The following is a 57,000-nucleotide window of genomic DNA, read 5'->3' as shown; positions in this document are numbered from 1 at the left end:
CCTGTGGCACAAGGCTTTCAACGTAGTGACGCGCCATGCGCGTCAGCCACGTGGAATCAGATTCGTTGGTCAGCGGATGGCGTTGAAAAGACTCATCTGCTGCATCTGGGTGAAGATGGTCTGCGCGGCCTGCAGGGAGATCTGCTCGAGCTGGTACTGGCCAATGGCCTCGGCGTAATCCAGGTCGCGCATCGCCGACAAGGTGGTCTTGAGTGTGACGCTGTTCGCATCTCTGAGCGCGCCAGCATCGTCAATGGCCTTCAGCTGTGCACCGCCGGCGGCACGCGCATCGATGAACTTTTCCGATGCCCGGGCCACGTCACGGATCGCGCCCTGCAGCACGTTCTGCTGCTGGGCCACGGCGGTCGGGTCATCGGCGGCGGTATCAAGCGCGGCGATCAAGCCATCCAGGGTGGCAAAGATGTCGCGCGAGCTGGCTGCGCCGACGCTGAAGCTGTCGCCCGTGGCCGGCTCGCCCTCGATCCGCATCGAGACGCCTTCGAAGGTGATGTCCTCACCGGCCTTGAAAGTACCGGTCTGGACCACGGTATTGGTGGCGTCCACCACTTCGTAGGTATCGGCCGCAGTGAAGCGCACGGTGTAGCTCTGGCCGTTCCAGCTGCCGGAGGCGGCGTGCTGGCCGAAGGTGGTGAGCACGCCGGTGCCGGTATTGCCTGCAGCCGCGCTGCCGTCCAGACGTCCGTCGCCGGTGGGAATGCGCAGGAAGATCTCACTGCCCGGCAGCACATCCTTGACGAAGGTATCCGGGGCGACCTCGATCTGACGCTGGGTCTGGTCGCCGCTGTAGGTGACCACGCCATTGGTCAGTTTGAACGGGGCATCGGCATCGTGGGTGCCACCGAACAGATACCGGCCGCTGCCATCGGTGCTGTTGGCAAGCGCCAACAGGCCCTCCTGCACGCTCTTCAGCTCCGACGCGATCGCCTTGAGGTCGGAGGAAGACAGGGCAGGGTTGTTGGCCTGGATGGTCAGCTCGGTGATGTGCGCCATCATGTCGCCGGCCTGTGCCAGGGCGTTTTCCTGCAGGCCCAGGCGGTTCTGGACGACGTCGCCGTTGCGCTCGAAGCGCTCCAGTTCGGCCACGGCGCGGTCCAGCCCCACGGCGGTGCCGGCGGCGACCGGGTCGTCCTTGGCGCTCACCAGCTTCTTGCCGGTGGCGAGCTGCTGTTCGAGGTGGTTCATCTTGCTCTGCTTGGCGAGCATCAGGTTGATGGACTGGTTGAACATCATCCCGGTGGAGATTCGATTGTTCATCGCGATACGGCCCCCAGGATGGTCTGGAACATGGTGTCTGCGGTGGAAATGAGCTGCGAGGCGGCCTGGTAGGCCTGCTGCAGGCGAAGCATGTCGGCGGCTTCCTCATCCAGGTTCACGCCTGAGATGGAGTCGCGTGCTGCCTGCGCCTGGTCGGTGATCACCTGCTGTGCCTGCAGCGAGTAGTCCGCCGCGCGTGCCGCCGAACCCACCAGGGTGGTCAGTCCGCCCAGCGCGCCATTGAGGGTGACGGTACCGTCATTGAAGGCCTTTGCATCCTCCACCTTGGCCAGCAGCAGCGCATTGCTGTTGTCGCTGGAGCCGGCGGGCGTGGGGGTGATGTTGAAGCTGTCGCCGGTCTTGGGCGCGCCATCGAGCACGAAGCTCCAGCCATTGGCGCTGATCGTGCCGCCGGCGGTATAGGTGAACGGTCCGGTGCCGTCGATGGTGTATTCGGTGGCGCTGGTGAACACGATCGCCGCCGGGTTGCGCAGGTTGGCGTTGGCGTAGTCGGTGACGGCCACGCCGCTCACCTTGCCGGTGCCGGTGTTGCTCAGGCCGGCACCGGCCTTGACCGGTGCGGCGGCGGCAATGCGGGAGGTGTCGGTGATCGCCACCGACAGGCTGCCGGCCACGCCGGCGGTCGGCTGCAGCAGGAAGCGGTCGTTGTTGGCCGGCGTGCCGGACATCACCAGTTCCACGCCATTGATGACCAGCGGGTCGGCGGCGGTACCGGTGCCGGTCATCGGGATGGCGGCACCGGTGTCGGCGCGGGTCGCCTGCCAGGTGGTGCCGTTGAACTGCAGCATGACGTTCTGGCCATCGAGCTTGGACAGGTCACCGTAGGCGGTGCTGAAGTTCGCGCTGCCGGTGTTGCCGGTATTGCCGGTGATGCGCGGGCTGCCGAAGCTGAAGAAATCAGCCCCCATCTGGCCATACAGATCCACGCCGTTGTGGTGGGTCTCGTTGAAGCTGCTGGCCAGGCCCACCGCCAGGCGTCCGAGCTCGGCCTGGGTCGGGGTCAGTACGGTCTGGCGGAACTCCAGCAGGCCGCCGATCTGGCCGCCCAGGTTTTTCGGGTCCAGGGTGATCTTCTGGCCCTGGGTCTCAAACGCCAGCTGCAGCCGCTCGGGCTGGTAGGGGTCGGTGACGGTGGTGACCTTGGTCGCGCTGGTGCCCACCACCAGGGCCTGTCCGCCAGCGGTGTAGACGTTCATGAAGCCGCCGTCCTGCATCACCGCGGTGCCGCCGGTATAGCCGATCAGGTTGGCGATCAACTGATCGCGGCGGTCCAGCAGGTCGGGTGCGGCGTTGTTGGCATTGCTGCCGATCGCGCCGTTGATCTGGGCGATCTCGGCGGCCAGCCGGTTCACCTCCGAGGCCCCTGCGATCAGGCCGTTGTTGACCTCTTCATTGAGGCTGTTGAGGTTCTCGTTGAGCTGCTTGAAGCGCTGCACCAGGTTCCCGGCCGAGTCCAGCATGTTCTGCCGGTCGGCCGTGCCGGAGGCGTTGGAGGACAGTCCGCTGACCGTGTCGAAGAAGTTCGACCAGACCCCGGAGACGTTGGTGGCCGTGTCCGAGAACAGGCTGTCGACGCGATCGGCCAGGGCGGACAGCTGCTTCAGCCGCGCCAGTTCGCCGCTACCGTCGAGCAGGCGCGAGATCGCCAGCTGGTCGGCGACGCGGCGGATGTCGCTGATGCGGGTGCCGTTGCCGACGTCACCATAGCCCAGGTTCTGCGGATTGGCGGTGGTGAAGTCGACTTTCTGCCGGCTGTAGCCGGGGGTATTGATGTTGGCGACGTTGTGGCTGGTGGTGGCCAGGGCGCGCTGGAAGGCGAGCAGGGCACTGGTGCCGGTGGAAAGTACGGACATGGGTTACCTCAACGTCGAATGACACCCAGCCCGGCCGGGCTGGTGGTGCTGGCAAAGGTGCGTCCCAGGCGCTGGCTGGCGTCGTCCACGGCCGCCACGGCCCGCTCGATGGTCGGACCACCGGCGATGGCGGCGATCTTGGCGGCATAGGACGGGTCGGTGGCATAGCCGGCCTGCTGCAGACCGCGCGCGAAACCGCGCACGTCGGTGCCGGCCTGCAAGGCGTTCTGGTAGCGCGGGCTGTTCTTGAGCAGCTTCACGTAGTCGGCGAAGCTTTCGCCGACCGAGCCGTAGGCGCGGAAGCTGGCGGTTTCGTTACGGCGAACACCGTTGACGTACTCATGCGTGCCGGTGGTGGCGCGTTCGCCGCTCCAGCCCGTGGCCTTGATCCCGAACAGGTTGTGCGAACTGCCGGCACCGCCGTTGCGCTGGATGAGCTTGCGGCCCCAGCCGGTTTCCAGCGCGGCCTGGGCGACCAGCGCCTTGGCATCCACGCCGAGCTCGCGAGCGGCCTGCTGGGCGTGGCCCCAGATGCTGGCGACGAAGCCTTCCGGAGTATGCGCGCCGAGCTGCGCGGCAGCCGTGCTGCTGGCCAGGGTGTCCACCGCCGACGTTGCCGCTGCCGGCGCATTGACGCCGCTCCAACGATCATCGGCCATGGTCGACCAGTCGGTGCCGGTCGTGTCCGTGGCGGCATACGGTTCGCTGCGCCCGATGGCCTCGTGCATCTGGCTGGTCTCGCGGCCGGCGATCAGGTCCAGTGCGCGTTCCATCGGCTGCAGCACCGCAGAGGGATCGCGCCCGTTCAACTGCTGCAGCAGGTCGACTTCGGTGGGGGCAGTGGACGCCGGTGCCGTGCCGGTGGGCAGCGACATGGGTGCAGCCGCGGGACCATTCAAACGATACGCGCGCAGCGCGGCGCTCGGATCCAGGCGGGTATCGACCGGCTTGGCCGCGTCGGCGTCGCCGCCACCCAGCTGGCGTGCGATCATCGCCGACAGCCCCAGGCCGCGGCCCTTGGTCATCGCATCGGCAATCTTCTGGTCGTACATGTCCCGGAACATGGTGTTCTCGCCCGGCAGCAGCGAGTCGCCAAAGCTGGCATCGCGCATGCTTTTGACCAGCATCTGCGCGAACTGACCTTCCAGCTGCCGCGCAACCTTGTCGACCTTGGCCGGGCTGTTGGGCTGGGCGGGATTGAGTTCCAGTGCCGGTTGAATGCGCATCAGATCACCTCGAGCTCGGCACTCAGCGCACCGGCCTGCTTGAGGGCTTCCAGGATGGCGATCAGGTCGCCCGGTGCCGCGCCCACGGCATTGACCGCGTGCACGATCTCGTCGAGCGTGGTGCCGCCATTGAACTTGAACATGCGGCTGCCGTCGGCGGTGGCGGTCACGGTGGATTGCGGCGTGACCACGGTCTGGCCGCCGGCAAGCGCGTTGGGCTGGCTGACGTTGAGGTTTTCGTTGATGGTGACGGTGAGCGAGCCATGCGAAATGGCGGCCGCGCCCACGCGGACCTGGGCCCCGATGACCACGGTGCCGGTCCGCGAATTCACCACGACCTTGGCCGGCGCTGCGCCCGGGGTGAGTTCCAGGTTCTCGATGCGGGCCAGCATGCCGATGCGCGCGCCCGGGTCGCTGGGCGACTGCACGGCAACAGTAACGCCATCCACCGCACGGGCAGCACCTTCACCGAAAGCGGCATTCAATGCGGTGACCATGCGAGAGACGGTGGTGAAGTCGTTCTGGTGCAGGTTGAGGGTGATCTCGCCGCCCGCGCTGAACACGTCGGGCAGGGCACGTTCCACGGTGGCACCGTTGGGAATGCGGCCGACGCTGGGCACATTCACCGACACGCGCGACCCGTCCTTGCCCTGCGCGCCGAAGCCACCGACTACCAGGTTGCCCTGGGCAATGGCGTAGACCTGGCCATCCGCGCCGCGCAGCGGTGCCATCAGCAGCGAACCGCCACGCAGTGACACCGCGTTACCGATCGACGACACGGTGATGTCGATCGGCTGGCCCGGCTTGGCGAACGGCGGCAGCTCGGCATGAATCGCCACCGCGGCGACGTTCTTCAGCTGCGGATTGACGTTGGCCGGCACGTTGACGCCCAGCTCACCCAGCAGGTTCTTCAGGCTCTGCACGGTAAACGGTGCCTGGCTGGTGCGGTCGCCGCTGCCATCCAGGCCTACCACGAGGCCATAACCCACCAGCGCGTTGCCGCGCACGCCGCCGACCTGGGCCAGGTCCTTGATGCGCTCCGCCGAAGCCGGTGCCACGAAGGCAAACGTCGCCAGAAGAACTGACGCGGCGTAGAGCCACCCCGCGCCCCATGACCGGCGTGCGCCGGGATGACGAACGCGTCGCCACGCGCCCTTGCATTGCCGCGCCGGCTTGGAGCAGGGCTTTTCAAAATCGACGAAAGAAGTGTTCATGTCAGTACTCAGAACGGCGTCAGCGCCGAGTTGAAGAACCGGCTCAACCAGCCCATCGCATTGGACTGCGCCACCGGCCCACGCCCGCCGTACACGATGCGCGCATCAGCGACGCGGCTGGACGCAATCGTGTTGTCGGGCGTGATATCCGCCGCGCGCACGATGCCCTGCACCTGCACAAGTTCATCGCCCTGGTTCAGACGCAGGTTCTTCGCGCCCTGGACCACCAGATTGCCATTCGGCAGACGCTGGATAACGGTGACAGTCACGCTACCCTGCAGGCGGTTGCTCTGCGCGCTGCTGCCCTTGCCGGCGAAATCGCGCGAACCGCTGGCGGTCGCGCTGAGAATGTCCTTGCCGCCGAGCGTAACCGGCGCACCGAAGATCGTCGGGGTGCCCAGCGCCAGGTTCGATTCCTTGTCGGTGCTGGTGTTGGCCGTGGTCGATGCGGTGGTGCTTTCGGTCAGGGTGATGGTCAGCAGGTCACCGACATCGCGCGCGCGTCGATCCGAGTACAGCTGCAGGCCGGGGCCTGCGGCATAGATGGCACCGGCGGTGGGAGCCACCTGTGGGGCCATCACCGGGGTGACCGGGGCCATCGCCGGATAGGGGCGTACATCGCCGGCGATCACGCAGCCACCGAGCAGGGCGGTGACGGCGCTGGCCAGCAGCAGGCGGAGGGCAGGGCGCAGTGACATGAGGAAGTCCTGGTTCAGACCGGTCAGACGTTGGTGTTGAGGTAGCCGAGCATGGCGTCGGTGGTGGAAATCGCCTTGGCGTTCATTTCGTAGGCGCGCTGGGTTTCGATCATCGAGACCAGCTCTTCCACCACGTTGACGTTGCTGCCTTCCAGCGCGCCCTGGACCACGCTGCCGAGGCCGTTCAGGCCGGGGTTGCCGTTCTGCGCCGGGCCGGAGGCGGTGGTTTCCAGGAACAGGTTTTCGCCACGGGCCTGCAGGCCGGCGGGATTGACGAAGTCGGTCAGGGTCAACGCGCCGATTTCCACCGAGGCGGCGTCGTCGGCCATCTTCACGCTGATGGTGCCGTCGGTGCCGATGGTCAGCGACTGCGCGCCTTCCGGAATCTGGATGCCCGGCTGCACCGGGTAGCCGCTGTTGGTGACCAGCTCGCCGTTCTGGTTGCGCTGGAACGAGCCGTCGCGGGTGTAGGCGGACGTACCGTCCGGCATCTGCACTTCAAAGAAGCCGCGGCCGTTGACCATCACGTCCAGGGCGCGGCCAGTCTGCTGCTGGCTGCCCTGCTCGAAATTCTTGGAGGTCGCCACCACGCGCACGCCGGTACCCAGCTGCAGTCCAGTCGGCAGCTGGGTCTGTGCCGAAGAGGAGCCGCCCGGCTGACGCACCTGCTGGTACAGCAGGTCTTCAAAGCTGGCGCGGTCCTGCTTGAAACCGGTGGTGTTGGTGTTGGCGAGGTTGTTGGACACCACCGACATGCGCGTCTGCTGCGCGTCCAATCCGGTTTTTGCGATCCACAGTGCCTGGTTCATGGCGGTGTTCCTATCAAGCGGTTATCGGGGGTCATGCATGGCGCGTGCCAGAACTGCGCCGGAAAAACGTCACGGCGGCTGATCAGCCGCCCAGCCGCAGCAGGGAATTGGCGCTGCGGGCGTTTTCATCGCCGTGCTTGATCACCTTCACCTGCATTTCGTACTGGCGCTGCAGCTGGATCATCTGCACCAGGGCACCGGCGGCATCCACGTTGCTGCCTTCCAGCTGGCCGCTTTCCAGCGACTTGCCCTGGGCCTGCACGAACGGCTGCTGCGGGTCGGTATTGCGCATCAGCCCATCCAGCCCGCGTTCCAGGCGGTCATCAGCGGCCTGCACCACGCGGATGCGGCCGATGTTGGCCATGGTCTGCGGGCCTTCACCCAGGGGGATGATCGAGATCGTGCCGTCGTTGCCGATGTCCATCGCCTGGTGCGGCGGAACGGCGATGGGGGTGCCGTTCTCGTCCAGCACCGCATGGCCGCCGGCGGTTACCAGCTGGCCATTCGGGGTGATCGACAGCGCGGCACCGCGGGTATAGGCCTCACCCCCGTCGGTGCCGGCCGGGGCCTGCACCGCCAGCCAGTTGCCGGCCTGCAGCGACAGATCCAGTGGGTTGCCGGTGATCTGCTGCGCGCCCTGGCGGCGGTTGAAGCCGGCGTCCACGTGCAGGGCATCCACGCGCGAGGCGTAGCCGTCGCCCTTGATCGGGAAGGCCTCGGTATTGGCGAGGGCTTCCTTGAATCCGGGCGTATCGGTGTTGGCCAGGTTGTGCGACAGCGTGCCCTGCGCCTGCAGGGAGGCGCGGGCGCCGGTCATCGCAACGTAGAGTGCCTTGTCCATGATCGTGTTCCCGTCTGACGGTCAGCAGCTCATCAACGGATGTTGATGATGGTCTGGGTGATCTGGTCCATCGTCGAGACCATCTGCGAGTTGGCCTGGAAGTTGCGCTGGGCGGTGATCATGTTGACCAGCTGCTCGGTCAGGTCGACGGTGGAGGCTTCCAGCGAACCGGCCTGGATCTGGCCCAGGTTGGAGCTGTCTGGTGCGCCGGTGCGCGGCGTACCGGAGCTGAAGGTTTCCACCCACAGGTTGTTGCCCTTCGATTCCAGACCCTGGTTGTTGTTGAAGGTGGTCAGGGCGACCTGGCCCAGCGGCTTGTCATCGCCGTTGGAGTAGCGGGCGAACACGATGCCTTCTTCGCTGACGGTGATTTCATTGAGCTTGCCGGCGGCGTAGCCGTCCTGCTGGGTGTTGCGCAGGGCGAACTTCTCGCCGTACTGGGTGGAGCCGCTTACGTCCAGGGTCATGGCCAGCGTGCCGGCACCGGTGGTCGGGGTGAACGGATCCATCACGATGTGTCCGTTGGCCGGCTGGGTCAGCGCGCCGGCGTTGTTGAAGGTCAGCGTGGTCGGCGCGCCTGCGGCCTGGCCGTCCACGTAGTTGTAGACCTGCCATTCGTTCGGGTTGGCGGTCTTGACGAAATACGACGTCTGGGTGTGGCTGACGCCCAGCGAGTCATACACGGTGATGCCACCGGTGGAGTGGTTGTAGCTGTTGGAGTTGGTCGGATCGAATGCGGCGATGGTCGGCTGCGAAGCATTCGCCGGCAGGGTGAACGCGGTGTTGACCAGCGCGGTCTGCTTGGGCGGGCTGTCGGTGGTCAGCAGCTGCAGGTCGGTCAGGCGGCCGGCGTCGAAGCTGGTGCCGTCCGCATTCGGTGCGAACACCTGCAGGCGCGCGCCTTGCGGGTTGATCACATAACCCGCCTGGTCGGTCTGGAAGTTGCCGGCACGCGAGTAGACGCGCGCACCGTTCATGCTCATGGTGAAGAAGCCCTCACCGGAGATGGCCATGTCCAGGCTGCGGCCGGTCTGCTCGTTGTTGCCCTGCGAGAACTGCTGGGCCACGTTGCTCAGGCGCACGCCCGAACCCACGGCGTTCTTGGACAAGCCGTAGCTGGTGGCCGAGAACAGGTCGGCGAATTCCGAGCGGGATTCCTTGAAGCCGGTGGTGTTGACGTTGGCGATGTTGTTGGCGGTGACGTTGAGGTCGGCGTTGGCGGCATTGATGCCGGACAGCGAGATGTTGAAGCCCATGGCGTTCTCCTTCGAATGCGGTACGGGTAGGTCAGCTGACGCGCAGCACGTAGTCGAGCGGGGCGGTGCCCAGCCCCTTGAGGTTCAGGTACAGGCCATCGGAGCCGACCGTGACGCTTTCCACCGGTGCTTCCACGTAGGTGCTGAGCTTGGTCTGGGTACCGCTGGTGTCGGTGTGGGTGGCGGTGAGGGTGTACTTGCCGGGATCGAGGCGGTTGCCGCTGGCGTCCTTGCCGTCCCAGTCGAAGGTCACTTCGCCGGCGGCCTTGGCTTCCACGCTGATCTGGGCGACCTTCACGCCATTGGCGTCGGTCACGTCAACGTTGACGAAGCCGGCACCCGGCGCGGCCACCATGCCGGTGGTGTCGCCTTCGCTTTCCAGTTGCCATTGCGTGGACGGCACCAGCACCTCGTGACCGACCAGCGCCGCGCCGCGCAGCACCTGGTCGCCGGCCATGGCTTCCTGGAAGCCCTTGACCGTGGTGTTGAGGTCGGTGATGCCCTGCACCTGCGACAGCTGCGCCATCTGCGCGACCATCTGGGTGTTGTCCATCGGCTTCAGCGGATCCTGGTGCTGCAGCTGCTCGGTCATCAGGCGCATGAAGTCGGCCTGGTCGAGCGTGTCTTTCTTCTTGGTGGTGTCGCTGTTGGGCGCGGTCAGGCCCAATGCGCTGTAGATATCGGTGTTGCTGACGCCGCTGGTGGTGCTCATGACGGAGTGTCCTGCAGGAAGTAGGGTCAGCGACCCATGGTCAGGGTGGCCAGTGCCAGTTCCTTGGCGGTGGTCAACATCTCCACGCCGGCCTGGTAGTTGCGCGAGGTCGAAATGAGATTGACCATCTGCGCCACCGGGTCGACGTCGGGCTGGTAGATGTAGCCATCGGCGTCGGCCAGCGGGTGGCCGGGCTCGTAGCGCTTGATCGGCGCGGCGTCGCTCTGGCTGATTTCTTTGACCTGCACCGTGGTGATGTTCGGGTCGGTGCGGCTGGTGACGGCCTGGAAGATGGGCTCCAGCGGCTTGTAGACGGTGTCGGCCGAGCCGGTGACGGAATCGGCGTTGGACAGGTTGGAGGCCAGCGTGCTCATGCGCACGGACTGGGCCTGCAGCGCGGAGCCGGCGATGTCGAAAATGGGCAGGTTGCTCATGGGTTATTGCCCCGTGATCGCGGTGAGCATGGAGCGCACCTTGGATTCAACGAAGCTCAGCGACGCGCGGTACTCCAGCGCGGCGCGGCCGTAGGCAGCACGTTCAGCATCGGGGTCGACGGTGTTGCCGTCCAGGCTGGGCTGCACGCCTTCCTTGGTGATCTGGAAAGGATTGAGCCCGTTGCCGGTCAGGAAGTGCTGCTCGTTGGTGGCCTGCATCAGGCCATTGCTGTCCAGCCCCTGGGCGCTGCGCAGGGCCGCATCGAAATCCAGGTCCTGGGCCTTGTACCCCGGCGTATCGGCATTGCTCAGATTGCTGGCAATGAGCTTCATCCGCTGCTCGCGCAACGGCATGGCCTGGGCATGGACCCCCAGATAGTCGGAAATCATGTTGGGCATGACGCACTCCCACGGGATGTTGCGTGGGGTGCTGCAAGGCGCATGCCAATATCCGCCGCCGGCGGATATTGGTCGCGCATTCCACCTTATCCCCCCGCCTGCGGCGCGCCCCCTTGAACAACAAGGGGGCTCCTCACCGGAGAGACGTAGAGCCGGGCTTGCCCGGCTGCTCTTCGCGCTAAGCCGCCAACGCCACCTTCCGCAACCGCTCAAGGACCAGATCGGCCAGTTCGTGGGCGGAGTACTTGGCGACGAAGGCGTTGGCCCCGACCCGCTCGACCATGGCGTTGTTGAAGACGCCGGAGAGGGAGGTGTGAAGAAGGACGTACAGGCCGGCCAGACCCGGATGGCGACGGATTTCCGTCGTCAGGGTGTAGCCGTCCATCGCCGGCATTTCAATGTCGGAGATGACCATGGCGTAGCGCTCGGCTGGATTCTCGCCCGAGGCATGGATCTGCAGCAGGTGGTCCAGCGCCTGTTTGCCGTCCGAGAGCAGGGTGGCCCCCACGCCCAGCTGGTCGAGCACGCTGCGGATCTGCTGGCGGGCCACGCGCGAGTCGTCCACCACCAGTACCTGCAGCTGCGGGGCATCGGCGGGCAGCGCCATCGAGGGGTCCAGCACCGCTTCGCCCCGGATCTGGGCGATGTCGGCCAGCACGCTTTCCACGTCGATGACCTGGATCAGTTCGCCCTGGAAACGCGTGACCGCGGTCAGGTAGCTCGATTCAGCGCCCAGCTCCGGCGGCGGATGGATGTCTTCCACCGCGATGTTGACGATGCGCTCGACGCCGCTGACAAGGAAACCCTGGATGGACCGGTTGAACTCGGTCACCACCAGATAGCCCGGCGCTTTGTCGGCATCCGGCTCACGTTCGGGGTGGCCGATGGCCAGGCCCAGGTCGAGCACCGGCACCGAACGGCCGCGGACGTCGGCAACGCCGGCGAACTGGCTGGGCAGCCCCGGCACCTGGAACAGCTCCGGCCGGCGCAGGACTTCCTGCACCTTGAAGACGTTCACGCCAAAAAGCTGACGTCCGCCCAGCCGGAACAGCAGCAGGGCGAGGCGGTTGTGGCCAGCCAGACGCGTCCGCTGGTCGATGCGATTGAGCAGGTCATGTGACATGGAGGGGGTATCGGCGTGCCCGGCGATCCCTTGAGCGCCGATTGCGGCACAGCAATTGCATCATCCGGCCCATGTGTCCCAACCCGGGAGTCGCCATGCGTACTCTTATCGCCACCTTCGTGATCATCCTGGCCGGATTCGGCAGCCCTGCCGCCATGGCGGCGGGTGCCTGGCAGCCCGTGGAATCCATCCGTGCGGCCGCGCTGTCCACGCTGACGGCCGGCAGCGAGGGCGAGACCACGCTGGATTCGGCCCTGCGCCTGCCCGCATGTGGACAGGCCCTGGTGGCGCAACCCACCGCAACCAGTACGGTGGAGGTCAGTTGCCCCGATGCCGGAGGCTGGCGGCTGTTTGTACCGGTCAAGGTCCGCCGCAACCAGACCGTGCTGGTTCTCAACCGCGGCATCGCCGCTGGAGAAACCATCGGCGTGGCCGATATCACCACTGCGCAGCGTGATGCGGCGCGGATTGCCGGGGCTGCCCTGGCCGATCCGGCCGCAGCGGTCGGGCGGGTGGCCCGACGCACGCTGGCTGCTGGCAGCCTGCTGTCCGCCAACGATCTGGTGGCGCAGCGGCTGATCCGCCGGGGCGACAGCGTTTCGCTGGTGTCGCGCCGGGGCGGGGTGGAGGTACGGGTGGCTGGCAAGGCCTTGGCCGACGCCGGTGAAAATGAACGGGTGTCAGTCGAGAACCTGTCGTCACGCAAGATCGTGCAGGGTACCGTGGCGGGCAGTGGCGACGTTTTTGTGACGCGCTGAACAGATTTCTGAATCCGGGGCGGAAAGTGGAAAAAAACCGCAAAAGCCCCTAAAGATGGCGGTCCCCGTGCCGTTATCCCTTGTGAACGCAATTCCCCAGGACAATTCCATGAGCCAGAAAATCGACGGCAACCTGCAGGCCACCGCCCATCTGCGCAGCATTGCGCCGGGCAACAAGCCCAGCGTCAGCACCGATTCCCCGGCGCGCCCGGTGGATGCCGCTGCCAGCCTGAAGCTGACCGGCGAGGCTACCAGCCTGCAGGCGCTGCAGCGCGAACTGAGCGCCGCCCCGGCCATCGACGCGAACCGCGTGCAGGCCGTGCGCGAGTCGCTGCAGAACGGCACCTACAAGATCAACCCGGACGCGATCGCCTCGCGCATGCTTGAGCTGGACCAGCAGCTGCAGGGATGAAGCCGGCGATGAGCGAGCCATTGCAGCGCCTGAGCGATGCCTTGGACGTCGAGCGCCAGGCATTGGTGGACCATGATGTACAGGCCCTGATCCGCGCGACCAGCGCCAAGCTGGAGGCGCTGCGTGCCCTGGAGGGCACACCGCCGGTGGGTCACGCCGAACGGCTGCAGGAGCTGGCCGAGCGCAACCGCGCCAATGGCGTGCTGCTGTCGCGTCGCCGCCGCGAGGTGAACTGGGCGCTGCGTCAGCTGGGCCGCAGCGAGGAATCCTCGGCCTACGACGCCAAGGGCCAATCGAACACGCTGCACACGCGCCGTCCGCTGGCCGTTGCCTGAGCGCAGGCGGGTGCGTCGCACCCGCCACATCTGAAGGCGGTTATATTGGGCGTCGGATTCAACAGCCCCCATTGACCGTGCCCACACCCCATACGTTCGTTACCGCCGCCTTGCCGCCGCAGCCGGTGCTGCTGGCCCTGTTCGAGCAGATCAATGAAGGCGTACTGCTGTTCCGCGAGGACGGCAGCATTGCGATGGCCAATGCCGCCGTGCGCGGGATGCTGGCCCCGGCCGAGCGCGAAGCGGGCTTGAACCCGGCCAATTGGCTGCGCCAGCTGTTGCCGCCGGATGCCTTGGAGCACGCCCGCAATCACGGCCACTGGAACGGCAGCCTGCCGGTGGGTGAGCGCATGGTGATCGTCCATGTCTATCACCATGATGATGCCGGGCAGCGCCACTACCTGGCCTTGTTCCGTCGGATCGAGGGCCAGGAAGACTATGAACGCGAACTGCAGCAGCGGCATGCGGAGCTGCGGCAGGCGTATCTGCGTCTGAACGGCACCCAGGAAAAGCTCCTGCAGTCCGAGAAAATGGCGTCGATCGGCCAGTTGGCGGCCGGCGTGGCGCATGAGATCAACAACCCGATCGGCTATGTGCACTCCAACCTGGGCAGCCTGCAGGAATACCTGCGCAGCCTGTTCACGGTGATCGAGGCGTACGAGCGTGCCTTGCGGGCACCGGATCCGAAGGCGCTGATCCCGGAAATCGACGACATCCGCAACCGCTTCGATATCGACTTCATCAGCCGCGACCTGCCGCAGCTGATGGCCGAGTCCCGCGAGGGCATCGAGCGGGTGACACGTATCGTGCGTGACCTCAAGGACTTCTCATACTCGGGTCGCGATGAGTCGTGGAAGCTGGTGGACCTGCATGCGGGTCTGGAATCGACGATCAACATCATCTGGAACGAGTTGAAGTACAAGGTCGACCTGAAGCGCGAGTTCGGCCAGCTGCCGCTGGTGGAATGCCTGCCTTCGGAATTGAACCAGGTGTACATGAACCTGCTGCTCAACGCAGGCCACGCCATTGCCGAGCGCGGCACGATCACGGTGCGCACGGGCGTGGACGGTGACACCGTCTGGGTGGAGTTCGAGGACACCGGCGGCGGTATTTCGCCGGAACTGCGCCAGCGCATCTTCGACCCGTTCTTCACCACCAAGCCGGTCGGCAGCGGCACCGGCCTGGGCCTGTCGATCTCCTACAGCATCGTCAACAAGCACCACGGTCGCATCGACCTGGACAGCACCCCCGGCGTAGGTTCGAAGTTCCGCCTGGTGCTGCCGATCAAGCAGCCGCGGTGAGTTGTTCGCGAACCGCCCTGGTTGCACGATCTACGTACCGCCGGGCGTTGCCCGGCTGATGTTGGCTTTGGGCGAACAGCCGGTGGGCATCGGTCCTCTGGATTGGCGGCTCGGGACGGGCGTTCCGGGGGACGCTGTGAATACGTCCATGTAAGCTCATCGCCGCATCCATGCGGCTCGTGCCCCCTCCAGCCCATCCCGACCCGCCATCGACAGTGCGTCGGTGGCCATCGAAGATCAAAAGCACGGAACGCTGCCGTTGATTCGGCATTCCCATGGCCACCGACCATGTATCGAAGGGCCATCCGATGGCCCAAAGCACGTAGATCATCGGCCACCGGCTGTTCGCCTAAAACCAACAGCAGCCGGGCAGAGCCCGGCTCTACGTAGAGCAGGCAATCGCAATGCGTGTAGCCAAAATCAGGGCTCGTCTTCGGCGGCGACCGGCGGTGCGGTGTTGGCGCGGCGTTGTTCTTCGTGGGTGCGGAAGGCCTGGTGGATGTGCTTGCGCAGCTCGTCGTCGTTCCAGGGCTTGGTCAGGAAGCGGTAGATCGCGCCGCGGTTGATTGCGTCGGTGACCGTATTGAGGTCGGTGTAGCCGGACAACACCAGCCGGATCGTGTCCGGGTAGAGCATTTTCACCCGGCCCAGGAACTCGGTGCCGCTCATGTCGCTCATGCGCTGGTCCGACAGGATCACCTGTACGTCGTTGATCGCCAGCAGGTCGAAGGCATCGCGGACGTTGCCCGCTGCCAGGATGCGATAGCCGTCGCGACGGAACAGACGCACCAGCGAGCGCAGCACGTTCTCCTCGTCGTCCAGCAGCAGCAGCGTCCGGTCCGGGCGGGTCTCGGCGAAGGCCTCCGGGCGCAGATAGCGCCGGCGCAGGGTCATGCCTGCCGCGTCCGCCGACATCGGTTCGCCGAACAGATAGCCCTGGAACACATCGCAGTCGTTGCGACGCAGGAAGCCCAGCTGCGCCTGCGACTCCACGCCGTTGGCGATCACCGTCATGCCCAGCTGATGGCCCATCGCGATGATCGCGCGGGCAATGGCGGCTTCGCGGTTACCGGCCGGAGCACTCTTGATGAAGCTGCGGTCGATCTTCAGCTTGTCCACCGGGTAGCGCACCAGTGCGCTCAGGCTGGAGTCGCCCGTGCCGAAGTTGTCCAGGCTCAGGCTGATGCCCTCGTTGCGCAGGTTCACCAGGGTTTCGTGCACGAAGTTCACGTTGTTGGTCAGCGCGCTTTCGTTGATCTCCAGCGTCAGCATGTGCGCCGGTACCCCCAGCGTCTGCATCATCGCCATCACCTCGGCGAAGAAGTTCGGCCGCAGCAGCTGCAGCGTCGACACATTCACTGCAATGGTGAAGTCATCAAAACCCTGGTCGCGCCACTGTCGTGCCTGTTTCAGCGCGCCTTCCAGCACCCAGGTGCCGATCTGCACGATGATGCCCAGGCGCTCGGCGGTGCGCATGAAGCGCTCCGGCACCAGCATGCCCAGGGTAGGGGACTGCCAGCGCAGCAGCGCCTCCATGCCCACCACATGGCCATCGCGCGCGCTCACCAGTGGCTGGTAGCGCAGCTTCAGTTCGCCGTTGGGAATGGCATCGACGATCTGTCGCGCGATGATGCTTTCGCTGTGGGCGCTGGACGGTGTGTTCACCGCATGGATGCGCACCGCATTGCCACCTTCGCGTGCGGCCTGGTGGAGCGCGTCTTCGGCATGATCAAGCAGGCGGGATGGCTCGCTGGCATGCTCCGGACAGAGGCTCACGCCGAGTTTGCCGGTCATGAACAGTGTGTACGGAAGCACCGAAAGGGGCAGCTCCAGCTGCTGGCGGATTTCCTCGGCGAGGTCATCGGGCAGCGGCAGGTCGCCGGTCCGCGGCACGGCAATCAGGAACTCGTCGCTGCCATGGCGCCACAGTTTGCCGCGCCCGCGCAGGTGGTGCTGCAGGCGCTGGGCAATGAGCACCAGGGCCTGGTCACCCACCTCCGCGCTCATGTTCTCGTTGACCGACGCGAAATGGTCGATGTCCACGTGCATGAGCATCAGCGGCGTGCCACCGGAGGCGGCCTCGTGCACCATGGCCTGCAGTTCAGGGTTGCCCGCGCCCAGGCGCGCAGGGGCGTCCTCGATGCTGACCAGGGGCAGGGAAGGGTTCCACATGACTCAGTGTTCCAGTGATTCAGAAGTGGCCGGACCGCTGCTGCGGTACGGCAGATAAAGGTCGATCAGGGTGCCGGCACCGTGCGCCGACTCGATCTTGAGGGTGCCACCCACGCTCTGCGCACGTTCGCGCATCACGATCAGCCCCAACCCGCGCGGGCCATCCGGGTCGAACCCTTCGCCGTCATCGCGGACCTGCAGGTGCAGGCCGTGGTCGTCCACGTCGTGAAGGTGCACGAGCACCTGGCTGGCGCGCGCATGGCGCAGGACGTTGGTGAGGCTTTCCTGTGCGATGCGGAAGCAGGCCTGCTCGATGTCGTTGCCCGGGCGGCGTGGCAGCGTCTGGATGTCCGCCAGCAGCTCGACGCTGCCGGAACGGAACAGCATGCCGGCCTGCCAGCGCAGAGCCGCTTCAAGCCCCAGGGCATCCAGCTGCGGCGGACGCAGCAGGGTGGAGATGTCGCGTACCTTGGCGACCGTGGCGTCTGCCATGTGGATGATCTGCTGCAGATCCTCGCCGCGTCTGTGTGCATCCTCTTCGTCGCGGGCGGCGAAGGCTGACAGTTTCATGGCGGTGATCGCCTGCCCGATGTCGTCGTGCAGGTCGCGGGAAATGGCGCGGCGTTCGTCTTCCTGCAGCGAGAACAGACGGCCGGCCATGGCCTGCAGCTCTCCGTTGCTGGTTTCCAGCGCCTGCCGGATCCGTTCCGGCTCCGTCAGGTCACGCACGATCAGCAGTTTGCAGTTGCGGCCGCCATAACGGACGTCGCCAACGGCCAGCCCAGCCTGGAAGCACTGGCCGTCGAGACGGCGCATGCCGATGACTTCGCCGGCACCCGTGCCGGGAAGCGGAATGGTCGCAAACAGCTGCGCCCGCACCCGCGCGAGGTGGTGCGCTTCCACCAGCGCAGACAGCGGCTCGCCCAGCAGGGTGTGCTGGCCATACCCGAACTGCGCGGCGGCGCAGGCGTTGGCGTACAGCACATGCTCGTCAGACAGGATCACCACGCCGTCGGGCAGCACCCGCACCAGCTCGCGGAACTGTTCTTCACGCTCGCGCAGCAGGCGTCGTGACTGCTCGCGCTCGGTCACGTCCTGCAGGGTGCCCAGCACCCGCGGCCGGCCTGCATCGTCAGTCCCGCTTTCTGCACGCAGATGCACCATCAGGGCGCGCCCGTCCATGGCCAGCAGGGGGAGCAGTACATCGATCTGGACCTGCTCACCGCGCATGTCCTGCAGCAGCTGTTCGCTCAGTGCCGCGGTGGAGGAATCGGCCGGGACCAGCAGTTCCTCGAACCGGTGCCAGCGCCGCGCGCCTGGCGGGCGACGACCGAGCAGGTGGTACACCTGGTCGGCAAAGCGCCCCAGCCCGGTGGCCGGATCGACTTCCCATGCGCCGATGCGGGCCATTTCGTGCGCTTCCTCGACCCGCGCCAGCGCCTGGTCGCGGCGGCGCAGGGCCTGGTCCTCGCGGGTCCGGTCGATGGCGATCAGCAGCCGGGCCGGTCGTCCGTCGTAGTCGAGGTAGTTGCTGCGCATTTCCATGCGTCGGGGACTGCCATCCTTGAGCACCAGGTCGGCGGTGATCACACACAGCTGCTCCGGCTGCGAGCGGATCTGGTCCAGCTTGGCATGCATGGCCGCTTCGTCGCCAGGCGGCCACAGCGAGGTGATCTGCAACGCCAGAAACTCGTCCCGGCTCCAGCCGAACAGCGTGCATGCTGCCGGATTGACGTCCAGCACCTCCAGCGTGTCCAGGTCGTACACCAGGATCGGACCGGGGTTGTCCTCGAACAGCTGGCGGTGGCGCAGCGCCGACTGTGCCAGCCGTGCGTGGGCATCCAGCACGTGCTGGGCGAGTGGTCGCAGCAGCAGATAGATCACTGCGGCGCTGGCGATGACGAAGAAGGCCCCTTTGACGGTCTGCCAGCGGGCCGCGACGGCGGGGTCCATGGCCAGCATCTGGACCGCCGCGTCGCTGGAGAGGATCCAGACCAGCGCCAGGACCAGGTAGCCCAGCACCACACGCCAGCGGTCGCGCCGCAGCGCGCGGGCCAGCGGGCCGTCATGCGCGGTGGGTGGAAGCGAGCCGGAGGCGTCGGTCATGGGGGGCAGGGCAACCGGGGCAGGGCGGGGAGTACATAGATAGTAGTGGGTCGGTACGCACATGGCACTCAACTATCTGCGTGGTCCGCCGCTAACGGTTACGTTCCCGGCTGTCGGGTGCGCATTTCGGAGTCTTACCGCGTGGACCAAGGGATTATCGCGAGTCTGCTGCAGCACCCCCTGGCCTCGGCCCTGGTCATCCTTGACCGGACCGGGCGCCCGCTCGCGGCCAATCCGGTCGCGCGTGAGCATGGGTTGCCGGCGACCGTGGCGGCCTACGGTGAGCTGCTGGAGTCTTTGCGCCTGCTGGCGGCCGATGGTGGCCTGGTTCCATGCCAGCTGCCCGGCGGTCCGCGTGGCCGCTTCGATGGCTGGCTGCGCGCGGTGCATGATGCCGACGGGCAGCTGCTGGCATTTACCTTGAGCGTGCCCGAGCCGGTGGCTCCGTATGCGGGTAGCCGCTGGGAGCTTGCCCTGGACCACGCCGGACATGGCCTGTGGGACTGGGACCTGCCGCGTGATGCGGTGACACGCTCGCGTCGCTGGGATGATGTGCCGCGCGAGGCCGACGAGGCGGCTCCGGCCGGGGCGGGCAGCGCTCTGCTGTCCCAGGTGCATCCGGACGATCAGCCGGCGGTGCGCAGCGCGCTGGACGCACATCTGCGCGGCGAGGGCGAGGTCTATACCGCGCAGTACCGCATCCGTCACCCGGAGGGCGACTGGCGCTGGGTGCTGGACCGCGGCCGGGTGGTGGCACGCACGGTTGATGGCCAGCCATTGCGCATGGTGGGCACGCACACCGACATCCAGGCCCAGAAGGACATGGAGGTGCAGCTGCTGGAGCAGCAGCTGCACCTGCGCGAGGCCCAGCGGATTGCCAGCATGGGCAGCTGGTCCTGGGACCCGGATGGCCGCCAGTTCTGGTGGTCGCCGGAATTGCTTGCATTGCTGGGCGTGAGCCGGGCACCGCTGAGCCGGAGGCATTGGCTGCGGGTGTTGGCACCGCATTCGCGGACCGAGCTGCAGCGTGCGTGGCGGCGTCTGCTGCGCGACGGCAAGCCGGCCACACTGGACCTGGAGCTGCCGCGCGGAAACGAAGGCGTGCTGTATCTGCGCTTGTGGATGCAGCCGCTGCTGCGCCCGGATGGCCGCATGCAGCGTCTGCTCGGCCAGGTCCAGAACATCACCGAGCAGCATCAGACCGATGCGCTGATCCGCTGGCGGACCGAACTGCTCAACCGGGTCTCCGCGCTGGGCCGCATCGGCGGCTGCGAGATCGAGGTGGCCACCCGGAACATGCAATGGACCGAGGAGTGCTACCGCATCCATGGGCTTCGCAAGGAACCGATCACCCTGGACCAGGCGCTGGCGCTGTACACCCAGGATTCGCGTGACAGCTTCGAGGCGGCACTGACCCGCATTGCCGACGGCGGGCTTCCTGAGCAGCTGGACCTGTGCTTCTACCGCCATTCCGGCCTGCGCATCTGGGTGCAGGTGCTGATCGAGCTGGACCATCGCGACGGCCTGCCGACGCGTTTCGTGGTCCTGTTCCGTGACATCACCCGCGAACGTGAAGCCAACGAGCGCATCGAGCTGCTGGCGCATTACGACCTGCTGACGGGCCTGCCGAACCGGATGCTGCTGCGCGAGCAGACTGCCGAGGCGATCGAGGAGGCGCGTGACCGGAATGCCTCCCTGGCGATGCTGTTCATCGACCTGGACGGCTTCAAGACCATCAACGACACGTTTGGCCACGCCACCGGCGACACGCTGCTCAAGGCTGCGGCGGCACGCCTGCACCAGGCCCTGCGCAATGCCGACCTGTTCGGACGATTCAGCGGAGACGAGTTCATCGTGGTGCTGCGCGACCTGGCCGACCCGGAAGATGCCGGGCACGTGGCGCGCAAGCTGATCGCGTCCCTGGCCGAACCCCTGCAGCGTGGCGACATTACCCTGAAGGTGGGGGCCAGCGTGGGCATTGCCATGCTGGATGACACCCGCAGCGATTTCGATTCGCTGCTGCGCGCGGCGGACGCGGCGATGTATGCCGCCAAGGAAGCCGGGCGCAATACGTACCAGTATTACAGCCAGGATGCGCTGGCCCGGATCCAGCGCAAGCTGGAGATCGAGCATGCGCTGCTGGGCGCGATCGAGCGCGAGGAATTCAGCCTGGCCTACCAGCCGCTGATGCACGCCGCCAACGACCAGCCGCCGGCCATTGAAGCCCTTCTGCGCTGGCACCGCCCGGGTATCGGCTACTGCAGTCCGGCCGAGTTCATTCCGATTGCCGAAAAGTGCGGCGAAATTGTGCGCATCGGCGACTGGGTCCTGACCGAAGCATGTCGCCAGGCAGCGGCCTGGGATCGCGCGGGGCTGGTATTCGACCGGGTCGCGGTGAATGTGTCGGCCGTGCAGCTGCGCGACCGGGGATTTGCCGAGCGGGTCATCGAAATCTGCCACGCACATGGCTGGCCACCGAGCCGACTGGAGCTGGAACTGACCGAGTCGGCGCTGATCCGCGACACCGATGTGCTGCGCGATTGCTTCGATGTGCTCGAGCGGCACGGGGTACCGTTGGCGGTGGATGATTTCGGCACCGGGTTCTCGAACCTGCACTACCTCAACCGGTTCCCGGTCGGCCGCTTGAAGATCGACCGCAGTTTCGTCCAGGGCATGCTGCATGACGCAGGCACGGCCGAGGTCACCCAGGCGATCGTGCACCTGGGCCACGCACTGGGCATGAAGGTGGTGGCCGAAGGCGTGGAAACCGAGCAGGAAGAAGCCCTGCTGCGCCGCCAGGGTTGCGATGAGATCCAGGGCTACCTGTACTCCCGCCCGCTGACCCCGCGCGACCTCGCGCAGTTCCTGAAAGCGGGTGGGGCGGCAACGCTGCCGCGTGAGGTTGTGGCGCTGCCGTAACCGTTCGCCATTGCGTGGTCTACGTAGAGCCGGGCTCTGCCCGGCTGCTGTTGGGCGCCCCGACAGTGCGTCGGTGGCCACGGAAGAGCAAAGCCCGCGCGCGGTTCCGGCCCGGTAGCGTCGGTCGACAGACGACGGCCGTGAAATCCCCAACTTCCGGTAACGCATGACCCAGATCGACAACGCCGTTGATTTGGCATCTGCCAACCCAGGGATGCCTTGAGCCGAGTGCTGTTCGCCTAAATCCAACAGCAAGCCGGGCAGAGCCCGGCTCTACGCAGCGTGTGCAATCACGCGAGCGACGTTACGGGATGCGCGCGACCGGATCGAACTCGTCACCACTCAGCCCCAGGTCCCAGGCGAGGCCGGCGTAGGCCGGGTTGCAGGTGGGGGTGGGGGTGGGGGCCGGCTGCGCGGCGACCAGGCGGGCCAGTTCCTGCTGCGCCAGCTGCTCCAGCACCGGCAGCAGCGCGCGGCCGTTCGGCGGTGGTGTTGGGGCCGGGCGCAGCGCGTCGACCGCGGTTTCGGTGACGGAGCTGGCAATCAGTGCTGCATTGGGGGCGTTCAACAGCATGAGGGTGTCATCTACAAAGCTGGGGGGAGCTGTGCACGCACAACGGCCCCGGGAGTGCCGGGGCCGTTGTGGCTGCCGTTACCGGCAGGGTTCATCTGATCAGAACAGCTCGACTGCGCCGGCCGACATGTTCTGCTGGGCCACCGCCTTGTGCGGCGGGCGCTCCCACTCCACGCGCATGTCGCGCAGGCGGTTGCCGGTACGCTGCAGGGCGCTGACGATCTCTTCGTCGAACACGCCACCATTGCGGTGCAGCAGTTCCTGCAGGGCCAGCGCTTCGCGGTTGATCGAGGTCAGGCGGTCCAGGTGGGTGTGCACGCCGCCCAGGGCCTGGGTGGCGATGTCCTCGAACTGCAGGGCGCGAACCGCTTCGGCCACGCTGCTGTCGATGGCACGGCCGCACTCGGAGATCTCGCGCATGCCGTCGCCCAGCGAAGCGTTGATCTGGGCCACGTTGTCGAGCATCGCGGCAGCTTCGTGACGCGCTTCGCGGGAGCGGTCCATGTCGCGCGAGGCCATGTGCGAAACGGTTTCGCGAACCTTGGCGATGGCGTCCTTGGAACTGTGCGCCAGCTTGCGGATCTGCTCGTTGAACGTGGTCGAGCGCTCGGACAGGTTGCGCACTTCGTCGGCCACCACTGCGAAGCCACGACCGGCTTCGCCGGCGCGGGCCGCTTCAATGGCGGCGTTCAGCGCCAGCAGGTTGGTCTGGTCGGCAATCGACTTCACGTCTTCCAGCAGCGCAAAGATGCCGTCCAGGTGCTGGGCCATCTGGTCGATATGCTGCACCGTGGTGCTGCTCTGGCCGCTGACCTGTTCCAGCGCCTCGACCAGCTGTTCCATGCGGTGGCTGGCGTGCTGGGCGAAACGGGCCACGTCGACACCGGCACCACCGTCTTCGCCGGCGCGGTCCACGATGCGGGCCAGGGCCTGGCTCTGCTGGCGGGACTTGCGGTTCATCGCATCGAAGCTGCTGCCCAGACCGCCCACCGCGTGGCGGATCAGGTCACGGGCACGCTCGACTTCACCCCGCGAACCTTCGATTTCGTTGCCGACAAACTGGCGCAGCTCGGTCAGCAGCTGGTCCTGTTCACGCAGGATCCGGGCATGCTCCGGGGAGCGTTGCGCCTGGGCGCGGGTGGTCCACCAGGCAAAGCCCAGCCAGCTGAGCGTCATCGTGGTCAGGATCGCCCAGCGCAGTGCGGCGGGCCAGTCCAGGCCAATGGCCAGGGGGAGCAGGAGGGTCAGGACCAGGGGGGCGGCCAGACGAATGAAAATGCGTGAGTACATGGACGTTCTCGGGAGGTGCACGGTGAATGTATCGGCCGTACCCCCCGGAGCTTTAGCGGCGCTGCACAAATTGCCGCGGGTCAACGCAGATGGCGGTCCACAGCCTCGACCATGGCCTTGCGCGAGAGCAGGAAGTCCCAGTACTGACCACCGGTCTGCCGCCACAGCACCGCCGAGCGCACCGCCGCCAGCAACAGGGCACGGATCTCGGCGATGACGCCGGCCTGGCCCAGGTAGTGCGGGTTGCCCTGGACCATCACGCGTGGCTTGAGATGGCTGATGGTGTCGGCATACAGCGCGCCCAGCGCCGCCAGCACGTCGGGGTGGGCGCTGTCGCCGAGTTCGCTGGCCTGGCGCTGGGCGCGGGCGATGCCCTCGCTGACCGCACTGACCACGTCATAGTTACGCACGAACGTCCGCTCCAGTTGCAGCACGGCCAGAGCCAGGCGTGGCAGGATCTCGTCCTGGCCCTGGTTGCGGAAGTAGTTGTGCAGCAGGCGCAGGCCGGGAGCCAGCTGGGCCGGGCCGCCGTAAATCGCCTGTGGGCTGTCGGCGTCGATCCTGAACACGCTGTCGATCGCGGTGCGGACCACGCCCGCCTCGGAATGTCCGGTTTCGGCGATGCGGCGCACCTGCTGCAGGGCCTGGGCGATGCCGGCCAGAGCAAGAACGCGGTCGTCGACAGAAAAACTCATGCAGCAGTTACCTCGAAGGGGGAAGGGGTGGTCCGCAGCCGCTGTTCCAGCGGCGCGTCGGTGGCGGCGATCACCGCACCGCCCAGGCAGACCTCGTCGTCATACAGCACCAGGGATTGACCCGGAGTGACGGCACGCTGGGGATTGGCAAAGCGCACCTCCAGCGTGCCATCGTCGCGGACCGTTACCGCGCATGGTTCGTCCGGCTGGCGGTAACGGGTCTGGGCGGTGCATTCAAACTGCCGTGCCGGCGGCGCACCGGCGATCCAGTGCGCCACCTCCGAATGCAGCCGGGTGGACTGCATCCACGGGCTTTCGCGGTCCTGGTCCACGTACAGCACGTTGCTGGCCACGTCCTTGCCGACCACATACCACGGTGCCGCAGGACGCCCGCGGACACCGCCGATGTTCAGGCCTTCGCGCTGCCCGAGCGTGAAGTAGAAGACGCCGGGATGCTCGGCGATCACCTGGCCCTGCGGGTCATGGATCTGTCCGCTGCGGGCGGGCAGGTAGCGACCGAGGAACTCGCGGAAATCGCGCTCGCCGATGAAACAGATGCCGGTGGAGTCTTTCTTGGCGTGGGTGGGCAGGCGTGCGTCGCGGGCGATCCGGCGCAGGTCGTTCTTCTGCAGGTCGCCAATCGGGAACAACGTGGCGGCCAGCTGGGTCTGCCCCAGCTGGTGCAGGAAATAGCTCTGGTCCTTGCTGCGGTCGGCACCGCGCAGCAGCGCCCAGCGTCGCCCGATCTGGGCGACCCGGGCGTAGTGACCGGTGGCAATGCGTTCGGCGCCGAGCTCCCGGGCGGCATCCAGGAAGTGCTTGAACTTTACTTCGCGGTTGCACAGCACATCCGGGTTGGGCGTGCGGCCGGCGGCATACTCGGCCAGGAAGTGCTCGAACACCCCCTGCCAGTACTCGCTCGAGAAATCCCGGAAGTGGAACGGGATGTCGAGCAGGCCACACACGGCCACCGCGTCGCGGCGGTCGTCCTCGGCGCGGCATTCGCCGCTGCCGTCATCGGCCCAGTTCTGCATGAACAACCCGGCCACCGGCTCGCCCTGCTGCACCAGCCTCCACGCCGCCACCGACGAATCGACGCCGCCAGATACACCAACCATGATGCGGGGCGTACTCATGCCGATTCCTTCAAAAGGCCAAGCGGATGGCGCTGGCCGGCGAGGTAGTCCTCCACCACCTGGCTTACCAGCGGACTGCGCAGCCGGGGCGGGTTGGAGCGCAGCTCCGCCGGGGTCAGCCACAACGCCTGCAGGATACCGGCATCCAGCGACCGGATCGGATCGTGGCGGATCGGGTCGGCGGCGAATGCAAAGCGCAGGAACGCGGTACCGTCCGGCGCGGTCCACTGGTAGCAGCCAATGAAGGCGGTCAGCGCGACCTGCCAGCCGGTTTCTTCCAGTGTCTCGCGCACGGCAGCGGCGGCCAGGCTTTCGCCCGGCTCGAGGTGGCCGGCGGGCTGGTTGAGTACCGCCTGGCCGTCAATGGCTTCCTCGACCAGCAGCAGACGGCCGTCGCGGACCACCACAGTGGCCACGGTCACATGGGGAGCCCAGCGCTGTGCTGTTGCGGGTTCCACGTCAGTACTCATCCTGCCCGGTCAGCGCCAGCTCCATCGCGTCGGCGGTGTGGGTGGCTGCCTCGATGGCGTCGGCCAGCACCGGGCCGTCGGCATCGGCGTCAATCTTGACCACGAACATGGCTAGATGCTTCTGCTTGACCCAGCCCCCCAGCTTGGCGTCCTGGGCATCCTCCAGCAGGCGGTTGGCGACTTCTGCGGTGAACTGGTCCGCGGGCGCGTTGTAGCCGGGGGACCAGATCTCTCGGATGCGATGACTGCCGTAGTCTTCGACGGCCGAACGGACGAACACCAGCTGGGTGCGGTCGTTGTCGACGTCGAACACCATCTTGTAGTCACCGTCCTCATCCACCTCGTAAGGGTAGCCGAGCGCATCCAGCGCCTTGCCCACGGCCGGATCGGGCGTGGAGGCCTGTGCGCTGAAGGCAGCGCCCAGCAGCAGCGGGGCCAGGAGGGTCTTCATGAAAAGCCTGTGAAGTCATGCGGATGAGTGAATTGTGACGGGCGCAGCGGGCGGCGTCCAATCCGGCAGGGCGCGCGTTTATACTGTGCGGATGCCACGCGAGCCCTCACAAGAACCCCACCACGACCATGGCGTCGCCCTCGAGCCGGCGCGGCCGGAGGTCGCACCGCCGCCGTTCTATCAGGTCATGCTGTTGAACGACGACTACACCCCGATGGATTTCGTGGTGACCGTGCTGCAGCACTTTTTCTCCATGGACATCGACAAGGCCACCCAGGTGATGCTCCATGTGCACACCCGCGGCCGCGGCGTGTGCGGGGTGTTCACCCGCGAAGTGGCCGAGTCCAAGGTGGCCCAGGTCAATGAATTCTCGCGCATGAACCAGCATCCTCTGCTGTGCACGATGGAGAAGGCGGGGTAATCGCCATGCCGGGCCGAGCCCGGTGCCGCATGGCCGTTTCAGGACGTCATGCGCGTCATCTGCAGGTACCAGCGCCAGGGAGCCGCCGGGGAGGCAGCAGGCGCGCGAAGGGGTCATGACGTTCTCGTCACAGGCGGACGGTCGATGCTGGGCATGGGTCCGCGCGTTGGACCGCGACTGCCAACACTGTCTGAACGCACCCTTCCACCAGGGTGATGGAATTTCCGCCGCTAGGCCGCATATTGTTCTCAACTGCCGCCGGAGTAGAACATGTTCAGCAAAGACCTCGAACACACCATCGGACAGTGCTACAAGCGCGCCCGTGAGGCCCGGCATGAGTTCATGACGGTGGAACACCTGCTGCTGGCACTGCTGGACAACCCGTCTGCCCAGGCGGTGCTGAAGGCCTGCGGGGCCGATGCCGAGCGCCTGCGCCAGGAACTGGAGCAGGCCATCGAAGCCTCGGTCTCGCGCCTGGCCGAGGATGATGGTCGCGACACCCAGCCCACGCTGGGCTTCCAGCGCGTGCTGCAGCGCGCCGTGTATCACGTGCAGTCCTCGGGCAAGAAGGAGGTCACCGGTGCCAACGTGCTGGTGGCGATCTTCGGTGAGAAAGACTCACACGCGGTTTACTACCTCAACCAGCAGGACGTGACCCGGCTGGATATCGTCAATTATCTGTCCCATGGCATTGCCAAGCTGGGCGAGGAGGGCGAAACGCCGCCGGCCGGTGACGCCGAGGGGCGTGCCGAAGGTAGCGAGGGCGAAGGCAAGGGCGACGCCCTGGCCGAATTCGCCAGCAATCTCAACGATGCGGCCCGCAATGGTCGGATCGACCCGCTGGTCGGGCGCCGTGACGAGATCGAGCGCACCATCCAGGTCCTGTGCCGCCGCCGCAAGAACAACCCGCTGTACGTGGGCGAGGCCGGCGTGGGCAAGACGGCCATCGCCGAAGGCCTGGCCAAGCGGATCGTGGAAGGCTCGGTGCCCGAAGTGTTGGCCGATGCGGTCATCTACTCGCTGGACCTGGGTGCGCTGGTCGCTGGCACCAAGTACCGTGGCGACTTCGAGAAGCGCCTGAAGGGCGTGCTGACCGCACTGAAGAAAATGCCCAATGCGGTGCTGTTCATCGACGAGATCCATACCATCATCGGGGCCGGCTCGGCCTCGGGCGGCACCATGGATGCGTCCAACCTGATCAAGCCCGCGCTGGCGTCGGGCGAGCTGCGCTGCATCGGGTCCACCACCTTCCAGGAATACCGCGGAATCTTCGAGAAGGATCGGGCGCTGGCCCGCCGCTTCCAGAAGATCGACATCGTCGAGCCGACCGTTGGCGAAACCTACGAGATCCTGCAGGGCTTGAAGCCGAAGTATGAGGCGCACCACGGCGTGACCTATGCCGACGATGCCCTGCAGGCGGCAGTAGATCTTTCGGTCAAGCACATCGGCGACCGCCTGCTGCCGGACAAGGCCATCGATGTGATCGATGAGGCCGGTGCCCGCCAGCGCCTGCTGCCCGAGGGCGAGCGCAAGGAACTGATCGATATCGAGGAAATCGAGACCATCATCGCCAAGATGGCGCGCATTCCGGCCAAGCAGGTCAGCGCCACCGACAAAGACGTGCTGCAGCATCTGGAGCGCAACCTGAAGATGGTGATCTTCGGCCAGGACCCGGCCATCGAGACGCTGTCCTCGGCGATCAAGCTGGCCCGATCCGGCCTCGGCAACCCCGACAAGCCGATCGGCAACTTCCTGTTTGCCGGTCCCACCGGCGTGGGCAAGACCGAGGTGACCAAGCAGCTGGCGCTGCAGCTGGGCATCGAACTGGTCCGCTTCGACATGAGCGAGTACATGGAACCGCATTCGATCAGCCGACTGATCGGTGCGCCTCCGGGCTATGTCGGATTCGACCAGGGCGGCCTGCTGACCGAAAAAATCGTCAAGACCCCGCACTGCGTGCTGCTGCTGGACGAGGTGGAGAAGGCCCATCCGGACATCTTCAACATTCTGCTGCAGGTCATGGACCGCGGCATTCTGACCGACACCAACGGTCGTGAAGCCAACTTCAAGAACGTGGTGCTGGTGATGACCACGAATGCCGGCGCGGCCCAGGCCTCGCGGCGTTCGATCGGCTTCACCCGCCAGGACCATGCCACCGATGCAATGGAAGTGATCCGCAAGAGCTTCACGCCGGAATTCCGCAACCGCCTCGATGCGGTGGTGCAGTTCCAGCCGCTGGGCTTCGAGCATATCCTGCGCGTTGTGGACAAGTTCCTGATCGAGCTGGAAATGCTGTTGCAGGAGAAGCACGTCAGCCTGTCGGCCACGCCGACCGCGCGCGACTGGCTGGCCCGCCATGGCTTCGACCCGCTGATGGGCGCACGCCCGATGGCGCGCGTGATCCAAGACAAGGTCAAGCGTCCGCTGGCCGACGAACTGCTGTTCGGCAAGCTGGTGAACGGCGGCCGGGTCAGCATCGACGTCCGCGACGACGAGCTGTTCGTGGAAACCCAGGCCGAGCCTGAGCGCCGGTTGCCGGCGACCGTGGAGTGACCACTGAGGCCCCGGTAACCCCGGGGCCTTTTCTCATCCAGGCAGTCAGCGGGCGCGGCTGGCGAACTGCTTGGCGCTGATGGGTTCCAGCCGGGTGACGTCGCAGCTTTGCTGGTCCGTGTTCAGGCGGCTGGCACGCGCGCCGCACAGCTGGCCTTCCTGGCCCGGGGTGGTGAAGTCCAGGCGCCGCGAGAAGCTGGCGCTGTTGCAGGAGGTGGCCAGGTGCACGATGTAGTGATCGCCGCCATTGCGCAGCAGGATGGAGCGATCAGCATTCTTGCGGACCAGCTGTTTGTCGCTGGACAGTGAGATGCAGTCGCTGCCGGCCGGTGCATCGGCGGGTGATTGGGCGAACGCCGACCCCGCAGTGGTCGCGGCGGCAAGCAGGCACAGCGTGAACAGGGTTTTCATGACGGGGGCCAATCGATGGCGGTCCGGAATGGACCGGGTGCCACTGTGAACGCCTTCAGCCGCGGGCGAATCTGCTTCAAGGCAGCCTGACCGATGTCAGGGTGAAAACGGTCACGATGACCAATGGCCCAAAGACCTGAATTGCGCCCACGCAAAAAGGCCAGCGCAAGGCCGGCCTTTGATCGAGGCTCCCGGGAGGGAGCCGCGCCAACCGCTTATTTCATGCGGTAGGTGATGCGACCCTTGGTCAGGTCGTACGGCGTCATTTCAACCTTGACGCGGTCGCCGGTCAGGATGCGGATGTAGTTCTTGCGCATGCGGCCGGAGATGTGAGCAATGATTTCATGCCCGTTTTCCAGTCGAACGCGGAAAGTGGTGTTCGGCAGCGTTTCGCTCACGGTGCCTTCGAACTCGATGGAGTCGTCTTTCGACATGTAGTCCTGTGCAGTTCTGTAAACGGCCGATCTGGCCTTAAGGGCGGGCATTTTACGCGTACGCGCCGGATGATGCAAAGTTTGTGTTAACGGGCCGCGTCTGGCGGCGCTTCATCGGCCAGTTCTGCGGCGGCCATCACGCCAAATCGCCGGGTCCACGTGCCCTCGGAGCCCTCTTCACGGACCTGCCGCCTGACCAGCTGCAGGAACCGCTCCCGGGGCAGGTGCTCGGCCCCCATGCGCAGCAGGTGGTCGTTCTCCACCTGCGCGTCGATCAGCGGCCAGCCCCAGCGGTGCAGGAAGCGGGCCAGCCCGGCCAGCGCCACCTTGGAGCCACCGCTGGCCGCGCTGAACATGCTTTCCCCGAAAAACATCCGGCCGATGGCCACGCCATAGATGCCGCCTACCAGTCGCTCGCCGTCAAAGACTTCCACCGAGTGGGCGTAACCCAGTGCGTGCAGGGCCTGGTAGGCCAGCCGCATGTCGTCGGTGATCCAGGTGCCGTCCTGGCCGGGCCGGGGGCTGGCGGCACAGGCGCCGATCACCGCCGCGAACGCGGTATCGGCACGCAGGACCCAGGGGCTGCGGCGCAGCTGGCGGCGGAACCGCGAGGACAGATGCACGCCGTCGGTGTGGAACACCGTGCGCGGGTCCGGCGACCACCACAGCGGTGGCTGGCCATCCGAAAACCACGGAAAAATGCCGTTCGCATACGCATTGAGCAGGCGCACCGGCGACAGGTCGCCACCGACCGCCAGCAGGCCGTCCGGTTCGCGCAGGGCGGTGTGGGCCGGCGGGAACGGGGCATCCGGGTGCGGGTCGAGCTGCCACGGGTGGCGTCTGCTCATGCCGGGTCCCTGGCCTTGAACGGGCTGTGCAGGGCGAGCGCCTGCGCATAGCGTTCAACCTCGGCGCGTTCCTGCTGGCACCAGCCAGCCAGCGCGCCGGCGAAGTCGGGTTCGGCCAGCCAGTGCCGGCTGCGCACCCGCTGCGGCAGGAAGCCACGCGCCAGCTTGTGCTCGCCCTGCGCCCCGGGTTCGAACCGCGTGAGACCCTCGCGCAGGCAGTAGTCGATGCCCTGGTAGTAGCAGGTTTCAAAATGCAGGCCGGCCAGCGGCATGCCGCCCCAGTAACGACCGTACAGGGTGTCACCGCCGCGCAGGCACAATGCCCCGGCTACCGCTACGCCGTTGGCCATGGCCAGGAAGATGACCAGCTGGCGCGGCATGTGCGCGGCGAGGTGCTGCAGGAAGGGCAGGGTAAGCGCGGGCGCGTTGCCGTACTCGGCAAACGTCTGTAGATAGAACCCATGCATGGCCTGCAGGTCGTCCTCGCTGGCCTCGTCACCCTGCACGATCCGGTAGGTGATGCCGGTGCGGGCCAGCTTGGCCCGTTCCTGGCGGATGTTCTTGCGGTGCTTGTGGTTCATGTCCGCCAGGAAGCCATCGAAATCCCTCCAGTGGCCGGGGTTGTGCCATTGGAACTGGATGTCTTCGCGCAGCAGCCAGCGCGCGTCGAACGCCGGGTCTTCGTCCTGCGGATGGAAATTGACGTGGGCGGAGGACCAGCCCATGCGCTCCACCTCGTCGCGCAGTGCCTGTACCAGCACGGCGCGGTGGACGCCATCGCGGGCCAGCAGGCGTGGTCCGGTCACCGGCGAGTACGGTACCGCGCCCAGCCACTTGGGGTAGTAGTCCAGCCCGTGCCGCGCGTAGGCATTGGCCCAGGCGTGGTCGAACACGAATTCGCCGTGCGAGTTGTCCTTGAGGTAGCCCGGCATGGCCGCAACGAGGGTTTCTCCCTCCCATAAGGTGAAGTGGCGCGGACGCCAACCCCACTCCGGGCGGAGGCAGCCGTGTGCTTCCAGCCCGGCCAGGAAGGCGTGGCTGACGAACGGGTTGGTTCCGTCGTGCAGGGCATCCCAGGCGGCAGCGGGGAGGTCGGTCAGGCGGTGCAGAAAACGTGACTCGGTCATGCCAGAAGGATAGGGCAGGTCTGCCGGAAAAGGTGCCTCCGAATCGCACTGTGTGCCGCGCACGACATCCCGTAGGGACACGCCATGCGTGTCCAGCGCAATCCAGCCGTCGCCATTGCCCATGCGGGGCGCATAGGAGGTGAGTTGCGCCATTTGTCATGTCTTCGGTGCGCAGCGGAACGTCCAGGTCAAGGCGTGGTTTCGAGCTCCGTTCGCATGTTCGACGCAAAAAAATGTTGACAGCTTATGAGGTCTGTTTCTCACAAGAAAATCTCATTCTCCACGCCTCGTAAAAGTGCGATGAAGTGCGCATTTTGGGGGGCATCGCGGAGAGCAGAGTTCGCCGGCGCATCGACCGATTCGCGAACGACATTCAAGGAGCATCAACATGATCAAGAAGATTCCGCGCCTCGCAGCAGGAAACCGCGCGCTCATCCTGGGAGTAGCGCTGGCGGTTCCGTTTGCCGTGAACGCGCAGACGTTTGGACATGACGAATTCGTGGAGAGCAAGGAATCGCGGGCGGACGCACGGAAAAACGTGGCCACGGAGAGCTTCAGCTCGAAAGACCGTGAGGTACCGAGACCCATGTCGGGTCATCCGCAACCGAAGAGTGATGCTGGTTCGGGCGCGCCGTGGTACGTGGATCCAGAGCTCATTCATGTGCTGCAGAAAGAAGCGTCAAGGAGGGTCTCCGCGCATGTCCAGCGCCGGGGTGAACTACGCGTTGTTGATGTGAGCGTGTCCATTGATATGTCAACGAAGATAATTCTGGCTGACGTAAAGGATGGCTACCGACCAGAGCCGGATGGTGATGAAATGTTCCTGCAGGAGCTTGCAGTGACCCTTCGGCACTACGCGGAAAAAGCCGGGCTTCCGATCAATGACGTTGACATCCAGTTTCAGGGGCATCCGCTCAAGTACTACTATCCAGAGGAGCTGAAGGTACCTCCTCGCGTCAGTAGCAATCCTGAGAACCGAACCGCGATGGTTTCCGCAGGTCACGGACTGGTTCGCGTGCACCCTGCGCTCAATTGGGACTACCAGCGCCCGGATGCGTTTGGGTTTCGGGAAGACATGATCACGCCCGCCTATGGGGATGCGTTGCAGCGGCTGCTCGAGGAGCGCAGCACGATGACGATTCATCGGGCCAGGAGTCGATCAATGGAACTTCACCCGGATTCGAACCGGCCATGGGAGCAGATGTCGTCCAGGTATCACATAAAGGCGCTGCTTCCCGAGCGCGGTGATCTGTGGAACTCGCTTCCGAATCTGGTCAGCAACGACCGGGAAGTGAAGGAGGACATTCGTGTGCGTCCCTTGTATGCCAATCATCTGGGCGCGGGCACGATGATAAGCCTGCACACGAACGGAAATGACTCAAGTTCCGTTCGCGGAGTCGAGGTCTACTACCACGTCGACAAACCGCAGGATCGTGCGCTGGCCACAAGTGTTCTGTGCGGAATGCGGGAGCTGATACGTGCGCAGCCGGGGTACGAGGATTTCCCCGTGCGGGAGGGGGCGAACGCTGGGAACCACGGTGAGAATCGCATTGGCACGATGCCATCTGTTCTGGTCGAAATCGCCTATCATTCCAACCCGGAGGATTCGGTTGCACTGCAGGACCCGGTCTTCCGCACTGCTTCGATGAAAGGCGTGGAAAAGGGCGTCCGGCTGTTTCGTGAGGAAAAGGCCTGCACGCCACTGTTTCTAAGTAGCATCGACAACATCACGCTGCCACCGCTGAGCAGCGGCGCGACCGCCGTGCATTTCGAAGGCAATCCGCAATTCCCGCTTACCGTGACCCTCCTGCCCGCATGGTGCAGCGAGCCGGGTGCCTGTACACCCTACGAGTACGTGGTGACCGAGCCGTCCGCATCACCGGTGCGGTTGAAACTGAGCTGTGAGGGCAGCGGCACCGGCACGGCCAAGTGGAAAACCGTGATGCGTGACGCTGACGGGGTCACAACCGGATCGGTGGAGCACACCCAGACCTGCGCCCTGCCGAGCGCGGCTGCGAAGGGGTAATCATGCCTGTTGCCCCCCGGCGCGCCCTATGGCGCGCCGGGGAAGCAGCATCAAGCCAGCGCCCCCTTGGCATCCAGGTAACGCTCGGCATCCAGCGCCGCCATGCAGCCGAAGCCGGCCGAGGTGATCGCCTGGCGGTAGTGCTGGTCGGCCACGTCGCCGGCGGCGAACACCCCTTCGACCGAGGTCTGGGTGGCATTGCCGCCCAGGCCCGAGCGGATTTCCAGATAGCCGTTGTTCATCGCCAGCTGCCCATCGAACAGGGCGGTGTTCGGGTGGTGGCCGATCGCCACGAAGAAGCCGTGCGCGGAAATATCGCGGGTGCTGCCGTCCTGGGTGGACTTGACGCGCACGCCGGTCACGCCGGCGTCGTCGCCCAGCACCTCTTCCACCGTGTGGTGCCACACGGTCTCGATCTTGCCGGCGGCGACCTTGGCGAACAGCTTGTCCTGCATGATCTTTTCCGCCTTCAGGGTGTCGCGGCGGTGCACCAGGTAGACCTTGCGGGCAATGTTGGACAGGTACAGCGCCTCTTCCACGGCGGTGTTGCCCCCGCCGACCACCACGACGTCCTGGTCGCGATAGAAGAAGCCGTCGCAGGTGGCGCACGCGGAGACGCCGCGGCCCTTGAAGGTTTCCTCGGTCGGGATGCCCAGGTACTTGGCGGTGGCACCGGTGGCGACGATCAGCGCGTCACAGGTGTACTCGGCGCTGTCGCCGATCAGGCGGAACGGGCGCTGGGACAGGTCGGCGGTGTGGATGTGGTCGAAGATGACCTCGGTCTCGAAGCGCTCGGCGTGCGCTTGCATGCGCGTCATCAGGTCCGGACCCATCAGGCCGTGGGCATCGCCCGGCCAGTTGTCCACTTCCGTGGTGGTCATCAGCTGGCCGCCCTGCTGCAGGCCGGTGATCACCACCGGCTTCAGGTTGGCACGGGCGGCATACACGGCGGCGGTCCAGCCGGCCGGGCCGGAGCCCAGGATGACCAGCTTCTGATGACGGGAAGGCTTGGAATTGCTCATGTAGACTCGCGTAAAGAAGAGTGGGGCGGGGTGCCGGGGGTGATTGCCGGTGCCCGTGTTCACGCCATAGAGTGGCGGCACGGGCGAGGTGATTCAAGGCGACCGATGGAACGCGGCAACCTGTGCGGGACAGGGCCGGGTCTGCCAGAGTGCCCAGGCAGGGCTTGCAGGGCCCTGCCTGAAAACTGCGCCGCAGTCGTTTATTATCAAGCACTAACAGAGTATTCCCAAGGTCTGGTCTAAGGTGGCGAAACAGGTCCCGGAGCGATCCAAGTCAACCGACAGCAAGGCGTCGTCGCGCCGGGCTGCGCCTGCGCCAGCGGCGGATAACCCACGCCGCCAGCGGCTGTGGCGCGACCTGGGGCTGATCGCCATTGCCCCGGCGCTGCTGTATCTGGTGGCCAGTCTGTTCACCTATTCGGCTTCCGACCCGGGCTGGTCGCACACCGGCAGCGTGGTGGCTCCGATCCACAACATGGGCGGACGGGTCGGTGCCTGGGTGGCCGACGTGCTGCTGCAGCTGTTCGGCTACATGGCCTTCGTGCTGCCCATCGTGCTCGGCGCGGTGGCCTGGTTTGCGATGTTTGGCCTGAAGCGCGGCGAGAACGCCTCGGAACATGACCTGGACCCGGCGCTGCGGCTGGTCGGGCTGGTCGGCTTCCTGATTGCCGGCACCGGCTTCCTGCACGTGCGCCTGTTCACCGGCGATGTCGCCCACGCCGGCGGCATCCTGGGCCGGCTGGTCGGTAATTCGCTCAGCGCGGGCTTCGGCGCACTGGGCGCGAACCTGTTCGTGCTGGTACTGCTGCTGGCGTCGATCACCCTGGCTACCGGGCTGTCCTGGTTCGCGGTGATGGAAAAGATCGGCCGCGTTATCCTGGCCATTCCGCCGCTGCTGGAACGCAAGAAAGAACAGGCCACCGACTGGCAGCAGACCCGCGCCATGCGGGTGGAGCGCCAGGAAGTGCGCAAGGTTGACGCCGAGGTCCGCGCCAAGCGGGAGCCGGTGAAGATCGAGCCGCGGCCCGAACCGGTGCTGGAAAAGAGCGACCGCGCCAAGCGCGAAACCCAGATTCCGATGTTCCGTGGCGTCAATGGCGATGGCTCGGACCTGCCGCCGCTGGCGCTGCTGGATGACCCCAAGCCGCAGCCCAAGGGCTATGACGAAGAAACGCTGGAGACCCTGTCACGGCAGATCGAGTTCAAGCTGAAGGACTTCCGCATCGAGGCGCAGGTGGTCGGGGCGTATCCGGGCCCGGTGATCACCCGCTTCGAGATCGAGCCGGCTCCGGGCGTGAAGGTCAGCCAGATCAGTTCGCTGGACAAGGACATCGCCCGCGGCCTGTCGGTGAAGTCGGTCCGTGTGGTCGATGTGATTCCGGGCAAGTCGGTGGTCGGCCTGGAGATCCCCAACGTCACCCGCGAAATGATCTACCTGTCCGAACTGCTGCGCTCGAAGGAGTACGACAAGTCGGCCAGCGTGCTCACCTTGGCGCTGGGCAAGGACATCGCCGGCCGGCCGACCGTGGCCGACCTGGCGCGCATGCCGCATCTGCTGGTGGCCGGTACCACCGGTTCGGGTAAGTCCGTGGCGGTGAACGCGATGGTGCTGAGCCTGCTGTACAAGGCCTCGCCGAAAGACCTGCGCATGCTGATGATCGACCCGAAGATGCTGGAACTCAGTGTCTACCAGGGCATTCCGCATCTGCTGGCCCCGGTGGTCACCGACATGAAGGAGGCCGCCAACGGCCTGCGCTGGTGCGTGGCGGAGATGGAGCGCCGTTACAAGCTGATGAGCGCGGTGGGCGTGCGCAACCTGGCGGGCTTCAACAAAAAGGTGAAGGACGCCGAGGACGCCGGCCAGCCGCTGATGGACCCGCTGTTCAAGCCCAATCCGGAGCTGGGCGAGGCCCCGCGCCCGCTGGAGGCGTTGCCGTTCATCGTCATCTTCATCGACGAATTCGCCGACATGATGATGATCGTCGGCAAGAAGGTCGAAGAACTGATTGCGCGTCTGGCGCAGAAGGCGCGTGCCGCCGGCATCCACCTGATTCTCGCCACCCAGCGTCCCTCGGTGGACGTGATCACCGGCCTGATCAAGGCCAATATTCCGACGCGCATCGGCTTCCAGGTGAGCTCCAAGATCGACTCGCGCACCATCCTGGACCAGTCGGGTGCGGAAACCCTGCTGGGCCACGGTGACATGCTGTACCTGCCGCCCGGCACCGCCCTGCCGGATCGCGTGCACGGTGCGTTCGTTTCCGACGAGGAAGTGCACCGCGTGGTCGAGCACCTCAAGGCAAGCGGTCCGGCCGATTACATCAGTGGGGTGCTGGATGAAGTGCAGGTCATGGGCGATGGCGTGGTGGTCGGCCCCGGTGGCCTGCCCGAAGCCAGTGCCGGTGCCGGCGACGAGTCCGACCCGCTGTACGACGAGGCCCTGCGCATCGTCACTGAAACCCGGCGTGCTTCCATCTCCGGGGTGCAGCGCCGGCTGAAGATCGGCTACAACCGCGCAGCCCGTCTGATCGAGGCCATGGAAATGGCCGGTGTGGTCAGCCCACCGGAGCACAACGGTGACCGCAGCGTGCTGGCTCCGCCCCCGCCCAAGTAAGCAGCCGGTTGCGCCCACCGCAACCGATCTCTCCGGTAGCGCCGGCCGTTGGCCGGCCCTCGGTACACCAAGGAATGCCGATAATGCTGAAGCAATGGATGATGCTGGCTGCTTTCACGCTGCCCGTTGCTGCGATTGCCCAGGTACCGGCCCCTTCACCGGACGCGCCCACCCAGGCGGGCTCCGTGCCGGCCACGGACGCGCAGGCCAGCAACAATTACAGCTTCGTACGCTACCGCGCCGACTACGTGGTGCAGCCGGATGCCGGCAATGTGCAGACCGAAGAGTACGAAATCCTGCTCAAGACCAAGGCGGCAGTCGAGCAGTTCAGCCAGGTGCGGCTGAGCTACAGCGAGAAGATGGAAACCCTGGAGGTGCTGTCGGCGTACACGATCACCGCCGACGGGCAGCGCCGGGACGTCCCGAGCGAACGCATCTACACCCAGGAGAGCTACTCCAGCGCGGCGGCCGCGATGTACGCAGACCGCAAGGTGCGGGTGGTGGTGTTTCCGAACCTGGCTCCCGGTACGCGGGTGGTCTACCAGACCCGGCGCACCCAGACCCAGCCGTATTTCCCGGGCTACTTCGGGTTGTGGGAAACCTTCAGCGTCTTCAATCAGTACGACGATGCACGGGTGACGCTCACCGCGCCGGCCAACCTGCCGATCTTCGTGGAACAGCGCGGCGTGCAGGGGAGCCGGGAACCGACACGACACGGTGGCCAGGCGCACTGGGAATGGCGCTACCAGCGTGCCATGCCGATGCCGGTGCAGAACTGGACGGCGGCGGCGTGGGAATTCAGCCCGACCATCATGGCCAGCACCTATGGCGACTGGGCGCAGCTGGCACGGGCCTATCAGGCCAAGGCAGGCGTGGCCGCGCAGGTTACGCCCGGAATCCAGGCCCTGGCCGAAGAGATCACCCGTGGCATCAGTGACCGCCGTCAGCAGGTCGATGCCCTGTATCGCTGGGTGGCCCAGAACATCCGCTACGTGGCAGTCTACCTGGGCAATGGCGGGCTGGAACCGAACCCGGCACAGAGCATCCTCGACAACCACTATGGCGACTGCAAGGACCATGTGGTGATCCTGGAGGCGCTGCTGGCGGCACGCGGCATCGCCAACACGCCGGTGCTGATCGGAGCGGGCGGCGGTCCGACGCTTCCCGCGATTCCCATGCTGGGGCGTTTCAACCATGCCATCACCTACGTGCCGGAATTCGACCTCTACCTGGATTCGACCAGCGCCTATGCCCGGTCTGGCCAGTTGCCCGAGGGCGATCTGGGCGTGCCTGTGCTGCATACCGCGACCGCGAAACTGGAACGCACGCCGGCCAATGACGGAAGCCGCAATGGGTCGGGCTTCGAGGTCAGCTTCCAGTTCGACGCGGAGGGCAACCTGCAGGGCCGGACCGTGCAGGAGCCGCGCGAGGTGAACGAGATCGCGATGCGCGCGGCCTTTGCACGGCTCAACGCGCAGAACCGGGAACGCGTGGAGGAGTCCATCATGGCCTCGTCCGGATTCGACGGCGGCGGGGCGTTGACCCTGCTCGGGGATCCGCAGGACCTGGAGCGGCCGTTCAACTACCGCTATGACTTCCACGCGCGTGACTACGTCGACTTCGGCGTGGTCGGCGGGATGGCCTTGCCGGATGCGCCGGGCGGGGAGTCATTCCGTGACCTGTATGGCAGCACCTCGGCCGAGCGCAATGAGACCCCCTTCTACTGCAACGACAATCTGCGCGAGGAGCGCTACAGGTTGCGGTTCCCTGCCAGCGTTCCGATCGTGGCGATGCCGCGCAGCGTCGACTTCCGCAACGCCGCCGGTGAATACCAGCTGACCTGGACCCGCGAAGGGCAGGACATCGTGGCCCACCATCGGCTGCATCAGCGGGCTGTGCGCGGTGCCGACGCGTTGTGCCAGCCCGATGACTATCCCGCATTCCGCGAGCTGTATCAGCAGGTGCGGCGCGGCTTCCGTGGCCAGGTGCTGTATGGCGACCTGCGCAGCGTGCAGTCGGACCTATAATTTCGAAGCGATTCTCCGCACCGCCCATTCAGCTTGCACCGGGCACACTGTTTCCATCCCACCTTCGTTACCGGATACCCGCATGCAGACCACCTTCCGCCGTCACCTTGTTGCCGCCACCCTGGTCTGCGCCAGCGCGATGTCGGCCAGCGCCTGGGCCGGTGCACGCGACGAGCTCAACCGCTTCACCCAGGGCCTGAAGGGCCTGGACGGGCAGTTCAGCCAGCAGGTTGTCGACAAGAACGGCCGGGTGAAGGAAAACACCAGCGGACGGGTGGCACTGTCCGCGCCGCGCCTGTTCCGCTGGGAATACCAGAAGCCGCACGTGCAGCTGATCGTGGCCGACGGCAAGACCGTATGGGTGTACGAGCCGGACCTCGAACAGGTGACCAAGCGTCCGCAGGGTGCGGAGGAACAGAACAGCCCGCTCACCGCGCTGATCAATCCGGCCCTGCTGGACAAGCAGTACGACGTCAGCGAAGAAGCCGCGCCGCGTGACGGCCTGCAGTGGTTGTCGCTGAGCCCGAAGCGCGAGACCGAAACCGCCTTCCAGTACGCCGCACTGGGCTTCGACGGCCAGGGGCTGGCACGCATGGAAGTACTCGATGCGGTGGGCCAGCGTACGGTGATCAGGTTCAGCGGCTGGAAGCGCAACCCGGGCTTCGCGGCAGGCACGTTCAGCTTCACCCCGCCGAAGGGCACCGACGTCATCGGCGATTGATCCCTTTCGCAGCGCAGCGCACGGGCTCTGCCCGGCTGCGCCGCCACGGCATACAATAAGCCGTGGCCAGAAACCGAACGACATTCAATGGTCCCGACCTGCTGACCGTGGATCGCGACCACCTCCGTCCGCTTGCCGAGCGGATGCGCCCCCAGTCGCTGGACGAAATGGTGGGGCAGAAGCGCCTGCTCGCGCCGGGCAGCGCGCTGCGCCGTGCGGTGGAATCCGGGCACGTGCATTCGATGATCCTGTGGGGGCCGCCAGGGTGTGGCAAGACGACGCTGTCGCTGCTGCTGGCGCATTACGCCGATGCGGAGTTCCGCGCGATCTCGGCCGTGCTGTCAGGCCTGCCCGAGGTCCGCCAGGTGCTGGCCGAAGCCGCGCAGCGTTTCGCCGAGGGCCGCCGGACCGTGCTGTTCGTCGACGAGGTGCATCGATTCAACAAGGCACAGCAGGATGCCTTCCTGCCGCACATCGAACGCGGCACGATCGTGTTCGTGGGTGCGACCACCGAGAATCCGTCCTTCGAACTGAATTCGGCGCTGCTGTCGCGGTGTCGCGTGCATGTGCTCGAGGCGGTTTCGCCGGCGGATGTGGTCGAAGCGCTGGAAAGGGCGCTCCACGACCGCGAACGGGGACTGGGCGACGAGCCGGTACAGGTCAGTCCCGAAGCATTGCTGGAGATCGCCACCGCCGCCGACGGAGACGTGCGCCGTGCGCTGACCCTGCTGGAGATCGCAGCGGAACTGGCGGGCGGCGACAACGGGGTGATCACCCCGGAGATGCTTCAGCAGGTGCTGGCCGACCGCACGCGACGCTTCGACAAGGGCGGCGAGCAGTTCTACGATCAGATCTCGGCCCTGCACAAGTCCGTGCGCAGTTCCAATCCCGATGCCGCGCTGTACTGGCTGACACGCATGCTGGATGGTGGGTGCGACCCGGCCTATCTGGCGCGGCGGCTCACCCGGATGGCAATCGAGGACATCGGCCTGGCCGATCCGCGTGCGCAGAGCATGGCGCTGGAGGCATGGGACATCTACGAACGCCTGGGCAGCCCGGAAGGCGAACTGGCATTCGCGCAGCTGGTGCTGTACCTGGCCAGCACGGCCAAGTCCAATGCCGGCTATGCGGCGTTCAACCGGGCCAAGGCCGAGGTGCGCGAGACCGGTACCCAGGAGGTGCCGCTGCATCTGCGGAACGCGCCGACCCGCTTGATGAAGGAACTGGGCTACGGAAAAACCTACCAGTACGACCATGACGCCGAGGGCGGGATCGCGCTGGACCAGACCGGCTTCCCGGATGCCATGGGCGAGCGGGTGTACTACGAACCAGTCCCGCGCGGGCTTGAGATCAAGCTGAAGGAGAAGCTCGACCGCCTGCGTGCGGAACGGGCACAGGCCCGGGCGGAAAAGGGCAGGGCATGAGTCTGCTCCCGGGCGCGTGGTGGCAGCAGCTGGGTCTGGTGATGCTCGGTGGCGCACTGGGGGCGTCGCTGCGCTTCATCATCGGTGATGCGCTCCTGCGCCAGTTCGGCAGCGGGTTTCCGTGGGGAACGCTGACCGTGAATCTGCTCGGTGCGTTCGCAGTCGGTTATGTCATGGTCTGGCTGCAGACCAAGGGTGCCGCCGCACCGTATTTCCGCGCTTTCATAATCGTCGGCATCATCGGCGGGTTGACCACGTTCTCGTCGATGATGCTCGAGGCGGTGCTGCTGGTCCGCAACGGTCAGGGTTGGACCATGCCGGTGTACCTGGCGGTCAGCCTGGTGGCAGGCTTCGCGCTGGTCTGGATCGGCGCGCGGTTGGCCGAATCCAGCGCCTGACGTGGTATCTTTCGCGCCCCCGTTTTTCCTCCCGATCCGTCATGCGTGATGAAGATGACCCCGGCACCCTGGAGCTGATGCTGCCGCGCAAGCGCGGTCGTCCGCCCACGTTCGGATACGCCATGACGGACGCCCAGCGTGCCGCCCGCTACCGCGCGCGCAGGGCGGGGCAGGCCGGCCACGCCGACGTGCGTACCTGCAGCGACATGGTGCTGCTGGACAAGATCCGGGCCTCGATCACGGCCAAGGATCCTGAGCTGACGGGGTTTCTGGTGCATGTACTGTGGCAGCGCTACCCGCTCCAGTTGAAGTAGGGCAGCTGCGCGTCAGCAGGGCCAGCGCGGGGCGCAGATAGCCCAGCAGGCGCTCCACTTCCAGCCAGTCGGCGGGCTCGTCCAGATCCAGTTCGTGAAGGTCCGAGGCAATGCCAGCCAGTGAGGGCTGGCCCACCATGCGCAGCACACCGGCGAGCCGATGTGCATGATGGCGAAGGCGCTTGTCGTCGTGCGTGCGCAACGCCTCTTTGATGATCTGGTGTTCCTCGGCCACGGCACGCATGTAATGCAGCCACATGGGGTCGTGGTCCTGTGCGGAAAGGCCTTCGCCGTCCGCTGTGCCAGGCTTGTGCAGACCGAGGACGCCCAGCAGCGACTGGGTGTCGAGCGGTTTGCACAGCACCCCATCCATGCCACAGTCCCGGCAGCGCTGCACATGCGCCGGCCCATCATTGGCGGAGAGCGCGATCAATGCGGCCGGCGGATGCTGCTGCAGCTGTTCCTGCCGCCGCAGCAGCTTGGCCAGGTCGTAGCCGCTGATATCACTCATCACGCAGTCCAGCACCACCAGTCCACAAGGCTCATTGGCCTGGCTGCGCAGGGCCCCGGCACCGTCCGCGCAGGTGCTGACCGACGCGCCCAGTGCCGCCAGCTGGCGGCTGACCATCGTCCGGTTGAGTGCGTGGTCCTCCACCAGCAGCACCGAGCGTCCGGCCAGCGGCTGGTCCACCGGGCCTGCGTCAGTGCCTTCGACGACCACCGGGAGGTGGATCTCGAAGCTGCTGCCCTGGTCGGGCGCGCTGTACAGGCGCAGTTCGCCGCCCAACGCCTTCACCAGGTCGTTGCAGATGGACAGACCCAGCCCTGAGCCGCCCACCGCGCGGACGTCAGGGTCGTGCGCCTGTGCGAATGGCTGGAACACCCGTTCATGGTCCTGCTCGGGAATGCCAATGCCGGTGTCGTGCACTCCCAGCACCAGGGTTGCGCTTTCGGGCTCCAGCTGAAGTTCCAGCCGGATCTCAACGTTGCCGTGGTCGGTGAACTTCAGTGCGTTGCCAAGCAGATTGTTCAGGACCTGGCGGAGTGCATCACCGTCCAGCCACATTCTCGGCAGCGGATCGGTCAGCTGCCGCAGGGTGAGCGTCAGCCCTTTGTCCTCGGCGCACGGGCGAAGGGTTGCAGTGCTTTCCAGCGCCAGTTGCCGCAGGTCCTGCCAGCCGGGACGCGGCTGGTACTCACCCGCCGCCAGGCGCGAGTAGTCCAGCGCATGCCCCAGCAGTTGGCGCAGCCCGGTGCCGGCCGCGCGTGCCGCATTGACCAGCTGTTGCTGGCCCTGGTCCAGACCGGACTGATGCAGCAGATCCACCGAGCTCACCAGTGCTTGTGCGGCGTTGCGGACTTCGTGGCTCATCATGGCGATGAACTGGGCCTGTTGGCGCTCACTGCGACGCGCGGCCATCTGGGTGCGGCGCAGCCAGAAGCCGGTGGCAAGCAGCAACAGAACCGTCAGCCCCATGGTCGCCAGTTCCCAGCGGAAATGCTGCGACAGCACGGCAAAACGCGGGCCGCTGAAGTAGGTGGCCCGGGTCCAGCGCTGCATCAACAATGCATGCTCCTGCGGACTGATCGACCGCATGGCCTGATGAATCAGTTCAAGCACCGCGTGGTCCTGCTGGCGGACGGCCAGATGCAGGCTGACCGGAAGCTCGGCCGGTGCACCGTGCAGCAACAGGCTGTCGCCGTGGTCCCGGCGCACGACCGGCCGCATCGCCACATCGAGCTCCAGCGCGACATCGGCCACGCCTGTCTCCACGGCGGCGAGGGCCTCGCGCAGGCTGGGCAACGCAATGACCTGCAGGTGCGGATGGTAGGTTGCCAGCCACTCCGCGTAGCGGCTGCCCCGGATCACCGCAACGCGGCGAAGATGCCCCAGGTCAGGTGGGTTGGGCAGGGTGTGGCGGCTGGCCAGCAGGGCCTGGCCGCGGTAGTAGGCGGGCGAGGCGACCAGCGCGTCGCAGGGCGCGCGATCGAGCGTGCCAAGCAGCAGGACCAGGTCGGCCTGACCGTCACACAGCGCCTGCAGCGCAGCGCGACTGGACTCGACACGGTGCTCGCGAAATTTCATTCCGGTGTCCTGGCTGACCAGCTCGGCGTAGCCGCTGACCAGGTTGGCATCACGTGCTGCGCGGGTTTCCGGCGTCAGCAGGCGATACTGCGACGGGTCGGTCGCGACCCGGATCAGCCGCGGCGCATCCGCAGCGGAAACACTGCACGCGAGCAGTCCGATCAGCATCACCGATACAGCGGCGACATATTTTCCCGGGCGAGTGCTCACAACACCGCCAGCTGATGTCGGAGTGTGAACAGGTCGCGGTCTGTCCGCAGCCCCAGCTTGCGGAATGCCGCGTGCTTCTGCGTGCTGATGGTCTTGATGCTGCGATTGCGGATGCGTGCGATCTCGGTGACCGTCATGCCGCTCAGGCACAGCTGCAGGACTTCGCGTTCACTGGGCGTGAGGTGAAGGTCGGCGTGTTCATCACGATAGCCATCAGGCAGGTGGATGTGGCCGGCGGCCACGCGACTGACCGCGCGCGCCAGTTCATCCAGCGACTGGCTCTTGGAGACGACGCCGGCCGCACCGGCGGCGATGGTGTTGGAAATCATTACGTGATGCACATTGGCCGAGAACATGAGCAGCCGGACCCGTGGAAAACGCCTGCGCAGCATGCGCAGAAGTTCCATGCCCTGGAGGTCGCCTTCGGCCAGCGCATAGTCAATGACAGCCACGTCGACGTGGCAGCGCGTCAACGTGTTGATCAGTGCGCTGCTGCGGGCATGATTGCCGACCACCTCGAGCCGGTTGTGATGGGAGAGGTGGACGCAACTGCCGTGGCGGACCACGTCGTGGTCGTCCAGCAGGGCAATCTTGAGGACGGACGGAACACGGCTTCCGTGCATGGGACCTGGATGGCGTTTGGACAAGGTAGACACGCAATCGTGGGATTTGCGCCATTCTTACTGCTTCAACGCGCTACGACGATCTTCTGACACAAGATTAGGATGATTCCTATAAGCGAGGCGGGCACTTCGTCATTCATGGTGCGGACGCCATCGTAGTTGGAACAGCTGCCGCGCGTGTTGATCGATGACGTGCCAGGCACGCTCAACGTGTCTCGTGGTCCAGCAAACGCACGAAGTCGGACGCCAGCTCGAGCACCATCGGTTCGGCTGCGGGTCGATGCAGCAGGGCGATCTCGAAACTGTCCAGCACCGGCAGCCCTTGGCGCACGCCAAGTACCCGGTGCGCCCGCGTCACCGCGCGCGCGGGCAGCAGGCTGATGCCCATGCCATCTGCGACGGCTTCCTGGATGCCACTCAGGCTGGAGCTGGTGAAGCTGATCCGCCATCTTCGATCCAGCGTTTCAACTGCCGCAATCAGCTCATCGCGATACAGGCCGCGCGCAGGAAAGGTGACAAGCGGGACGGGGTCTTCCTGCAGGCGCGGAGTGCGGGCGCTGTCGATCCACCGCATCGGCTCAGGCCAGCACGCCACCGCCGGACGGCTGGCGCGGCGCTGTTTGACCAGTACCAGGTCAAGGTCGCCGTGGTCGAAGGCTTGGGCGAGATCCCGGCTGAGACCGCTGGTCACCTCCAGCTTCACGTGCGGATGCCGGCGAGTGAAGCGCCCAAGCAACGTGCTCGTGCGTCGACTGACAAAGTCCTCCGGCACGCCCAGTCGTACCGTGACGGCCACCGTCGCACCGGCCAGAACCTCGCGCATCTGGTCATTGAGTGCGAGCATCTGGCGCGCGATCCCGAGCAGCGCATGGCCTGCATCGGTGGGGTGGACGTCGCGATTGGCACGCACCAGCAGTGGGCGTCCGGCCATGTCCTCAAGCCGCCGTATCTGTTGACTGACCGTGCTCTGCGTGGAATGCAGGCGCGCTGCGGCGGTGGTGAAACTGCCGCAGTCGGCGACCATGACCATGGTGCGCAGCAGATCCAGGTCGAACAGGGTGCGGCGCGAAGCAATGCGGTCCGTCATGACCGTCTCCGGGACGCAGGCGGGGCGGGCGGCCCAGCATACGCCACGCCGCGCATCAGGCGCGCACTGGTCTCACTCAGGTGCTGTTTCAGCTCAGGTGGGTCGAGCACTTCGAACTCCACCTCCAGCATGATCAGCCACAGTTCCAGCAACCCCGGCGCGTAGGCGGCGCAACGCAGCATGCAGCTGCCCGCGGCGTGTTCTTCCAGGACGCCCAGCGTGGAAGGAACGCGCTGGCGCATCGCAGCCAAGGGGGCCTGCAGTACCACCCGCGCTTCCACCGGATGGCTGGGCAGCGCCAGGATCTCCTTGACGTAGCGGCCAAGGTCACCATCGCCCGGCGCGGTGCGCGGGCGGAAATGACGACCGACCTCGGGTGCATCGGTAATGCGGTCGATGCGGAACGTACGCCAGTCCTGCCGCGCCGTGTCCCATGCCACCAGATACCAGCGCCGCTCGGCCTGCACGACGCCTTGTGGTTCGACCTGGCGCTGACTGGGCACGCCATTGCGGTCGGCGTAGCCGAATGCCAGTTGCAGCTGATCGCGGCACGCGCCTGCCAGGACTCCCAGCACGGCCGCGTCCACCACCGGCCCACCCGGATGGGTCGGCACGATCGCTGTGCGCAGCGCGTCCAGCCGACGGCGCAGCCGTGGCGGCATCACCTGTTCCAGCTTGACCAGCGCGGTGATGGCCGTCTGTTCGATGCCACTGATGGTACCGGTCACGGCGGTGCGCAGTGCCAGCGCGGCTGCCAGCGCTTCCTCGTCATCCAGCATCAGCGGCGGCAGCGCTCGACCTGCACGGAACGCATAGCCGCCGGCCACGCCGCTGCTGGCCTGGACGGGGTAACCGAGCTCGCGCAGGCGGTCGATGTCACGACGCAGCGTGCGCGCGTGCACGCCCATCTCGGCGGCCAGTGCCGGGCCGGACCAGTGTGGTCGCGATTGCAGCAGGGACAGCAGTCGGAGCAGGCGGGAAGAGGTGCTCAGCATGCAGGCAGGATCGCGGCTATTGGGGACAGGAACTGTCCGCAATGGTCGCTAGCCTGTGCTCAGGGTGCAAGCCCCTGCAACGCCCCTCCAACTTACTCAAAGGAATGCATATGTCTCTGGTCTTCTATTGGCACCCGATGTCCAGCGCCACCCCGATCGCCTGCGCACTGGCCGAACTGGCCGTTCCGCATGATCGCGTACGCATCGACATCCGCAATGGCGAACAGCGCACGCCGGAGTATCTGGCCATCAATCCGAACGGGAAGGTGCCGTGCCTGGTCGTGGACGGCACACCGATCTTCGAGGCGCTGGCGATCCACCTGTGGCTGGGCGCGCGCTTTGGCGTTGCCCAGGGGCTGTGGCCCTCCGAGGGCACGCCGGAACGCCTGCAGGCGATGTCCTGGAGTGCGTGGGCCTATGTCACCTATGGCCCTGCGATCAATCGACTGCGTCTTGCCAGCACCGAGGGCGAACTGCACAGTGCCGTGCACGCCGATGCCGCCCATGCGCTGCTGCACGAACTGCTGGACATCCTGGAGGCGCGGCTCAGTGCACAGGCCTGGATGGTGGGCAATGCCTATTCCCTGGTCGACCTGGTGGTCGGCCAGGTGATCGGGTATGGCACTTACGTCGGTGCGCGGGTTGATGGGCACCCGGCGGTGGCGCGCTGGCTGCATCAGGTGATGGCGCGACCGGCGATGCAGAGCGAGGGCTGACGGGTATTCATGATCTGAATGGCTGCCATGCTCAAATGTAACTGGTGAATGGTCACCCCGGCACATTATGGTGCCGGGGTCCTTCCTTTGCCGAATGCCATGAACGCTACCGTCCTGCTGTTACCCGCACTGCTGGCGCTGTCGCCGGCGGTCTCTGCCGCCGAACAGGCCGATCTGATCATCCGTCATGCCACGGTGGTCGACGTCGAGAAAGCAACCACGCGTGCAGACCAGGCCGTCGTGGTCCGCGGTGACGTCATTGTGGCGGTGGGCAACGATGCTGCCATCGCCAAGGCGTGGAAGGCCGAGCAACGCATCGACGGCAACGGCCAGTATCTGATCCCGGGACTGTGGGACATGCACGTTCACTTTGGTGGCGGCCCGGCGCTGGTGGAGGAGAACAAGGCGCTGCTGCCGCTGTACATCGCCCACGGCATCACTACCATCCGCGATTGCTCCGGCGACCTGCCTTCGCAGGTGCTGCAGTGGCGCGACGAGATTGCCGATGGGCGGCTGGAAGGCCCCCGGCTGTACACCTCCGGCGCGAAGATCGAGGGGATCGATCCTGTCTGGAAAGGCACCATCGAAGTGGGCAGTGCCCAGGACCTTGCGGCGGCGTTCAAGCGGCTTCGCGACGACCGGGTCGATTTCGTGAAGATCACCGACAGCACTTTGACCCCGGAGCTGTTCCTGGAGGCGGTGCGGGGTGCGCGCAGCAATGGACTGCGCGCCTCGGGGCATATTCCGATGGCGTTGACCGTGCAGCAGGCGGTGGACGCCGGTATCAGTTCCATAGAACACCTGGACTACGCCTACAAGGCGGGCGTGAAGGACGAGGCGGCCATTGCCGCCGACTTCGCGGCCGGTCGCATCAACCGCGCGCAGGCCAACCAGCGTCTTGACGCGGGCTTCGACCGCGCTACGGCGCTGGCCGCCTACCGTGGGTTCGCGGCCAAGGGGGTGTATGTCACGCCCACCCTCAATGGCGGCCGCATCCTGGACTTCCTGGACCAGGACGATCATGCCGACGATCCCTACCTGCAGTACATCGGTCCCAAGCTCCAGGCCACGTATAGCTGGCGCGTTGAAAGGGCTTCCAAGGCAACACCCGGGCAGATCCAGGCACGTCATCAGCAGTATCACCAGGTGGCCGCGGTGCTGCCGCTGCTGCAGCAATCGGGCGTGACGATCATGGCCGGCACTGACGCGGGCTTCCTCAACTCGTTCAATTACCCTGGCATCGGACTGCATGACGAACTGACCTTGTTCGTCAAGGAAGGGCTGACGCCGGCACAGGCGCTTTCGGCGGCCACGCGGGCCGGCCCCGCCTGGTTTGGAACGCTGGACCGCTTCGGCAGCATCGCTGAGGGCAAAGCGGCCGATCTGGTGCTGCTGGAGGATGATCCGCTGCAGGACATCAACGCCACGCGTCGGATCGCGACCGTGGTGATGCGTGGACACGTGTATGACCGCAAGGCGCTGGATGCGCTGCTGGCGCAGACACGTGAGAAGGTGGCAGCCTGGAACGCCACGCGGGACTGACCTCCCGCGCTGCCAGACTCGTCTGCACGAACGCCCCGTTGAACGGGGCGTTTTTTGTTGCGGCCCGGCGGCCGACGAATTACTTCGCCAGCGCGGACTGCAACCAATCCTAGGTCGCCTTGAAACTAGTTGCATGGGGTGAGATCGGCACGCGCGCCTAATCTGCGCGCCTTGTCCAGATGTGCTGCCGGCGACGTGGCACAGCGGATGTCATGTCGTGGAAGGTGCCGTGATCAAGCTGATGCCGTGGATGCTGTTGCTGCTCGTACTGCTGCCGCCGACGACGAAGGCGGCGGCACCCAGCCTGCATGTCGGGGCCATGTACGAGTACCTTGCCCCCGGCCATGCCAGCCTGCTCAAGCGGGTTCGCAACAGCGGCGATGCCACGGCCTTCGTACGCGTCGAGGTCAGTGAAGTGATCTATGACGAACACCACGTCGCCCGTGAGGTAGAGCGCGGTACGGCAACCGCCGACAGCGACGGACTGATCGCCAGTCCGTCCCGCCTGATCGTGCCGGCACAGGGTCAGCTGGCTACCCGCCTGCTGTTCCTGGGCGAACGCAGCCGTGAACGCTACTACCGCGTGCGCTTCATTCCCGTGCTGCCGGCATCAAGCGATGAGTTCGCGCTCTCGGCACAAGAAGCGGAGGACTATCGCCAACAGGTTTCTGCCGGCGTGAACATCCTGGCCGGATACGGGGTATTCGTGATCGTGCACCCCGATGAAGCCCGCCATGACGTGCGTATCGAGCGGATGGCCGGGCAGGTGGTGCTGCGCAATGCAGGCAACAGCACGGCCGTGCTGGACGAACTGCGTACCTGCGGCAGGCCCGGTCGCGGCGAAGACTGCAGCGCGCCTCAGCGCATCCACCTGCTGCCGCAACGTCAGCACATGCTGCCGCTGGACGCGGGTCAGCACTACCGCCTGCAGCTGGTGGAAGGTACGCACCGGCGCAGCCTGCACCTGATGCCCTGAGGCGTTCCCGCAATACCCAGCCGCGCGGGTACATGGTGCGGCACCTTTTCCCAACCCACCCAGGAGATGACGATATGCGTTTGAAGACGTACACCTTTGCCGTTGCGGCCGCCCTGCTGCTGGCCACGCCCGCTGCACAGGCCGCCGTGGAACAGTACCCGCTGCAGATCAGTGTCGAGGCCGTGGTGCCTTCGCCGACTGGCCTGCAGATATCCCCGGTTGGCGATTGGGTCGGGCGGGTCCAGAGCATGCGCTGGAACATGGCCACCCAGCGACTCGACCCGATCCGGCAGCAGCTGGACATGAAAAGCGGGCTGGGTCCGATCGTGGCCTACCTCAGCAGCGAAGCGGTGCTGACCAGCGCCGGCAACCAGATCGACCTGTCCGTCAGCGTCGCTGGTCAGGCGCTGGAGGTCGGGGTCGCAGGGGCCGCCGTCGTCGCCACCGCGACTGAAGCGGCAGCGAGCAAACGTGCCGCCGTGGAGATCGTCGCCGCTGCACCCGCTGAACAGGGGTATGCCCAAGGAAGCTACCAGGGCAATGTGTTCATGATGTTCGAGAGCGGGACCCCCTGAGTCCATTGATCCGCAATGGGCCGTGCGGTTGAACGACGCGCCGCACGGCCTGTGAGCTGCCACGCCCGTACTCGTCTTCCGCTGGATGCCCCATGTCGCGCCTGCTTCCCTTCTCGACAGCCATGATGCTGTCGTGCCTGTCCACGCCTGCAAAAGCCGCACCCGCTGCACTGGATGCACTTCACCTGCTGGAGCAGGCCGGACAGCTGCCGCAGGATTTCCAACAGCACTTTTTCGATGCTCCGCTGGTGATAAGGGTGGAGAAGGACGGTCGCTATCTGGGCGATGCGCGCGCCGTGCTGTCGCGCGAGAACGCCGTGACCCTGCTGGACTTTGTTGACAGTGGCGACAGCCGGCTGCCGCCTGCTGCCAGAACGCGTTGGTTGCAGGCATTGTCCGAGCCGCGGCCGCTGGGGCGTTGCCGGCGCGACTGTCCTGAGGGGCTGGCAGGACTGCATTACAGCCTGGAGAGTTCGCTGCTTTCGCTGGCCACCGACAACGCGGATGTGTGGCGGGGGCAGGCCTCCCGCTACCACACGCTGCCCGAGCAGGGCAGCCGGGGCGTGATACTGCACCACCAGCTCAACCTTCATGCTGCCGAGGGCCTGGCCAGCACCGGCCGCTATGCGGTGTCGGCGCAGGCCAGCCTGGGCCACTGGACCCTGCAGGGCAGCGCCCAGGTCGAGCGTGGCGGCGAGCTTGAAGATCGAACCCGCTACGCGCTGCATGACCTCTACCTGCAACGCGAACACCGCGATCATTTCGTGCGCGCGGGTGCGTTCATGGCTGATTTCCAGGGCATCGCCCGCCAGCCCCGCGGGCCTGGCTCGATCGACCATACAACCATCGGGCTGATGGCAGGCTCATCCGATGCACTTTCTGCCGACACCCGCTCGCCCAGCCTTTACCCGGTGTACATCAGTGCCGAGCGCGAAGGGAGTGTGGAGGTGCATCGCGATGGTGTCCTGATCATGACCCAGCCCCTTCAACCCGGCCTGCAGACACTGGATACCGCCCGATTGCCAGGTGGGATATATACCGTGGAACTGCGGGTGATCGAGGATGGCAGGGAGACCTCACGCGAGGTGTCGGTCATCCATAAGCCCCAGCAGTGGCACGACCTGACGCGTCGCTGGCGATACAGCGCGTTCGCCGGCAGGCAACGCAGGCTGCTCGGCAGCACCGACGTTGCTGATGTCGACGCGCACGTGGTCGGGGCGGGGGTGAATTACCTGGCCCATTCCCGCGCGGTACTCGGGGTGGCCGCGCAGAAGACGGGCAACGAGCAGACCGCTGCGCTGTCACTGGATTGGCAGGTCCATGATCGGATCAGCATCTACAGCCAGGGCTTTCGCTCCAACCGGCATGGCAGCGGCGTTGATGCGCAGGGCATGCTGCGCTATCGCAATGGCAGCCTGGTCATCTCGAACACGCGCAGCATGCGGCGTCCTGGCATCATGGACCAACGTGCGCTGGCGTGGAATCATCGTCTTGGCGACACCAGCCACGTCTCAGCGCGCGTGTTTCGACAGGGAGGCGCGGTCGACGGCAGTGGCGTGGACCTTGCCGTCAGCCGCCGTCAGCCGCTGCGCGGTCTCGATGCCAACTGGCGTGTCGCGCTGTTCGACCGCCCGGGCACGGTCAGCACCGGCTTGCGCCGCAATCGGGGCGTCGACTTGACGCTGAACGTCGCACTCGGCCGGTCCGGTCGCCGCTACAGCGGCAGCCTGGGCTCACGGACAGGGCGGCACGGCGAACGGGACGCCTACGCCAGTGCGGGCGTCCAGCAGCTGCTGGAGCATGGCATGGTGCGCGCCGTGGCCGCCCAGGTCACGCTCGACGGCGAGGGTGCCGGCCTGAGCGGCTCAAGCCAGTTCGAGCATCCAGCCCTGCGCGGCGATGCGTACGCGCAGCGCTCCTCCGTGCAGGGGCTGCGTAGCGGTGGCATCAATCTGGAGAGCACTTTGGCCGTGGGTGCAGGCCGGGTCGCGATGGCGGGGGTGGGTCCTTCGCACATGGCCACCACCGGCGTGATCGTGGATCTGCATTCGGACCTGCCTGATGTCGCGCTGCGTGCGCATGACTCACAGGGCGGCTCCTACCCGCTGCGGCCAGGTCGGAATCTGCTGCCCGTGTCGGCCTACCGTGCGGGTGCGCTGCAGATCGACTTCGACGGGCATGCCGCACCGCCGGCAACGTTGCAGCCCAGCTTCGTGCCGTACCACCTCAATAAAGGTGGGGTCGCGCACGCCAGGGTGGACCTGGTCAGCACGTTCACCGTGATCGGGCAGCTGCGGTCGGCCAGCGGGGAGCCGTTGGCCGGCGCACGCGTGCTCAACCATGCCGGGCGCAGCGTGGCCGAAGCAGACGGGTTCTTCGCCGTGGAAATGAGCCGTCGCCTGCCGACCCTGGAGGTGCATCACCCGAAAGTGAACCACTGCACATTCGAGCTGGACGGATCCACCACGGCACCGACAGGCGATGCGTGGCTGGCCGGGATCCTGAACTGTCCACCGTCTTCCGCACCTGCTCCTGAGTATTCACCGCCGTCCAAGGAAGCTGCACCATGAAGATCCTGTTTCTGGCATGGCTGCTCTGGGCTGCGGTCAACGTGGCACAGGCGACCGACGTCCATATTTCGGCCGAATTCCGGCCCGATCTGGACAACCCCAACCAGCGCGATTTCATCAACACCACGCCGTGGTCGGGCGTGTGCGCGGGCGTCCATCTGGCCACCTGCATCAGCAACGGCTGGTGGAGCATCGACATGCGCGTGCGTGGGACCAAGCTCGGTGACGGTGCGCGTGACTGGGGGCGAGGCTCGTTCTTCATCGGCATGCCCGGTCCGCGGCGCGTCACCATCGTTTCTGAGGACGGGCGTGACAGCCACCCGCTGGATCTGCACATCATCGGTGCGGCCATGCGCCTGACCGATGCCGCGCAGGACGGATCGCGCAACCCGGCCAGTCTGGGCGGTGCGCTGGGCTGCCGGATCGGGCTGACCAATGGCAGCGCGCTCAACTTCAGTGCCATGCGCATGTTCCTGCGCGAGGATGGCGGGGAGGGCAGCAGCGCCTGCTCACTGCACTGGCTGGACGCGAATGACTTCGATATCCGTGAGCTTGACCTGGTGTATCGGTTGACCACGCCAAAGCCGCTGACCATGCGCAGTGGGGTGTACCGCGGCAGCACCACTTACTCCGTCGGCGGTACCGGCCAGGGGGCCGATTTCGATCTGGGTAACGATGTCACGCTGACCGACAGCAGCGTGACCGTGCATTTCACCCTGTCCGTGCAGCACGCCTTCCGGCTGGACCTGCCGCCGGGAAGCGAGCGGGCCCTGCTCAGCCCGCGTGGCGGCTGGTCGTCCTGGACCGACCACGGCGTGGCACCCGAAGTACTGGAGCGCGAACTACCCTTCAGCGTCAGCAGTTCCGGAAAGTTCAGCGTGTTCCTGCAGTGCCAGTATCCGCAGGCCGACGGCCGCTGCGGCATCCGCAGCGAGGTTGAAGACGCCCTCGATGCACCGCTTGACGTCAGTGTGACCCTGCCGGGTTTCCGTGAGCTGCAATCCGGGGCGGCCGCGGTGGACGTGGCGCTTTCCGCGCAGGGTGTACCACCCGTCTTTGGTGCCGGGGCGGTGATCATCGGACGTCCGTCGCGGCTACGGTTCGCGGTGCAGGGAGAGGCGGTCCGGGCCATGCTGCAGCGTCCCGGCGCGCATTATCGTGGGGACGTCACCGTGGTGTTTGACGCCAACCCCTGACGCGCCATGCACGACCTTCGGATAGTGATACCCATTCGCATTTGAGATACACTGCCGGGATCGTGATCGGACGGGCGTTGCATGGCGGGCCTGCGCCGTTCGCGGCCTTTTCGCAACGGATGTTCCCACGTGCCCAGCTCCTTTCCTGCCCTGCCGTCCGCCCTCCGGTGCGCCGGCTTCGTCCTTGTCGCGCTGTGTGCGGTGGGCATGAGCGCGGCACAAGCGCAGCAGCGCAATCCGCTGCAGAAGATCGGGGAGACCGTGCTGGACCAGCCGGCGCAGTCGTACCGCTTCGAACGATTCGTGGTCGACAGTCCCGACCATTCGCGACGCTGGCGGGTGAACGTGGGCGTACCCGTCAAGGCACACCCGGCCCCCTTGCCGGTGCTGTACATGCTGGACGGCAACGCGGCGGCGATGGTGCTGGACCAGGCGATGCTGGCCGAGTTGGCGTCCAAGGCGGCACCGGTGCTGGTGTTCGTCGGCTACGACAACGACCTGCGGGTGGATTCGGCGGCGCGCACCCAGGACTACACTGCCTGGATCGACGTGGCCGACGACGAGAACGGCAAGGCCGTCTCCAGTGGCGGTGGGGCGTTCCTGTTCCTGGACATGATTGAGCGCCAGATCAGGCCCGAAGTGGAAAAGCGGGCGCGGATTGATCCGCAGCAGCAGTCTCTGTGGGGTCACTCGTTGGGCGGCCTGTTCGTGCTCAGCACGCTGTACACGCGCCCTGCGGCATTCCAGCACTACATCGCCGCCAGTCCCTCATTATGGTGGAGCCAGGGCGCTCCGCAAGGGGATCTGGAGAAGCAGTTCGTGGCGAACCGTCGTGGCCAGCCGGCGCAGCTGACCATCATGCTGGGTGGAGACGAGCGCACTGGAAACCGTGGCGTTCGCGACATGAACAATCCTCGCGTGGTCGCACACCTGCGCCGCATCGGCGGAGCCACGCCGGATGCCGCCTGGCAGCTGAGCCAGCGGCTGGCCGGACTGCCGGGTCTGCAGGTCGGTTACCGTGAGTTTTCCGGCCTGGGGCATGGCCCCATGTTGCCCGCTTCGTTGAAGGCCACGCTGAGCACGCTGTACGGCATTACCGACCGCAGTGCCGCGCCGGCGGCGGCTGCCGCCGCGGAGTGATCCCTTTCCTTACCCAGGTAGTGCGTGGCCCGGTGCCACCGCCGCGATGATGCGGCCATGCCGAGGCAACCCATGTGACACCGCGCGGTAATGCGCGTCCCCAACAGAAGGAGTCTGACATGTCCCGATTCACCGTTCTTTCCCGCACCGCGCTGGCTGTAGCGCTGGCCGTGGCCAGCAGCAGCGTGCTGGCCGAACCGGTATTTGACACGCCCGCCAATGGCTTCCGCGGCCAGGTCAGTGCCCGCAATGAAAACGTGGTGCCCGGCAGCGAAGCACAGGTGACCGGCCGCCAGTTCGTACCCGGTCAGAAGATCACCCTGCTGCGTGGCGACACCGTGCTGAACACCACGCCGGTGGTGGTGGACGCGCAGGGCAGCTTCAAGGCCACCGTGATGGTGCCGTCCGATGCCGTTCCGGGCCAGCATCCGGTCGTCGTCCGCGCCAGCCAGCAGGCCGCCGCC

Annotated in this window: 50 protein-coding genes and 1 pseudogene; 22 read left to right on the top strand and 29 right to left on the bottom strand. The window is 66.0% G+C overall.

Annotated features, from left to right (window positions below; genetic code table 11):
• Positions 1-69: 69 nt before the first annotated feature.
• From flgL to EGJ34_RS03340, 12 genes are all read right to left on the bottom strand, one after another.
• Positions 70-1,275 (bottom strand): flagellar hook-associated protein FlgL, encoded by a 1,206-nt coding sequence (gene flgL / locus EGJ34_RS03395; RefSeq protein ID WP_125359126.1) that lies wholly within the window; start codon positions 1,273-1,275, stop codon positions 70-72.
• A complete protein-coding gene (gene flgK / locus EGJ34_RS03390) occupies positions 1,272-3,149 on the bottom strand; it encodes a flagellar hook-associated protein FlgK (RefSeq protein WP_125359124.1) in 1,878 nt (625 codons plus the stop codon). Before flgK ends, flgL begins: the two co-directional genes overlap by 4 nt.
• A gap of 8 nt (positions 3,150-3,157) precedes the next feature.
• Entirely contained in the window at positions 3,158-4,375 is a 1,218-nt protein-coding gene (flgJ, locus tag EGJ34_RS03385; protein ID WP_125359122.1) for a flagellar assembly peptidoglycan hydrolase FlgJ, read from the bottom strand.
• Positions 4,375-5,589: a flagellar basal body P-ring protein FlgI gene (locus EGJ34_RS03380; protein WP_260476887.1), complete on the bottom strand. Its 1,215-nt coding sequence runs from the start codon at positions 5,587-5,589 to the stop codon at positions 4,375-4,377. Before EGJ34_RS03380 ends, flgJ begins: the two co-directional genes overlap by 1 nt.
• An 8-nt stretch (positions 5,590-5,597) precedes the next feature.
• On the bottom strand, positions 5,598-6,287 hold the full coding sequence (flgH, locus tag EGJ34_RS03375; RefSeq protein WP_125359120.1) for a flagellar basal body L-ring protein FlgH: 690 nt from the start codon (positions 6,285-6,287) through the stop codon (positions 5,598-5,600).
• A 23-nt stretch (positions 6,288-6,310) separates the two neighbouring features.
• Positions 6,311-7,096, bottom strand: coding sequence for a flagellar basal-body rod protein FlgG (gene flgG / locus EGJ34_RS03370; RefSeq protein ID WP_125359118.1), 786 nt, complete (start codon positions 7,094-7,096; stop codon positions 6,311-6,313).
• Between the two features lie 82 nt (positions 7,097-7,178).
• Positions 7,179-7,937, bottom strand: a complete 759-nt coding sequence (locus EGJ34_RS03365) for a flagellar basal body rod protein FlgF (protein ID WP_125359116.1) — start codon at positions 7,935-7,937, stop codon at positions 7,179-7,181.
• Positions 7,938-7,969: 32 nt separating this feature from the next.
• Positions 7,970-9,193 (bottom strand): flagellar hook protein FlgE, encoded by a 1,224-nt coding sequence (gene flgE / locus EGJ34_RS03360; RefSeq protein WP_125359114.1) that lies wholly within the window; start codon positions 9,191-9,193, stop codon positions 7,970-7,972.
• 31 nt (positions 9,194-9,224) lie between these two features.
• A complete protein-coding gene (locus EGJ34_RS03355) occupies positions 9,225-9,905 on the bottom strand; it encodes a flagellar hook capping FlgD N-terminal domain-containing protein (protein ID WP_125359112.1) in 681 nt (226 codons plus the stop codon).
• Between the two features lie 26 nt (positions 9,906-9,931).
• A complete protein-coding gene (gene flgC, locus EGJ34_RS03350; RefSeq protein WP_125359110.1) occupies positions 9,932-10,339 on the bottom strand; it encodes a flagellar basal body rod protein FlgC in 408 nt (135 codons plus the stop codon).
• 3 nt (positions 10,340-10,342) lie between these two features.
• The gene (gene flgB / locus EGJ34_RS03345) at positions 10,343-10,738 is read right to left on the bottom strand and encodes a flagellar basal body rod protein FlgB (protein ID WP_125359108.1); all 396 of its coding nucleotides are present in this window, start codon (positions 10,736-10,738) and stop codon (positions 10,343-10,345) included.
• A gap of 178 nt (positions 10,739-10,916) precedes the next feature.
• Positions 10,917-11,861, bottom strand: coding sequence for a chemotaxis protein (locus EGJ34_RS03340; RefSeq protein WP_125359106.1), 945 nt, complete (start codon positions 11,859-11,861; stop codon positions 10,917-10,919).
• Positions 11,862-11,956: 95 nt separating this feature from the next.
• Between EGJ34_RS03340 and flgA the strand changes: the two genes are divergently transcribed.
• The 4 genes from flgA to EGJ34_RS03320 all read left to right on the top strand — a co-directional run bounded on the left by flgA (position 11,957) and on the right by EGJ34_RS03320 (position 14,667).
• Positions 11,957-12,619 (top strand): flagellar basal body P-ring formation chaperone FlgA, encoded by a 663-nt coding sequence (gene flgA / locus EGJ34_RS03335; RefSeq protein ID WP_125359104.1) that lies wholly within the window; start codon positions 11,957-11,959, stop codon positions 12,617-12,619.
• A 109-nt stretch (positions 12,620-12,728) separates the two neighbouring features.
• Positions 12,729-13,031 carry a flagellar biosynthesis anti-sigma factor FlgM gene (gene flgM, locus EGJ34_RS03330; RefSeq protein ID WP_125359102.1) on the top strand — a complete coding sequence of 101 codons (303 nt, stop codon included), beginning with the start codon at positions 12,729-12,731 and terminating at the stop codon, positions 13,029-13,031.
• Entirely contained in the window at positions 13,028-13,366 is a 339-nt protein-coding gene (locus EGJ34_RS03325) for a flagellar protein FlgN (protein WP_125359100.1), read from the top strand. The genes flgM and EGJ34_RS03325 overlap by 4 nt, the downstream gene beginning before the upstream one ends.
• A gap of 77 nt (positions 13,367-13,443) precedes the next feature.
• Positions 13,444-14,667 carry an ATP-binding protein gene (locus EGJ34_RS03320; protein WP_125359098.1) on the top strand — a complete coding sequence of 408 codons (1,224 nt, stop codon included), beginning with the start codon at positions 13,444-13,446 and terminating at the stop codon, positions 14,665-14,667.
• A 420-nt stretch (positions 14,668-15,087) separates the two neighbouring features.
• Here the strand turns inward: EGJ34_RS03320 and EGJ34_RS03315 are convergent, their stop codons facing one another.
• A complete protein-coding gene (locus tag EGJ34_RS03315) occupies positions 15,088-16,839 on the bottom strand; it encodes an EAL domain-containing protein (RefSeq protein ID WP_125359096.1) in 1,752 nt (583 codons plus the stop codon).
• A 3-nt stretch (positions 16,840-16,842) separates the two neighbouring features.
• On the bottom strand, positions 16,843-18,945 hold the full coding sequence (locus tag EGJ34_RS03310; protein WP_125359093.1) for a PAS domain S-box protein: 2,103 nt from the start codon (positions 18,943-18,945) through the stop codon (positions 16,843-16,845).
• A 141-nt stretch (positions 18,946-19,086) separates the two neighbouring features.
• Between EGJ34_RS03310 and EGJ34_RS03305 the strand changes: the two genes are divergently transcribed.
• A complete protein-coding gene (locus tag EGJ34_RS03305) occupies positions 19,087-21,864 on the top strand; it encodes a bifunctional diguanylate cyclase/phosphodiesterase (protein ID WP_125359090.1) in 2,778 nt (925 codons plus the stop codon).
• A gap of 304 nt (positions 21,865-22,168) precedes the next feature.
• On the opposite strand, the gene EGJ34_RS03300 is transcribed toward EGJ34_RS03305, so the two are convergent.
• The 6 genes from EGJ34_RS03300 to EGJ34_RS03275 all read right to left on the bottom strand — a co-directional run bounded on the left by EGJ34_RS03300 (position 22,169) and on the right by EGJ34_RS03275 (position 26,480).
• Positions 22,169-22,438, bottom strand: a complete 270-nt coding sequence (locus tag EGJ34_RS03300) for a hypothetical protein (protein WP_125359087.1) — start codon at positions 22,436-22,438, stop codon at positions 22,169-22,171.
• Positions 22,439-22,537: 99 nt separating this feature from the next.
• The gene (locus tag EGJ34_RS03295) at positions 22,538-23,728 is read right to left on the bottom strand and encodes a methyl-accepting chemotaxis protein (RefSeq protein WP_125359084.1); all 1,191 of its coding nucleotides are present in this window, start codon (positions 23,726-23,728) and stop codon (positions 22,538-22,540) included.
• A gap of 80 nt (positions 23,729-23,808) precedes the next feature.
• Entirely contained in the window at positions 23,809-24,423 is a 615-nt protein-coding gene (gene hflD, locus EGJ34_RS03290) for a high frequency lysogenization protein HflD (RefSeq protein ID WP_125359080.1), read from the bottom strand.
• A complete protein-coding gene (mnmA, locus tag EGJ34_RS03285; protein ID WP_125359078.1) occupies positions 24,420-25,559 on the bottom strand; it encodes a tRNA 2-thiouridine(34) synthase MnmA in 1,140 nt (379 codons plus the stop codon). Before mnmA ends, hflD begins: the two co-directional genes overlap by 4 nt.
• On the bottom strand, positions 25,556-26,029 hold the full coding sequence (locus EGJ34_RS03280) for an NUDIX hydrolase (protein WP_125359076.1): 474 nt from the start codon (positions 26,027-26,029) through the stop codon (positions 25,556-25,558). Before EGJ34_RS03280 ends, mnmA begins: the two co-directional genes overlap by 4 nt.
• Positions 26,019-26,480: a hypothetical protein gene (locus EGJ34_RS03275; RefSeq protein WP_125359074.1), complete on the bottom strand. Its 462-nt coding sequence runs from the start codon at positions 26,478-26,480 to the stop codon at positions 26,019-26,021. The genes EGJ34_RS03280 and EGJ34_RS03275 overlap by 11 nt, the downstream gene beginning before the upstream one ends.
• 91 nt (positions 26,481-26,571) lie before the next feature.
• On the opposite strand from EGJ34_RS03275, the gene clpS reads away from it, so the two are divergent.
• Both clpS and clpA read left to right on the top strand, forming a co-directional pair.
• Positions 26,572-26,901, top strand: coding sequence for an ATP-dependent Clp protease adapter ClpS (gene clpS / locus EGJ34_RS03270; RefSeq protein ID WP_125359072.1), 330 nt, complete (start codon positions 26,572-26,574; stop codon positions 26,899-26,901).
• Between the two features lie 270 nt (positions 26,902-27,171).
• Complete coding sequence (gene clpA, locus EGJ34_RS03265; protein WP_125359070.1) at positions 27,172-29,454, top strand: ATP-dependent Clp protease ATP-binding subunit ClpA; 2,283 nt, start codon at positions 27,172-27,174, stop codon at positions 29,452-29,454.
• A 45-nt stretch (positions 29,455-29,499) separates the two neighbouring features.
• On the opposite strand, the gene EGJ34_RS03260 is transcribed toward clpA, so the two are convergent.
• From EGJ34_RS03260 to EGJ34_RS03245, 4 genes are all read right to left on the bottom strand, one after another.
• Positions 29,500-29,865, bottom strand: a complete 366-nt coding sequence (locus tag EGJ34_RS03260) for a hypothetical protein (protein ID WP_125359068.1) — start codon at positions 29,863-29,865, stop codon at positions 29,500-29,502.
• A gap of 215 nt (positions 29,866-30,080) precedes the next feature.
• Positions 30,081-30,299: a translation initiation factor IF-1 gene (gene infA / locus EGJ34_RS03255; RefSeq protein ID WP_005409596.1), complete on the bottom strand. Its 219-nt coding sequence runs from the start codon at positions 30,297-30,299 to the stop codon at positions 30,081-30,083.
• 86 nt (positions 30,300-30,385) lie between these two features.
• Positions 30,386-31,147, bottom strand: a complete 762-nt coding sequence (gene aat / locus EGJ34_RS03250; RefSeq protein ID WP_125359066.1) for a leucyl/phenylalanyl-tRNA--protein transferase — start codon at positions 31,145-31,147, stop codon at positions 30,386-30,388.
• Entirely contained in the window at positions 31,144-32,274 is a 1,131-nt protein-coding gene (locus EGJ34_RS03245; protein ID WP_125359130.1) for a GNAT family N-acetyltransferase, read from the bottom strand. The genes aat and EGJ34_RS03245 overlap by 4 nt, the downstream gene beginning before the upstream one ends.
• Before the next feature lie 388 nt (positions 32,275-32,662).
• On the opposite strand from EGJ34_RS03245, the gene EGJ34_RS03240 reads away from it, so the two are divergent.
• Positions 32,663-34,300 carry an N-acetylmuramoyl-L-alanine amidase gene (locus EGJ34_RS03240; RefSeq protein ID WP_125359064.1) on the top strand — a complete coding sequence of 546 codons (1,638 nt, stop codon included), beginning with the start codon at positions 32,663-32,665 and terminating at the stop codon, positions 34,298-34,300.
• 50 nt (positions 34,301-34,350) lie between these two features.
• Here EGJ34_RS03240 and trxB read toward each other — a convergent pair whose 3' ends face one another.
• Positions 34,351-35,322 (bottom strand): thioredoxin-disulfide reductase, encoded by a 972-nt coding sequence (gene trxB, locus EGJ34_RS03235; RefSeq protein ID WP_125359062.1) that lies wholly within the window; start codon positions 35,320-35,322, stop codon positions 34,351-34,353.
• A 244-nt stretch (positions 35,323-35,566) separates the two neighbouring features.
• Here trxB and EGJ34_RS03230 point away from each other — a divergent pair, with 244 nt between their 5' ends.
• The 6 genes from EGJ34_RS03230 to EGJ34_RS03205 all read left to right on the top strand — a co-directional run bounded on the left by EGJ34_RS03230 (position 35,567) and on the right by EGJ34_RS03205 (position 42,820).
• Entirely contained in the window at positions 35,567-37,936 is a 2,370-nt protein-coding gene (locus tag EGJ34_RS03230; RefSeq protein ID WP_125359060.1) for a DNA translocase FtsK, read from the top strand.
• A gap of 83 nt (positions 37,937-38,019) precedes the next feature.
• Positions 38,020-39,963: a DUF3857 domain-containing protein gene (locus tag EGJ34_RS03225; RefSeq protein ID WP_125359058.1), complete on the top strand. Its 1,944-nt coding sequence runs from the start codon at positions 38,020-38,022 to the stop codon at positions 39,961-39,963.
• Between the two features lie 82 nt (positions 39,964-40,045).
• Entirely contained in the window at positions 40,046-40,684 is a 639-nt protein-coding gene (lolA, locus tag EGJ34_RS03220) for an outer membrane lipoprotein chaperone LolA (protein WP_125359056.1), read from the top strand.
• A gap of 143 nt (positions 40,685-40,827) precedes the next feature.
• Positions 40,828-42,108, top strand: coding sequence for a replication-associated recombination protein A (locus EGJ34_RS03215; RefSeq protein ID WP_260476888.1), 1,281 nt, complete (start codon positions 40,828-40,830; stop codon positions 42,106-42,108).
• Positions 42,105-42,506, top strand: coding sequence for a fluoride efflux transporter CrcB (crcB, locus tag EGJ34_RS03210; RefSeq protein ID WP_125359052.1), 402 nt, complete (start codon positions 42,105-42,107; stop codon positions 42,504-42,506). The genes EGJ34_RS03215 and crcB overlap by 4 nt, the downstream gene beginning before the upstream one ends.
• A gap of 41 nt (positions 42,507-42,547) precedes the next feature.
• Positions 42,548-42,820 carry a hypothetical protein gene (locus tag EGJ34_RS03205; RefSeq protein WP_125359051.1) on the top strand — a complete coding sequence of 91 codons (273 nt, stop codon included), beginning with the start codon at positions 42,548-42,550 and terminating at the stop codon, positions 42,818-42,820.
• Here EGJ34_RS03205 and EGJ34_RS03200 read toward each other — a convergent pair.
• From EGJ34_RS03200 to EGJ34_RS03185, 4 genes are all read right to left on the bottom strand, one after another.
• Positions 42,744-45,116 (bottom strand): ATP-binding protein, encoded by a 2,373-nt coding sequence (locus EGJ34_RS03200; protein ID WP_125359049.1) that lies wholly within the window; start codon positions 45,114-45,116, stop codon positions 42,744-42,746. The two genes, EGJ34_RS03205 and EGJ34_RS03200, sit on opposite strands and share 77 nt — an antisense overlap.
• The gene (locus EGJ34_RS03195; RefSeq protein WP_125359047.1) at positions 45,113-45,739 is read right to left on the bottom strand and encodes a response regulator transcription factor; all 627 of its coding nucleotides are present in this window, start codon (positions 45,737-45,739) and stop codon (positions 45,113-45,115) included. Before EGJ34_RS03195 ends, EGJ34_RS03200 begins: the two co-directional genes overlap by 4 nt.
• Before the next feature lie 205 nt (positions 45,740-45,944).
• Positions 45,945-46,826, bottom strand: coding sequence for a LysR substrate-binding domain-containing protein (locus EGJ34_RS03190; RefSeq protein WP_125359045.1), 882 nt, complete (start codon positions 46,824-46,826; stop codon positions 45,945-45,947).
• Positions 46,823-47,821 (bottom strand): WYL domain-containing protein, encoded by a 999-nt coding sequence (locus EGJ34_RS03185; protein ID WP_125359043.1) that lies wholly within the window; start codon positions 47,819-47,821, stop codon positions 46,823-46,825. The genes EGJ34_RS03190 and EGJ34_RS03185 overlap by 4 nt, the downstream gene beginning before the upstream one ends.
• 110 nt (positions 47,822-47,931) lie before the next feature.
• On the opposite strand from EGJ34_RS03185, the gene EGJ34_RS03180 reads away from it, so the two are divergent.
• The 8 genes and pseudogenes from EGJ34_RS03180 to EGJ34_RS03145 form a co-directional block, all read left to right on the top strand.
• On the top strand, positions 47,932-48,537 hold the full coding sequence (locus EGJ34_RS03180; protein ID WP_125359041.1) for a glutathione S-transferase family protein: 606 nt from the start codon (positions 47,932-47,934) through the stop codon (positions 48,535-48,537).
• A gap of 99 nt (positions 48,538-48,636) precedes the next feature.
• Positions 48,637-50,079 carry an amidohydrolase family protein gene (locus EGJ34_RS03175; protein WP_125359039.1) on the top strand — a complete coding sequence of 481 codons (1,443 nt, stop codon included), beginning with the start codon at positions 48,637-48,639 and terminating at the stop codon, positions 50,077-50,079.
• A gap of 229 nt (positions 50,080-50,308) precedes the next feature.
• Positions 50,309-51,055: a molecular chaperone gene (locus EGJ34_RS03170; RefSeq protein WP_125359038.1), complete on the top strand. Its 747-nt coding sequence runs from the start codon at positions 50,309-50,311 to the stop codon at positions 51,053-51,055.
• 74 nt (positions 51,056-51,129) lie between these two features.
• Positions 51,130-51,630 carry a CS1 type fimbrial major subunit gene (locus EGJ34_RS03165; RefSeq protein ID WP_185750048.1) on the top strand — a complete coding sequence of 167 codons (501 nt, stop codon included), beginning with the start codon at positions 51,130-51,132 and terminating at the stop codon, positions 51,628-51,630.
• Positions 51,631-51,722: 92 nt separating this feature from the next.
• Positions 51,723-54,200 (top strand): CS1-pili formation C-terminal domain-containing protein, encoded by a 2,478-nt coding sequence (locus EGJ34_RS03160; protein ID WP_125359034.1) that lies wholly within the window; start codon positions 51,723-51,725, stop codon positions 54,198-54,200.
• On the top strand, positions 54,197-55,396 hold the full coding sequence (locus EGJ34_RS03155) for a hypothetical protein (RefSeq protein ID WP_125359032.1): 1,200 nt from the start codon (positions 54,197-54,199) through the stop codon (positions 55,394-55,396). Before EGJ34_RS03160 ends, EGJ34_RS03155 begins: the two co-directional genes overlap by 4 nt.
• A 129-nt stretch (positions 55,397-55,525) precedes the next feature.
• Positions 55,526-56,536 carry an alpha/beta hydrolase-fold protein gene (locus tag EGJ34_RS03150; protein WP_260476886.1) on the top strand — a complete coding sequence of 337 codons (1,011 nt, stop codon included), beginning with the start codon at positions 55,526-55,528 and terminating at the stop codon, positions 56,534-56,536.
• A gap of 119 nt (positions 56,537-56,655) precedes the next feature.
• Positions 56,656-57,000, top strand: a pseudogene (locus EGJ34_RS03145) (ATP-binding protein); the annotation flags it as partial.

The sequence above is a fragment of the Stenotrophomonas sp. 278 genome, from assembly GCF_003935715.1.
Classification (GTDB): Bacteria; Pseudomonadota; Gammaproteobacteria; order Xanthomonadales; family Xanthomonadaceae; genus Stenotrophomonas; species Stenotrophomonas maltophilia_AH.
Note: the sequence above shows the minus strand (reverse complement) of the source record. Positions and strands in the feature narration are given on the sequence as shown.

Bases quoted from the DNA above. Each gene is read 5' to 3' on its own strand.
- flgL (WP_125359126.1), bottom strand. From the start codon at position 1,275: ATGAACAATCGAATCTCCACCGGGATGATGTTCAACCAGTCCATCAAC.
- flgK (WP_125359124.1), bottom strand. From the start codon at position 3,149: ATGTCCGTACTTTCCACCGGCACCAGTGCCCTGCTCGCCTTCCAGCGC.
- flgJ (WP_125359122.1), bottom strand. From the start codon at position 4,375: ATGCGCATTCAACCGGCACTGGAACTCAATCCCGCCCAGCCCAACAGC.
- EGJ34_RS03380 (WP_260476887.1), bottom strand. From the start codon at position 5,589: ATGAACACTTCTTTCGTCGATTTTGAAAAGCCCTGCTCCAAGCCGGCG.
- flgH (WP_125359120.1), bottom strand. From the start codon at position 6,287: ATGTCACTGCGCCCTGCCCTCCGCCTGCTGCTGGCCAGCGCCGTCACC.
- flgG (WP_125359118.1), bottom strand. From the start codon at position 7,096: ATGAACCAGGCACTGTGGATCGCAAAAACCGGATTGGACGCGCAGCAG.
- EGJ34_RS03365 (WP_125359116.1), bottom strand. From the start codon at position 7,937: ATGGACAAGGCACTCTACGTTGCGATGACCGGCGCCCGCGCCTCCCTG.
- flgE (WP_125359114.1), bottom strand. From the start codon at position 9,193: ATGGGCTTCAACATCTCGCTGTCCGGCATCAATGCCGCCAACGCCGAC.
- EGJ34_RS03355 (WP_125359112.1), bottom strand. From the start codon at position 9,905: ATGAGCACCACCAGCGGCGTCAGCAACACCGATATCTACAGCGCATTG.
- flgC (WP_125359110.1), bottom strand. From the start codon at position 10,339: ATGAGCAACCTGCCCATTTTCGACATCGCCGGCTCCGCGCTGCAGGCC.
- flgB (WP_125359108.1), bottom strand. From the start codon at position 10,738: ATGCCCAACATGATTTCCGACTATCTGGGGGTCCATGCCCAGGCCATG.
- EGJ34_RS03340 (WP_125359106.1), bottom strand. From the start codon at position 11,861: ATGTCACATGACCTGCTCAATCGCATCGACCAGCGGACGCGTCTGGCT.
- flgA (WP_125359104.1), top strand. From the start codon at position 11,957: ATGCGTACTCTTATCGCCACCTTCGTGATCATCCTGGCCGGATTCGGC.
- flgM (WP_125359102.1), top strand. From the start codon at position 12,729: ATGAGCCAGAAAATCGACGGCAACCTGCAGGCCACCGCCCATCTGCGC.
- EGJ34_RS03325 (WP_125359100.1), top strand. From the start codon at position 13,028: ATGAAGCCGGCGATGAGCGAGCCATTGCAGCGCCTGAGCGATGCCTTG.
- EGJ34_RS03315 (WP_125359096.1), bottom strand. From the start codon at position 16,839: ATGTGGAACCCTTCCCTGCCCCTGGTCAGCATCGAGGACGCCCCTGCG.
- EGJ34_RS03310 (WP_125359093.1), bottom strand. From the start codon at position 18,945: ATGACCGACGCCTCCGGCTCGCTTCCACCCACCGCGCATGACGGCCCG.
- EGJ34_RS03300 (WP_125359087.1), bottom strand. From the start codon at position 22,438: ATGCTGTTGAACGCCCCCAATGCAGCACTGATTGCCAGCTCCGTCACC.
- EGJ34_RS03295 (WP_125359084.1), bottom strand. From the start codon at position 23,728: ATGTACTCACGCATTTTCATTCGTCTGGCCGCCCCCCTGGTCCTGACC.
- hflD (WP_125359080.1), bottom strand. From the start codon at position 24,423: ATGAGTTTTTCTGTCGACGACCGCGTTCTTGCTCTGGCCGGCATCGCC.
- mnmA (WP_125359078.1), bottom strand. From the start codon at position 25,559: ATGAGTACGCCCCGCATCATGGTTGGTGTATCTGGCGGCGTCGATTCG.
- EGJ34_RS03280 (WP_125359076.1), bottom strand. From the start codon at position 26,029: ATGAGTACTGACGTGGAACCCGCAACAGCACAGCGCTGGGCTCCCCAT.
- EGJ34_RS03275 (WP_125359074.1), bottom strand. From the start codon at position 26,480: ATGAAGACCCTCCTGGCCCCGCTGCTGCTGGGCGCTGCCTTCAGCGCA.
- clpS (WP_125359072.1), top strand. From the start codon at position 26,572: ATGCCACGCGAGCCCTCACAAGAACCCCACCACGACCATGGCGTCGCC.
- clpA (WP_125359070.1), top strand. From the start codon at position 27,172: ATGTTCAGCAAAGACCTCGAACACACCATCGGACAGTGCTACAAGCGC.
- EGJ34_RS03260 (WP_125359068.1), bottom strand. From the start codon at position 29,865: ATGAAAACCCTGTTCACGCTGTGCCTGCTTGCCGCCGCGACCACTGCG.
- infA (WP_005409596.1), bottom strand. From the start codon at position 30,299: ATGTCGAAAGACGACTCCATCGAGTTCGAAGGCACCGTGAGCGAAACG.
- aat (WP_125359066.1), bottom strand. From the start codon at position 31,147: ATGAGCAGACGCCACCCGTGGCAGCTCGACCCGCACCCGGATGCCCCG.
- EGJ34_RS03245 (WP_125359130.1), bottom strand. From the start codon at position 32,274: ATGACCGAGTCACGTTTTCTGCACCGCCTGACCGACCTCCCCGCTGCC.
- EGJ34_RS03240 (WP_125359064.1), top strand. From the start codon at position 32,663: ATGATCAAGAAGATTCCGCGCCTCGCAGCAGGAAACCGCGCGCTCATC.
- trxB (WP_125359062.1), bottom strand. From the start codon at position 35,322: ATGAGCAATTCCAAGCCTTCCCGTCATCAGAAGCTGGTCATCCTGGGC.
- EGJ34_RS03225 (WP_125359058.1), top strand. From the start codon at position 38,020: ATGCTGAAGCAATGGATGATGCTGGCTGCTTTCACGCTGCCCGTTGCT.
- lolA (WP_125359056.1), top strand. From the start codon at position 40,046: ATGCAGACCACCTTCCGCCGTCACCTTGTTGCCGCCACCCTGGTCTGC.
- EGJ34_RS03215 (WP_260476888.1), top strand. From the start codon at position 40,828: ATGCGCCCCCAGTCGCTGGACGAAATGGTGGGGCAGAAGCGCCTGCTC.
- crcB (WP_125359052.1), top strand. From the start codon at position 42,105: ATGAGTCTGCTCCCGGGCGCGTGGTGGCAGCAGCTGGGTCTGGTGATG.
- EGJ34_RS03205 (WP_125359051.1), top strand. From the start codon at position 42,548: ATGCGTGATGAAGATGACCCCGGCACCCTGGAGCTGATGCTGCCGCGC.
- EGJ34_RS03195 (WP_125359047.1), bottom strand. From the start codon at position 45,739: ATGCACGGAAGCCGTGTTCCGTCCGTCCTCAAGATTGCCCTGCTGGAC.
- EGJ34_RS03190 (WP_125359045.1), bottom strand. From the start codon at position 46,826: ATGACGGACCGCATTGCTTCGCGCCGCACCCTGTTCGACCTGGATCTG.
- EGJ34_RS03185 (WP_125359043.1), bottom strand. From the start codon at position 47,821: ATGCTGAGCACCTCTTCCCGCCTGCTCCGACTGCTGTCCCTGCTGCAA.
- EGJ34_RS03180 (WP_125359041.1), top strand. From the start codon at position 47,932: ATGTCTCTGGTCTTCTATTGGCACCCGATGTCCAGCGCCACCCCGATC.
- EGJ34_RS03175 (WP_125359039.1), top strand. From the start codon at position 48,637: ATGAACGCTACCGTCCTGCTGTTACCCGCACTGCTGGCGCTGTCGCCG.
- EGJ34_RS03165 (WP_185750048.1), top strand. From the start codon at position 51,130: ATGCGTTTGAAGACGTACACCTTTGCCGTTGCGGCCGCCCTGCTGCTG.
- EGJ34_RS03160 (WP_125359034.1), top strand. From the start codon at position 51,723: ATGTCGCGCCTGCTTCCCTTCTCGACAGCCATGATGCTGTCGTGCCTG.
- EGJ34_RS03155 (WP_125359032.1), top strand. From the start codon at position 54,197: ATGAAGATCCTGTTTCTGGCATGGCTGCTCTGGGCTGCGGTCAACGTG.